General features: G+C 54.9%; 59 protein-coding genes and 3 tRNA genes (2 of these 62 cut by a window edge). 33 read left to right on the forward strand and 29 right to left on the reverse strand.

Annotated features, from left to right (window positions below):
- Together SYC_RS07300 and ntcA are read right to left on the reverse strand one after the other, a co-directional pair.
- A protein-coding gene (locus SYC_RS07300; protein ID WP_011243688.1) for a DUF3084 domain-containing protein crosses the window boundary here: on the reverse strand, positions 1–551 show its beginning. Its footprint begins 748 nt before the window's first position; only the first 551 of its 1,299 coding nucleotides appear in the window; it begins with the start codon at positions 549–551; its stop codon lies off the left edge, out of view.
- A 92-nt stretch (positions 552–643) separates the two neighbouring features.
- Positions 644–1,312: a global nitrogen regulator NtcA gene (ntcA, locus tag SYC_RS07305; RefSeq protein WP_011243689.1), complete on the reverse strand. Its 669-nt coding sequence runs from the start codon at positions 1,310–1,312 to the stop codon at positions 644–646.
- Positions 1,313–1,540: 228 nt separating this feature from the next.
- On the opposite strand from ntcA, the gene fabI reads away from it, so the two are divergent.
- The 3 genes from fabI to SYC_RS07320 all read left to right on the forward strand — a co-directional run bounded on the left by fabI (position 1,541) and on the right by SYC_RS07320 (position 3,632).
- Positions 1,541–2,320, forward strand: a complete 780-nt coding sequence (fabI, locus tag SYC_RS07310; protein ID WP_272912065.1) for an enoyl-ACP reductase FabI — start codon at positions 1,541–1,543, stop codon at positions 2,318–2,320.
- 14 nt (positions 2,321–2,334) lie between these two features.
- Complete coding sequence (hisB, locus tag SYC_RS07315) at positions 2,335–2,964, forward strand: imidazoleglycerol-phosphate dehydratase HisB (RefSeq protein WP_011243691.1); 630 nt, start codon at positions 2,335–2,337, stop codon at positions 2,962–2,964.
- 68 nt (positions 2,965–3,032) lie between these two features.
- Positions 3,033–3,632: a methyltransferase domain-containing protein gene (locus SYC_RS07320; protein ID WP_011243692.1), complete on the forward strand. Its 600-nt coding sequence runs from the start codon at positions 3,033–3,035 to the stop codon at positions 3,630–3,632.
- Positions 3,633–3,691: 59 nt separating this feature from the next.
- On the opposite strand, the gene SYC_RS07325 is transcribed toward SYC_RS07320, so the two are convergent.
- A tRNA-Cys gene (locus SYC_RS07325) sits at positions 3,692–3,762 on the reverse strand.
- Positions 3,763–4,293: 531 nt separating this feature from the next.
- On the opposite strand from SYC_RS07325, the gene SYC_RS07330 reads away from it, so the two are divergent.
- The gene (locus tag SYC_RS07330) at positions 4,294–5,871 is read left to right on the forward strand and encodes an EAL domain-containing protein (protein WP_011243693.1); all 1,578 of its coding nucleotides are present in this window, start codon (positions 4,294–4,296) and stop codon (positions 5,869–5,871) included.
- 478 nt (positions 5,872–6,349) lie between these two features.
- Here the strand turns inward: SYC_RS07330 and SYC_RS07335 are convergent.
- A tRNA-Cys gene (locus SYC_RS07335) sits at positions 6,350–6,420 on the reverse strand.
- Positions 6,421–6,462: 42 nt separating this feature from the next.
- On the opposite strand from SYC_RS07335, the gene SYC_RS07340 reads away from it, so the two are divergent.
- From SYC_RS07340 to SYC_RS07350, 3 genes are all read left to right on the forward strand, one after another.
- A complete protein-coding gene (locus tag SYC_RS07340; protein WP_011243694.1) occupies positions 6,463–7,689 on the forward strand; it encodes a lipid-A-disaccharide synthase-related protein in 1,227 nt (408 codons plus the stop codon).
- Positions 7,690–7,708: 19 nt separating this feature from the next.
- Entirely contained in the window at positions 7,709–8,194 is a 486-nt protein-coding gene (locus tag SYC_RS07345; protein WP_011243695.1) for a nucleoside deaminase, read from the forward strand.
- A gap of 215 nt (positions 8,195–8,409) precedes the next feature.
- A complete protein-coding gene (locus tag SYC_RS07350) occupies positions 8,410–8,967 on the forward strand; it encodes a hypothetical protein (protein WP_011243696.1) in 558 nt (185 codons plus the stop codon).
- On the opposite strand, the gene nrtS is transcribed toward SYC_RS07350, so the two are convergent.
- From nrtS to SYC_RS07360, 4 genes are all read right to left on the reverse strand, one after another.
- A complete protein-coding gene (gene nrtS / locus SYC_RS13585; protein ID WP_011243697.1) occupies positions 8,909–9,265 on the reverse strand; it encodes a nitrate/nitrite transporter NrtS in 357 nt (118 codons plus the stop codon). The two genes, SYC_RS07350 and nrtS, sit on opposite strands and share 59 nt — an antisense overlap.
- 9 nt (positions 9,266–9,274) lie before the next feature.
- Positions 9,275–10,759 (reverse strand): Asp-tRNA(Asn)/Glu-tRNA(Gln) amidotransferase subunit GatB, encoded by a 1,485-nt coding sequence (gatB, locus tag SYC_RS07355; RefSeq protein ID WP_011243698.1) that lies wholly within the window; start codon positions 10,757–10,759, stop codon positions 9,275–9,277.
- A 220-nt stretch (positions 10,760–10,979) separates the two neighbouring features.
- Complete coding sequence (locus SYC_RS13590; RefSeq protein WP_011243699.1) at positions 10,980–12,311, reverse strand: hypothetical protein; 1,332 nt, start codon at positions 12,309–12,311, stop codon at positions 10,980–10,982.
- Positions 12,312–12,428: 117 nt separating this feature from the next.
- Positions 12,429–13,403: a carbohydrate kinase family protein gene (locus SYC_RS07360; protein ID WP_011243700.1), complete on the reverse strand. Its 975-nt coding sequence runs from the start codon at positions 13,401–13,403 to the stop codon at positions 12,429–12,431.
- Positions 13,404–13,555: 152 nt separating this feature from the next.
- Between SYC_RS07360 and SYC_RS07365 the strand changes: the two genes are divergently transcribed.
- Complete coding sequence (locus SYC_RS07365; protein WP_011243701.1) at positions 13,556–14,071, forward strand: cupin domain-containing protein; 516 nt, start codon at positions 13,556–13,558, stop codon at positions 14,069–14,071.
- On the opposite strand, the gene SYC_RS07370 is transcribed toward SYC_RS07365, so the two are convergent.
- From SYC_RS07370 to SYC_RS07400, 7 genes are all read right to left on the reverse strand, one after another.
- Entirely contained in the window at positions 14,004–14,375 is a 372-nt protein-coding gene (locus SYC_RS07370; protein ID WP_011243702.1) for a hypothetical protein, read from the reverse strand. The genes SYC_RS07365 and SYC_RS07370 overlap by 68 nt on opposite strands.
- A gap of 38 nt (positions 14,376–14,413) precedes the next feature.
- Positions 14,414–14,506, reverse strand: a complete 93-nt coding sequence (gene petL / locus SYC_RS07375) for a cytochrome b6-f complex subunit PetL (protein WP_011243703.1) — start codon at positions 14,504–14,506, stop codon at positions 14,414–14,416.
- A gap of 55 nt (positions 14,507–14,561) precedes the next feature.
- On the reverse strand, positions 14,562–16,016 hold the full coding sequence (locus SYC_RS07380) for a deoxyribodipyrimidine photo-lyase, 8-HDF type (protein ID WP_011243704.1): 1,455 nt from the start codon (positions 16,014–16,016) through the stop codon (positions 14,562–14,564).
- Between the two features lie 78 nt (positions 16,017–16,094).
- A complete protein-coding gene (locus SYC_RS07385; RefSeq protein ID WP_011243705.1) occupies positions 16,095–17,690 on the reverse strand; it encodes an Hsp70 family protein in 1,596 nt (531 codons plus the stop codon).
- Positions 17,691–17,754: 64 nt separating this feature from the next.
- Positions 17,755–18,312: a helix-turn-helix domain-containing protein gene (locus tag SYC_RS07390; protein WP_011243706.1), complete on the reverse strand. Its 558-nt coding sequence runs from the start codon at positions 18,310–18,312 to the stop codon at positions 17,755–17,757.
- Positions 18,313–18,318: 6 nt separating this feature from the next.
- Positions 18,319–18,825 carry a Dps family protein gene (locus tag SYC_RS07395; protein WP_011377445.1) on the reverse strand — a complete coding sequence of 169 codons (507 nt, stop codon included), beginning with the start codon at positions 18,823–18,825 and terminating at the stop codon, positions 18,319–18,321.
- 60 nt (positions 18,826–18,885) lie between these two features.
- Positions 18,886–19,146: a ParB N-terminal domain-containing protein gene (locus SYC_RS07400; protein ID WP_011243708.1), complete on the reverse strand. Its 261-nt coding sequence runs from the start codon at positions 19,144–19,146 to the stop codon at positions 18,886–18,888.
- 175 nt (positions 19,147–19,321) lie between these two features.
- On the opposite strand from SYC_RS07400, the gene SYC_RS07405 reads away from it, so the two are divergent.
- The 5 genes from SYC_RS07405 to SYC_RS07425 all read left to right on the forward strand — a co-directional run bounded on the left by SYC_RS07405 (position 19,322) and on the right by SYC_RS07425 (position 24,434).
- On the forward strand, positions 19,322–20,737 hold the full coding sequence (locus SYC_RS07405; RefSeq protein WP_234701756.1) for a GTP-binding protein: 1,416 nt from the start codon (positions 19,322–19,324) through the stop codon (positions 20,735–20,737).
- Positions 20,738–20,749: 12 nt separating this feature from the next.
- A complete protein-coding gene (locus SYC_RS07410; protein ID WP_011243710.1) occupies positions 20,750–21,328 on the forward strand; it encodes a nicotinate-nucleotide adenylyltransferase in 579 nt (192 codons plus the stop codon).
- A complete protein-coding gene (locus SYC_RS07415) occupies positions 21,325–23,049 on the forward strand; it encodes an NAD+ synthase (protein WP_011243711.1) in 1,725 nt (574 codons plus the stop codon). The genes SYC_RS07410 and SYC_RS07415 overlap by 4 nt, the downstream gene beginning before the upstream one ends.
- A gap of 196 nt (positions 23,050–23,245) precedes the next feature.
- Positions 23,246–24,070 carry a hypothetical protein gene (locus SYC_RS07420; RefSeq protein ID WP_011243712.1) on the forward strand — a complete coding sequence of 275 codons (825 nt, stop codon included), beginning with the start codon at positions 23,246–23,248 and terminating at the stop codon, positions 24,068–24,070.
- A gap of 61 nt (positions 24,071–24,131) precedes the next feature.
- Positions 24,132–24,434, forward strand: coding sequence for an ankyrin repeat domain-containing protein (locus tag SYC_RS07425; RefSeq protein ID WP_234701757.1), 303 nt, complete (start codon positions 24,132–24,134; stop codon positions 24,432–24,434).
- A 30-nt stretch (positions 24,435–24,464) separates the two neighbouring features.
- Here SYC_RS07425 and SYC_RS07430 read toward each other — a convergent pair whose 3' ends face one another.
- Together SYC_RS07430 and SYC_RS07435 are read right to left on the reverse strand one after the other, a co-directional pair.
- Positions 24,465–25,028: a Uma2 family endonuclease gene (locus SYC_RS07430; RefSeq protein WP_011243714.1), complete on the reverse strand. Its 564-nt coding sequence runs from the start codon at positions 25,026–25,028 to the stop codon at positions 24,465–24,467.
- 80 nt (positions 25,029–25,108) lie between these two features.
- On the reverse strand, positions 25,109–26,443 hold the full coding sequence (locus SYC_RS07435; protein WP_011243715.1) for an NAD(P)/FAD-dependent oxidoreductase: 1,335 nt from the start codon (positions 26,441–26,443) through the stop codon (positions 25,109–25,111).
- A 176-nt stretch (positions 26,444–26,619) separates the two neighbouring features.
- Between SYC_RS07435 and SYC_RS07440 the strand changes: the two genes are divergently transcribed.
- Positions 26,620–27,174 (forward strand): hypothetical protein, encoded by a 555-nt coding sequence (locus SYC_RS07440; protein WP_011377439.1) that lies wholly within the window; start codon positions 26,620–26,622, stop codon positions 27,172–27,174.
- Here SYC_RS07440 and SYC_RS07445 read toward each other — a convergent pair.
- Positions 27,171–27,500 (reverse strand): nucleoside triphosphate pyrophosphohydrolase family protein, encoded by a 330-nt coding sequence (locus SYC_RS07445; protein ID WP_011243717.1) that lies wholly within the window; start codon positions 27,498–27,500, stop codon positions 27,171–27,173. The two genes, SYC_RS07440 and SYC_RS07445, sit on opposite strands and share 4 nt — an antisense overlap.
- Positions 27,501–27,615: 115 nt before the next feature.
- On the opposite strand from SYC_RS07445, the gene pyk reads away from it, so the two are divergent.
- The 4 genes from pyk to SYC_RS07470 all read left to right on the forward strand — a co-directional run bounded on the left by pyk (position 27,616) and on the right by SYC_RS07470 (position 35,112).
- Entirely contained in the window at positions 27,616–29,400 is a 1,785-nt protein-coding gene (gene pyk, locus SYC_RS07450; RefSeq protein WP_011243718.1) for a pyruvate kinase, read from the forward strand.
- Positions 29,401–29,535: 135 nt separating this feature from the next.
- Positions 29,536–33,327, forward strand: coding sequence for a cobaltochelatase subunit CobN (cobN, locus tag SYC_RS07455; protein WP_011243719.1), 3,792 nt, complete (start codon positions 29,536–29,538; stop codon positions 33,325–33,327).
- 89 nt (positions 33,328–33,416) lie between these two features.
- Positions 33,417–33,938, forward strand: a complete 522-nt coding sequence (locus SYC_RS07460) for a DUF1269 domain-containing protein (protein WP_011243720.1) — start codon at positions 33,417–33,419, stop codon at positions 33,936–33,938.
- Positions 33,939–34,362: 424 nt separating this feature from the next.
- Positions 34,363–35,112, forward strand: coding sequence for a response regulator transcription factor (locus SYC_RS07470; RefSeq protein ID WP_011243721.1), 750 nt, complete (start codon positions 34,363–34,365; stop codon positions 35,110–35,112).
- Here the strand turns inward: SYC_RS07470 and SYC_RS07475 are convergent.
- Together SYC_RS07475 and tmk are read right to left on the reverse strand one after the other, a co-directional pair.
- Complete coding sequence (locus SYC_RS07475) at positions 35,091–36,026, reverse strand: DNA polymerase III subunit delta' (RefSeq protein WP_011377436.1); 936 nt, start codon at positions 36,024–36,026, stop codon at positions 35,091–35,093. The genes SYC_RS07470 and SYC_RS07475 overlap by 22 nt on opposite strands.
- On the reverse strand, positions 36,026–36,673 hold the full coding sequence (tmk, locus tag SYC_RS07480) for a dTMP kinase (protein ID WP_011377435.1): 648 nt from the start codon (positions 36,671–36,673) through the stop codon (positions 36,026–36,028). Before tmk ends, SYC_RS07475 begins: the two co-directional genes overlap by 1 nt.
- A 98-nt stretch (positions 36,674–36,771) precedes the next feature.
- On the opposite strand from tmk, the gene SYC_RS07485 reads away from it, so the two are divergent.
- Both SYC_RS07485 and SYC_RS07490 read left to right on the forward strand, forming a co-directional pair.
- Complete coding sequence (locus SYC_RS07485) at positions 36,772–37,119, forward strand: hypothetical protein (protein ID WP_011243724.1); 348 nt, start codon at positions 36,772–36,774, stop codon at positions 37,117–37,119.
- Between the two features lie 256 nt (positions 37,120–37,375).
- The gene (locus SYC_RS07490; protein ID WP_011243725.1) at positions 37,376–37,987 is read left to right on the forward strand and encodes a chorismate lyase; all 612 of its coding nucleotides are present in this window, start codon (positions 37,376–37,378) and stop codon (positions 37,985–37,987) included.
- Here the strand turns inward: SYC_RS07490 and SYC_RS07495 are convergent.
- Positions 37,984–38,967: a GntR family transcriptional regulator gene (locus SYC_RS07495; protein ID WP_011243726.1), complete on the reverse strand. Its 984-nt coding sequence runs from the start codon at positions 38,965–38,967 to the stop codon at positions 37,984–37,986. The two genes, SYC_RS07490 and SYC_RS07495, sit on opposite strands and share 4 nt — an antisense overlap.
- A gap of 119 nt (positions 38,968–39,086) precedes the next feature.
- Here SYC_RS07495 and SYC_RS07500 point away from each other — a divergent pair, with 119 nt between their 5' ends.
- Both SYC_RS07500 and SYC_RS07505 read left to right on the forward strand, forming a co-directional pair.
- Entirely contained in the window at positions 39,087–39,821 is a 735-nt protein-coding gene (locus SYC_RS07500) for a dienelactone hydrolase family protein (protein WP_011243727.1), read from the forward strand.
- 84 nt (positions 39,822–39,905) lie between these two features.
- A tRNA-Asn gene (locus SYC_RS07505) sits at positions 39,906–39,977 on the forward strand.
- Positions 39,978–40,013: 36 nt separating this feature from the next.
- Here SYC_RS07505 and SYC_RS07510 read toward each other — a convergent pair.
- Both SYC_RS07510 and SYC_RS07515 read right to left on the reverse strand, forming a co-directional pair.
- Positions 40,014–40,208, reverse strand: coding sequence for a hypothetical protein (locus SYC_RS07510; RefSeq protein WP_039755509.1), 195 nt, complete (start codon positions 40,206–40,208; stop codon positions 40,014–40,016).
- Between the two features lie 224 nt (positions 40,209–40,432).
- Complete coding sequence (locus SYC_RS07515) at positions 40,433–41,119, reverse strand: MBL fold metallo-hydrolase (RefSeq protein WP_231621368.1); 687 nt, start codon at positions 41,117–41,119, stop codon at positions 40,433–40,435.
- Positions 41,120–41,226: 107 nt separating this feature from the next.
- Here SYC_RS07515 and SYC_RS07520 point away from each other — a divergent pair, with 107 nt between their 5' ends.
- Genes SYC_RS07520 through SYC_RS07530 form a run of 3 tightly spaced genes read left to right on the forward strand, consistent with a single transcriptional unit; the run spans position 41,227 to position 45,524 of the window.
- Positions 41,227–42,738 (forward strand): site-2 protease family protein, encoded by a 1,512-nt coding sequence (locus SYC_RS07520; protein WP_011243729.1) that lies wholly within the window; start codon positions 41,227–41,229, stop codon positions 42,736–42,738.
- An 8-nt stretch (positions 42,739–42,746) separates the two neighbouring features.
- The gene (gene glgX / locus SYC_RS07525) at positions 42,747–44,831 is read left to right on the forward strand and encodes a glycogen debranching protein GlgX (RefSeq protein ID WP_011243730.1); all 2,085 of its coding nucleotides are present in this window, start codon (positions 42,747–42,749) and stop codon (positions 44,829–44,831) included.
- Between the two features lie 45 nt (positions 44,832–44,876).
- Positions 44,877–45,524 carry an HAD family hydrolase gene (locus SYC_RS07530; protein ID WP_419756793.1) on the forward strand — a complete coding sequence of 216 codons (648 nt, stop codon included), beginning with the start codon at positions 44,877–44,879 and terminating at the stop codon, positions 45,522–45,524.
- Positions 45,525–45,784: 260 nt separating this feature from the next.
- Here the strand turns inward: SYC_RS07530 and SYC_RS07535 are convergent, their stop codons facing one another.
- Genes SYC_RS07535 through SYC_RS07545 form a run of 3 tightly spaced genes read right to left on the reverse strand, consistent with a single transcriptional unit; the run spans position 45,785 to position 48,438 of the window.
- A complete protein-coding gene (locus tag SYC_RS07535) occupies positions 45,785–46,486 on the reverse strand; it encodes a hypothetical protein (RefSeq protein WP_011377432.1) in 702 nt (233 codons plus the stop codon).
- Positions 46,483–46,680, reverse strand: coding sequence for a hypothetical protein (locus SYC_RS07540; RefSeq protein WP_011243733.1), 198 nt, complete (start codon positions 46,678–46,680; stop codon positions 46,483–46,485). The genes SYC_RS07535 and SYC_RS07540 overlap by 4 nt, the downstream gene beginning before the upstream one ends.
- 9 nt (positions 46,681–46,689) lie before the next feature.
- A complete protein-coding gene (locus SYC_RS07545) occupies positions 46,690–48,438 on the reverse strand; it encodes an ABC transporter ATP-binding protein (protein ID WP_081422176.1) in 1,749 nt (582 codons plus the stop codon).
- 68 nt (positions 48,439–48,506) lie between these two features.
- Here SYC_RS07545 and SYC_RS07550 point away from each other — a divergent pair, with 68 nt between their 5' ends.
- From SYC_RS07550 to SYC_RS07565, 4 genes are all read left to right on the forward strand, one after another.
- Positions 48,507–48,716, forward strand: a complete 210-nt coding sequence (locus tag SYC_RS07550) for an RNA-binding S4 domain-containing protein (RefSeq protein ID WP_011243735.1) — start codon at positions 48,507–48,509, stop codon at positions 48,714–48,716.
- Positions 48,717–48,831: 115 nt separating this feature from the next.
- A complete protein-coding gene (locus tag SYC_RS07555) occupies positions 48,832–50,055 on the forward strand; it encodes an ABC transporter permease (protein ID WP_011243736.1) in 1,224 nt (407 codons plus the stop codon).
- 63 nt (positions 50,056–50,118) lie between these two features.
- Positions 50,119–50,565, forward strand: coding sequence for a single-stranded DNA-binding protein (locus tag SYC_RS07560; protein WP_011243737.1), 447 nt, complete (start codon positions 50,119–50,121; stop codon positions 50,563–50,565).
- Between the two features lie 74 nt (positions 50,566–50,639).
- Entirely contained in the window at positions 50,640–51,089 is a 450-nt protein-coding gene (locus SYC_RS07565; protein ID WP_011243738.1) for a secondary thiamine-phosphate synthase enzyme YjbQ, read from the forward strand.
- Here SYC_RS07565 and SYC_RS07570 read toward each other — a convergent pair.
- From SYC_RS07570 to SYC_RS07580, 3 genes are all read right to left on the reverse strand, one after another.
- Positions 51,086–51,775, reverse strand: coding sequence for a helix-turn-helix domain-containing protein (locus SYC_RS07570; protein ID WP_011243739.1), 690 nt, complete (start codon positions 51,773–51,775; stop codon positions 51,086–51,088). The genes SYC_RS07565 and SYC_RS07570 overlap by 4 nt on opposite strands.
- A gap of 75 nt (positions 51,776–51,850) precedes the next feature.
- Positions 51,851–52,612, reverse strand: coding sequence for a transporter substrate-binding domain-containing protein (locus tag SYC_RS07575; protein ID WP_011243740.1), 762 nt, complete (start codon positions 52,610–52,612; stop codon positions 51,851–51,853).
- A gap of 2 nt (positions 52,613–52,614) precedes the next feature.
- Entirely contained in the window at positions 52,615–53,928 is a 1,314-nt protein-coding gene (locus SYC_RS07580; protein WP_011243741.1) for an aminopeptidase P N-terminal domain-containing protein, read from the reverse strand.
- A 184-nt stretch (positions 53,929–54,112) separates the two neighbouring features.
- On the opposite strand from SYC_RS07580, the gene SYC_RS07585 reads away from it, so the two are divergent.
- From SYC_RS07585 to SYC_RS07600, 4 genes are all read left to right on the forward strand, one after another.
- Positions 54,113–54,397, forward strand: coding sequence for a hypothetical protein (locus SYC_RS07585; RefSeq protein ID WP_162010025.1), 285 nt, complete (start codon positions 54,113–54,115; stop codon positions 54,395–54,397).
- A gap of 109 nt (positions 54,398–54,506) precedes the next feature.
- On the forward strand, positions 54,507–55,703 hold the full coding sequence (locus SYC_RS07590; RefSeq protein WP_011243743.1) for a 4-hydroxy-3-methylbut-2-enyl diphosphate reductase: 1,197 nt from the start codon (positions 54,507–54,509) through the stop codon (positions 55,701–55,703).
- 39 nt (positions 55,704–55,742) lie between these two features.
- Complete coding sequence (locus tag SYC_RS07595; protein ID WP_011243744.1) at positions 55,743–56,396, forward strand: DUF1997 domain-containing protein; 654 nt, start codon at positions 55,743–55,745, stop codon at positions 56,394–56,396.
- Between the two features lie 167 nt (positions 56,397–56,563).
- Positions 56,564–56,639 carry the 5' portion of a DegT/DnrJ/EryC1/StrS family aminotransferase gene (locus tag SYC_RS07600; protein ID WP_011243745.1) on the forward strand. The gene runs 1,124 nt beyond the window's last position, so only the first 76 of its 1,200 coding nucleotides appear in the window; its start codon is at positions 56,564–56,566; its stop codon lies beyond the right edge, outside the window.

Raw genomic sequence — 56,639 nt, forward strand, 5'->3', positions numbered from 1 at the left:
TGCAGCTGAGTTTTGAGCTGATCAATCTGGTCGCGGACGGCTTGGCGCTGAGCTAACAAGTCTTGGCGTTCTTGCTGCAACTTGACCAAGTCCGATCGCAAACTCGCCGATCGCGTTTCCACGTCCTCTAGCCGCACCGCTGTTTGTCGCTGCTGTTCTACCGCCGCCCGTAACTGCTGATTCGTGCGATCGAGCTGGCGTTGCGCTTCCTGTTGGCTGCGGCGGGCTTGCTCTCGTTGGGCAGCGCTGGCTTCGAGGTCGCGCCGCGCTGTTTCGAGATCCTGGCGGGCTTGGCGCAGGCGATCCTGAACCTGGTTGAACTCAAATACCCCTGCCCGCAGCTGAGCACTGGTCGCGAAAAGAATGCCCAGGGTGGAAGCCGAAATGAAGCCACCCGTCAAAATGGTGACTACGACGGCCGTATCTTTAGGCCGTAGGTTGAACAGACTGAGGCGCGCCTTGCCAATTTTGCTGCCCAAGCGATCGCCAATCGTCGCGATCACGCCGCCCAGCACCAGCACCGCTAAAACCAGAATGTATCCGGAAACCATGTCGGGCCGCTGCCAGACTCCTCACACCTGTTCACTCCATGATGGGGGCGATAGGGAGCCTCAGCAACGGAATCCCTGAGTTGGAGTGAGATTTAGCTGAACTGCTGACTCAGCGCCACCGGATTAAAGACCGTGATCCGCTTTTTGTGAATCGCAATCAGTTTTGATTCCCGTAGGTCACCCAGCAAGCGCGTCACTGTCACCCGCGTTGAGCCGATCGCTTCCGCAATTGCCTGGTGGGAAAGCTTGAGATCGATGGTGATGCCATCAGGGCTGGGGATGCCAAAGTCGCGACAGAGAATCAGCAAAAAGCTGACCAAGCGAGAACCCATATCGCGGTGCGCAAGCGTCTCGATCATCATTTCGGTCTGCAGAATCCGCGAGGACAGCCCCTGCAGCATCACGTTGGCCAGTTCCGGCCGTTCGATCAGCGCCTTCTGCATGAACTCGATCGGCACCGAAAACAGTTGAACCGGCGTAAAGGCCACTGCATGGTAGAAGCGATCGGAGCGCTGACCTGTCAGCAGCGACAGCACTCCAAACACGCTGTTCTCACGCAGCAGGGCCACCGTAATTTCTTCGCCCGACTCATAGACTCGTGAGAGCTTGACCGCTCCTTTGACAAGCAGGTAGACCCGTTCAGCCGGATCCCCCGGGAAAAAGATGGTCTTACCCCGCTCAAACTGCTCAATCTGGAGGGGCAGCTTACCGCTTCCCAACTCCCGGAACATCGTCAGCAGAGAATTTTCGTTGGCCAGCATCGCAACCGTGCCTTATAACTCCGCGCAAGGAATGGCTGGTGGGCATGGCCATGAACAGCAGCGATCGCGCCGTTGTTGAGAAAGCCAGAACCAGAACGAGCCAAGTGTCTCGTTACCGTACGGCCTAGCCTAGCTGCTGCTTGTAGCAACTGCTACTTTTTCGGCGACAGCCGTGGGGAGGCAGCCAACAGCGGATAATAAGCGGTTGGTTCTGTTGTTGCCCCTGCTATCATGCTCGACCTCTCTGGAAAGAAAGCCCTCGTCACAGGCATCGCCAATAATCGCTCAATCGCTTGGGGGATTGCCCAACAACTCCATGCTGCTGGGGCTGAGCTGGGGATTACCTACCTGCCTGACGATCGCGGCCGGACAGAGTCGAAAGTGCAAGAGCTGACCGCACCACTCAACCCCAGTCTGTTCCTGCCGCTGAATGTGCAAGATGCAGCACAGGTTGACGAGACTTTGGGCACGATCGCCCAGCAGTGGGGCAACTTCGACATCCTGATCCACTGCCTTGCCTTTGCCGGTAAAGAAGAACTGTCGGGTGACTTCAGCGCGACGACTCGCGAAGGTTATGCCCGCGCCCTGGAAATCAGTTCCTATTCATTGATCGACTTAGCGCGAGCCAGCAAACCGCTGCTCAATCAAGGCGGCAGCATCCTGACCCTGACTTATCTGGGTGGCGTGCGCGTCGTGCCCAACTACAACGTCATGGGCACCGCCAAAGCCGCACTGGAAATGAATGTGCGCTACCTGGCAGCAGAATTTGGTCCGCAGGCCATACGCGTCAATGCCATCTCTGCTGGCCCGATTCGGACGCTGGCATCCTCAGCCGTCGGTGGCATCCTCGATATGATTCACCACGTTGAGGAAACCGCACCGCTGCGCCGTACTGTCACCCAAATGGAAGTCGGCAATACGGCAGCCTTCCTCTCCAGCCCGCTCGCCAGCGGCATCACCGGCCAAGTCATCTATGTCGATTCCGGCTACAGCATTATGGGAATGTAGGCCGCGCAACGACTATGCAACTCAGCGATCGCCCTTTGACTGCCCCGGGAACGGCACCCCGCCAAGCCACGGTCAGCCGCCGAACCGGAGAAACCGATGTTCAGGTGTTCCTCAATCTGGATGGCACCGGCCGGTGTCAGGCCGATACGGGGATTCCCTTCCTCGACCACATGTTCGATCAGATTGCTTCCCACGGCCTGATCGATCTGGAAATCACGGCTAAGGGCGATCTGCACATCGATGATCACCACACCAATGAGGATGTGGGCATCACCTTCGGCTTAGCTCTGGCAGAAGCCTTGGGCGATCGCAAAGGGATTGTTCGTTTCGGTCACTTTGTGGCACCGCTGGATGAAGCCTTGGTGCAAGTGGCGCTGGACTTTTCGGGGCGGCCACACCTCACCTATGGCTTGACTCTGCCGACGGAACGGGTGGGCACCTACGAAACACAACTGGTGCGCGAGTTTTTTGTGGCGATCGCCAATAACGCCAAACTGACCTTGCATCTGCGTCAGTTGGACGGCATCAACTCGCACCACATCATCGAAGCGACTTTCAAAGCCTTTGCGCGATCGCTGCGCATGGCCACAGAAGTTGATCCGCGCCGTGCCGGTCAAATCCCTTCTTCGAAAGGGGTCCTTTAGCAGCGGCAGGGCGATCGCCGTCTGTCTTTCCCAGTTCTGAACTCCATCGTTCTGAGGCATCGCTCAGCATGACCAACGCGGTCAACCAAGCGCAATTCTGGGAACAGCGCTATCAGGAGGGCAGCGATCGCTGGGATTTGGGGCAGGCGGCTCCTGTTTGGCGATCGTTACTGGCAGGGACTAATGCACCAGCACCCGGACGGATTGCTGTGCTGGGCTGTGGTCGCGGTCACGATGCCCGTCTGTTTGCTGAGCAGGGATTTGAGGTCGTGGGCTTTGATTTTGCCCCCAGTGCGATCGCAGCGGCTCAAGCATTGGCGCAGGGGACAACAGCTCAGTTTCTGCAGCGGGATATTTTTGCGCTGCCCCAAGAATTTGCCGGTCAGTTTGACACTGTGCTGGAACATACCTGTTTCTGTGCGATCGATCCCGATCGCCGAGCAGAGTATGTCGAAGTCGTGCGACAGATTCTCAAGCCCAAGGGCTGCTTGTTGGGACTGTTCTGGTGCCATGATCGCCCCTCAGGACCGCCCTATGGCTGCAGCCTGACTGAGCTGCGCGATCGCTTTGCTCAAGGCTGGCAAGAAGAGCAACTGGAGTCAGTCACCGAGTCTGTCGAAGGACGGCGTGGCGAAGAGTACCTCGGTCGCTGGCGTCGGTTGGACTAAAGGCGACCAATCGCATCACCAATGATTGTCGCGATCGCAGACTGAGGCTAGGGTTTTGAAGGCGGCACTCGGATTCGAACCGGAGGCGAAGGTTTTGCAGACCTCTGCCTTACCACTTGGTTATGCTGCCAAGCAAAGCTCACTCCTCTACCAGAGACTTTCGAACAACGGTATGCGCTTGCTCTGTCTCAGCAACGGTCATGGCGAAGATCAGATTGCGATCCGCATTTTGACGGAACTGCGTCGACTTGAACCGGACTAAGCGATCGCAACTCACGGCTGTAAAGTCTTAGCAGATAAAGCTTGTCAGGAATTCATTGTTCTGTTGGTTTCGCAGGGTCATGACTGTCGTTTAGAGTTGGCGCAACAGTTCAAAGTTTGAATATTGAACCGAAGCAATGGAGGAAGATTACACTTCTGCTTAGTCAAGAAACACACAGCAACTGTGGCGGAATGATGAAGAACTATCTAAAAGTCACAAAAATTTGATTAACCTTGCGATGATTTAATTACTACTCCGTAAATCCACCTCTGATCGATGCTTCCATTACACCACAAAAATCTTAAAGAAAGTTTTCCAGAGAGAAGGTCTCGCCAAACTCTGTCTTTGCTTGACTAGAGTCATCAGCAGTGTATTTCGATCATTCACAAATCAAGTCCTGTGAAAAAACGCAATGCTCTTATTTTCGCAGTTGGAACCAGTGTGTTTGCTATCGCTTTACCAACTCTAATCTCAATCAATATTGCTAGCAGAGAAGCATTAATTGGTGAGCAGAATTATATGCTGGCTACTGCTCGGGGGTTGCTTCGTAGCTCAGAGAAAGCAGCAGATCAAGTTGATAAAGGTTTTAAAGAGTTACGAGCCCTTCAGTCTGTTCAGACCTGCGATCCAGAGCAGATTCAGGTCATGAGGAAGATTGACCTTGCCTCAGCTTATATTCAAGCAATTGGCTATGTTTCTGGTAACAAGCTAGTTTGCTCTTCAATGGGGAAAGATTCACTTGACTTAGGTCCTGTGGACATTGTTCAGCCTAGCGGAGCAAAGCTCAGGCGTAATGTTGAATTTGATTTTGCTAAAGGGCTTAAATTTATTGTAATTGAACGGGATAGTTTTGCAGCAGTTATTCAGAAGGATGTGCCACTTGATATTTCCAAAGATATAGAAAATATATCAATTACAACTTTATCAAAATCTAATCCTGAGACCCTGACAGCTCGTGGTTTCATAGATCCTAAGTGGATTTCAGCCCTCAACAATCAGCAAGAATCCACTTTTATCGACAAGGGACATATCATTGCAGCTGTCTCCTCTCAACGTTATTTTTTAGGCGCAGTTGTAGCTACTCCAGTCACTGGACTAGCATCAAGAACACGAGCAATTGCATGGATAATTGTGCCTGTGGGTATTTTGGCAGGCATTATCCTTTGGCTTTCAGTTATCTACTTTTTAAGAGGCCAGTTGGCTTTGCCCGCAGTCATAAAAACTGCAATCAAACGTCGTGAATTTTTTCTTACCTATCAGCCAATAGTTAACCTTCAAACAGGAGATTGGGTTGGAGCTGAAGCACTTGTACGTTGGAAACGCCCCGATGGCAAGACTATGGCTCCTGATATTTTTATCCCTGTCGCAGAAGATAGTGGATTAATTCAACTGATTACTGAATATATTGTTGAAACACTGTCTCGGGAGGCGATCGGTTTCTTTGATGAGTTTCCAAGATTTCATATTGGTATCAATCTATCGGCCGCAGATCTGCATACCCCGCAGACAGTTTCTCTAATGCGTAAGGTCGCCAAGGCCACGAGTGCAAAACCAGGAAGTCTAATTGTGGAAGCCACAGAACGTGGCTTTACAGACCCTAAGCTTGCAAATGGAGTAATCAGCAGTTTACGAGCTGATGGAATACAAGTTGCTATTGATGATTTTGGGACAGGCTACTCAAGCTTGTCTTATTTAGAAAATCTTGAGCTTGATTACCTCAAAATAGATAAGTCTTTCGTCGATACAATTGGCAGGGATACAGCAACTAGCAACGTCGTCACACATATCATTGAGATAGCCAAAACGCTGGATTTGATGATGGTTGCTGAAGGAGTAGAGACAGAATTGCAAGCTAATTTTTTGCGCAATCGTGGGGTTCAATATGCTCAAGGATGGTTCTTTGCAAAGCCAATGCTTTTTCCTGAATTATATTCAAAACTTAGAGCTAGAGCTATGCGCAGCTACTCTGAGGCTTGAACACAACTGATAATTTGTCAAACTTGATATTTAATGGAAGGTTTTTTGCGGGATTATTATACTTTTTGATTTTACACAAGAAAACCATTAGAAGCTATTCCTAGGACAGCCAAAGAGGCGGCTGAGATAGGGAGTATTGTTAATATCTTTCTGCCTTCAAGGAAGTTGGCGAGCTCCCATAGGACAAGGACATTAATTGACTTGCATTAGATGGCTGGGGCAGCTTGATAACTAGCCCCGCTACCGCTGAAATCGACTACAAAAAGACAGCAATTATTTCAACAATACTCATTTAAACCAAGATATTTCTTTAGCGCTGACCTCACCGTATGGACTGAAATTGTTCAAGCGTCAGTCCGGATTTAAAGTCCGACTGCCCCTTGTTGAACCACCGTCTCCAGTCCACCGATCGCATGACACCTGCGTGCGATCGCTTGGGCGAAGGCCAGAATTTCTGCCGAGTCCAGAGAGAATTAAAAGGCGGCACCCGGATTCGAACCGGGGGTGAAGGTTTTGCAGACCTCTGCCTTACCACTTGGCTATGCCGCCAGGCACAGTCCACTACTCTAGCAGAGACTTTCGAACAACGGTATGCGCTTGCTCTGTCTTAGCAACGGTCACGGCGAAGATCAGATTGCGATCCGCATCCTGACGGAGCTGCGCCAACTTGAACCGGATTGGGCGATCGCGGCGCTCCCGCTGGTGGGCGAGGGTCATGCGTTTGCGGCTGCCCAGATTGCACGAATTGGCCCTCGACAGGTGCTGCCCTCCGGCGGTTTTCTCAATCAAGACTGGCGGCAATTGCTGCGCGATTTGGCAGGTGGCCTAACGGGACTGACCTTTGGGCAATGGCAGGCCGTGCGGCAGTGGTCCGAGTCGGGTAGCGCGGTGCTGGCGGTTGGCGATATTGTGCCGCTGCTGTTTGCCTGGGCCAGCGATCGCCCCTTTGCTTTTGTGGCGACAGCGAAGTCGGACTACTACTGGCGGGATGAACAGGGGCTGTTGCCGATCTCGAATCCGACAATGCTGTGGTCGCGCTGGCAGCGCAGCTACTTTGACCCTTGGGATCGCTGGTTGATGAAGCATCCGCGCTGTCGAGCCGTTTTCCCACGCGATCGCCTGACGGCTGAGGGGTTACAGCAGCTTGGGGTACCGGCGATCGCAGTCGGTAATCCGATGATGGACGGCCTCGAGGCACCGGAAGCTGCAGCTTGGTCCCCCCTTTTGCCGACGGGATCGCGTTGGTTGCTGTTGCCAGGTTCTCGGCCGCCGGAAGCTCAGCGAAATTGGTCGCAGATCATTGATGCACTGCCGGTTGATCCCGACCGCGCTTTTGTGGCGTTGGCGGCGATCGCGCCTTCCTTGCCGCTAGCGGAGTTCACGCAAGGTCTCAGCGATCGCGGTTGGCAACCTGCGGCTAGTCCGATTCCCGAGGCGATCGCCTTTCAAAAAGGAGCAGGTTGGTGCCTACTGGGGCAGCGGAATTTCGCGCCGTTTCTACAACTTGCCGAGGGCGCGATCGGAATGGCTGACACCGCGACAGAGCAATGCGTGGGGCTCGGTAAGCCCGCTTTCACGATCGCGGGACAGGGGCCGCAGTTCACCCGTGGGTTCGCAGAAGCGCAGACTCGCTTGTTGGGGCAATCGGTGCAGTTACTCTCTCAACCTTCGGACTTCCTAACCGCATGGGAGGCTTATCAAGCCGATCTAGCCATGCAAGAAGCGACCGCAACCAATGGACGCTTACGTCTTGGAGAAGCGGGGGCAGCAGCCCGGATTGCCGAGGTCCTGCGATCGCAGCTGCTAGAGTCAGCGTGATTTATTCCTGTTGCGCCCTATGAGTTTGGCGGAAGACGAGCGCTTTATGCGACGGGCGATCGCGCTGAGTCGGCAAGCAGGATTGATCGATTGTACGGGCGGGCCTTTTGGCTGTGTAATCACTCGCAACGGCGAGATCATCGCGGAAGGCTTCAATCAAGTCCTGACTGAAAGGGACCCGACTTGGCATGCTGAAATCGCCGCCATTCGACAAGCTTGCCAGCACCTACAAACTGTTGATTTATCGGGATGCACGCTCTACACCAGCGCGGAACCCTGTCCGATGTGTGCGGCAGCCGTTTACTGGGCCAAGCTCGAGCGCCTTGTTTTTGCGACCCGCTGCTCTGACACTGCTGCCTACGCCGAGTTTGATGACAGCACTATCTATGCTGAGATCCAAAAGCCAGCCCGCGATCGCACAATTCCCCATCAAGAACTGCTGCGATCGGAAGCTCAGATCGTTTGGCAAGACTATCAGCAACAACGCGATCGCACCCCGAATTGAGGGCTGAGCGATCGCTCCTGATTGCTAACGATCCATCAACTCGCTCCGACCAGTCTCTAGACTGACCCCTCACGCTGGCAAAGATTGCACTGTCTAGTGTCTAGGGATCAGGCTGCAGCCGACTGAAATGGAGCAGCAATTTTTTGCAGCCAAAGAAAAGAAAATAGTGTTAACGTCTTGCATTAATTCGTCGCAATTAATCAAGAACTATTACGATGCTGCAGAAAGTGACTCGCTTCTTGGGAATCCTTGCGCCACTTTGCTTAGCATCTTCGCTGTCTGCTGCGCCGCCCCCTGAAACCTTTGCCATCCGATCGACTGCAGACCTCGAGCGTCTGTTAGCCGGTCTCAGCCGCGATCGCGATGCAGGCGCCCGCCAAGAAATTCAAGCCTTGATGGCGGTTCTTCTCGAAAAAGGGGTTCCCGTCCGCTATCAGCCCAACGGAGAACTGGGGCCCGGCCAGCGCTTTGTCCGTTTCGGCGTCTTTTCCACCAGCGGTCAACTGACCCTGACCGATCAGCCGCTGCGGGATACACGGACACTCTTGACTACGCTGCGCCATGAAGCTTGGCATGCCGTGCAAGCCTGCGCCACCAATGGCCGTCCTCGGGGACAACTCAAGCCGGTTGGCATCCGGACAACTGCAGCCGCGCAGCAAGCCGTGATTGACAAGGGCTATCGCCCTCACGACCACGCGATCGAAGCCGAAGCCTTTACCGCTCAGTTTGTGCCGTATCAGTCCTTAGAGGCACTGAGAGAGTATTGTCCATAGCTTGCAAGCGCGATCGCGCCATTGATTGACCATGCAGGCTGACCAAAAATGGGACGCAGTAGGTCAGTAGAGCAGAAACCCAACGCGACTGCGTCATTTGGCCATTGGCTGTTGCCCAGCCATGGTTAATCGTAAACAGGAGCGTACCGATGAATAACGCTACCCGCACAGCTGTCGCGATCGCCCGACGATCGCGACAGGTTTGACGAAAAGCGGCGATCGCAGACAACAGACACTCACTGGGACTCCGATCGACAGTCTGCACTGCCCCAGCTTGACCGACTGTCTGATTTGCCACCAATTGCCCCTAGCCTTTCAGCTTTTGGTTGAGGATTTGGTTCGAGAGCTTCGGATCGACACGCCCACCCGTTTTCTTCATCAGTTGACCCACAAAGAAGCCCTGCAGCTTGGTTTTACCAGCACGGAACTGCTCTAGCTCCGTGGGGTGCGCCGCCAAAAGTTCATCAACTAGCGCTTCGATCTGCGCCGGATCGGAGATTTGCGTCAGACCCTTCGCTTCCACGATCGCTTTGGGAGAGCCACCTTTTTCCAGCAGTTCCGGCAGAATTTCCTTGGCAATTTTGCCGCTGATCGTGCCCGCTTCAATCAGGTTGACCAGTTCCGCCAAATCTTGTGGCTGCAGCGGCAGATCCGATACCAGCAATTTGTTGGCGTTGACGTAGGCCGCGATGTCGCCCATCAGCCAGTTGGCCGCCTGCTTAGCATCCGCACCGGCAGCCACGGTTGCTTCGTAGTAATCCGCCGTGCTTTTCTCGTCGGTCAGCACCCGCGCATCGTAGGCCGAAAGTCCATATTGCTCAGCGTAGCGATGGCGTTTTTGCGCCGGTAATTCCGGCAATTCACTGCGCCAGGTTTCCCGCTGAGTCTCGCTGACTTCGATCGGGCCGAGATCTGGTTCAGGGAAGTAGCGATAGTCGCTTGATCCCTCTTTGGAGCGCATCGACTTGGTGACTTGCTTGCCTTCATCCCAGAGACGAGTCTCTTGGACGATCGGCTCACCCGTTTCGAGGCAGCGAATCTGGCGCTCAATCTCGAACTCGATCGCCCGTTGAATGGCGTTGAACGAGTTCATATATTTGATTTCGACTTTGGTACCGAATTTCTCGGTGCCCTTGGGGCGAATCGAGATGTTGACGTCGCAGCGCAGCGAGCCTTCAGCCATGTTGCCGTCGCTGACGCCGAGGTAGCGCATGATCCGGCGCAGTTCTTGGGCGTATTCCGCTGCTTCCTTACCCGTACGCAGATCGGGTTCCGAGACGATTTCCGCCAAGGCCACACCAGCGCGGTTGTAGTCCACCAAGGAGTGGGTCGAACCCGCGAGGCGATCGCTCCCAGCATGGACGAGTTTGCCCGCGTCCTCTTCCATGTGCAGGCGGGTCACGCCAATTTTCTTGGTGTAGGGTTCTTTGCCCTTCTCGGCGACCTCGATTTCAATCCAGCCATGTTCCGCGATCGGCAGGTCGTACTGCGAGATCTGATAGTTCTTAGGCAGGTCGGGATAGAAATACTGCTTGCGATCGAACTTGCTGTAGGGCGCAATCTGGCAGTTCAGCGCCAAACCGGCTTTGACGGCATACTCCAGCACCTTCTGGTTCAGCACCGGCAGGGTACCCGGCAGACCCAGCACCACCGGATCGATATGGGTGTTGGGGTCGGCACCAAACTCCGTCGAGGCGTTGGAGAAAATTTTAGTGGCGGTGCCGAGCTGGACGTGTGTTTCCAGACCGATAACTGCTTCGTACTCAGTCTTTACAGGAGCCGTCGCTGTCATAGCACCAAGGGGCAAAACACTTTGCCATTATATCGCTGCCCTTTGCCGATCCTGTCGCTGTCAGGCATTTAAGGGGGAAAGTAGCAGCGATCGCTTTAGCAGATATCATTACGAGCCTGTTTCCCGCCTGCACACTATCTGTCATTGACCAACAGAATCAGCCTGCTAAAGAGTGCCCATCTTCCATAGCGAGATCATGCCTCATTGGAGATTGGAAAAATTAGTTTTTACATGACCAAGGAATAGGCACAATGTGGCCCACCCAAGTACACGAAATTCTACTTCTGTAGGCACCATTATAATTAAGAATTTTCAGAATGATAAGTTCTAAGTACCACAAGCATATCTTCCAAGTTTCTGTTCTCACTGCAGAAGAGTGCCTTGCATATTTAACTCGATTTTTTTGAGTTGGATGAGTTATTGTATTTCGCATGGCTGTCATAGCGTCAGCTGAATCCATCCAATTCTCTGATTTGGCTAACTTAGATAACTCAACTAGTTCAGAAGGAATATCTGCAGACACTCCAGACCAATGAATAAGTAAACGTATTCTTTCAGCTGCAGAAATCCTCGTATAACCATCATTGCTAAGCCACTTTTCCCGTTCTACAAGAACGGCAGAAGAAAGTAATTCTAGCGCTGTTTGTGCTTGGATTATAGCTCCTTCTAACCCACCTGAGAATGCGTTAGCAGAAAGATACCAATGCAGGGCTGTTTGAAGAACTTCACGCCAATCCTCATCATCCCATAACGACATAAAACTGCTGAATGGATCCTCAAGGACTTTTGAATACTGCATATCAGTCCATGTAAAACAATTTCTAAAGGGATCAACACGTGGACAAGACCATTCCATCACACTTAAACCCGAGGAAGATCCATCATTACCAACTGGAAAAACACAGCCTATCCATCTTCCGACTGCGAAAGATAGATATAGAGAAAAAACATCTAGAACTTGAATACCTTCGCTAAATTGAAATTTAGAACCATCTAATCTTGTCAATCTCACTGAATGAGTGAGAGCATATCCTGACTGCTCACACAGCGAATTAAGTATGTTTTTATGTCCTTTTTTAGAATCAACAATAATTTTCCAGTCAGAACATATAAATTTAAGCCTAGCTCTACAAGAGGTTCCATCAGCATACATGATTGGGTCACCATAGATTTCATGTAGATTGACAATAGAGCAATCAATGTAATCCACTCTATATTGGGGATTATGTTGTATTTTTTGGCTCATAAAGCCAAAAATTGACTCTTCTAATCCACCTGTGGAAATATGTGAAATCTTGCAATTCTTGATTAGCTTTTTATTTTTAAGATATAGATCGACAGTATCTAGTAATAGTGATTTTATTGTTCCTATGGGCAACCCTGTAATAGAAAAGCGAACTGCAGGAATCGGAAGCCAAGTTAGCCAAATTCTTCCATTAGACTGAACCAGTACATCATCAACATTGACGTAAATCTCGTCATTGTAAAATTCAATCTCTTGATTTAAATTGGTGGAAAAATGAATATCTTCCAATGCAAGAGGGTAGTTCATTGATTGAATCTCGGAAAGAATCTAGATAATCATCATGTTGAATTAGGTCTATATTCAACATCCTTGTTTTGGCTTTGTATCTCAATTAAATTATTAGTTAATTTGCTGTTTAGATAGTTAAGTTTTAGATAGTAAAGATTGAATAGCATCAGAAGTCGGCTGAGCTGCGATCGCGCCAGGATTCAGGGTCGTCAAGGCACCAGCAGCACTAGCCCAGCGAATCGCTGTTTGCACCTGCTCTGCGCTCGTCCACTGGAAGTCCATTTGCGTGTTTTGCGCTAGCCAAGCAGCGACAAATGCATCTCCCGCGCCGGTCGTATCGATCGCCTTTACCGGAAAAGAGGGACAGTGACCCTGCCAACCAGCAACCCAGTAGTGGCAGCCGCGATCGCCATCCGTAATCAATACTGCTTGTAGCTGCGGTTGTCGGGCTTGAATTGTTGCTGGATCAACCGTGTCGAACAGCCATTCCGCTTCTTCTCTCGCTAATTTCAACTGCTGAATTTGAGGCAGGATGGCACGAATGCGATCGGGAGCCAAACTGGGATCAGGCCAGAAACTTGGTCGCCAGTTGACATCCAAGAGAACGGTCATTCCCTGCTGATTGGCCCAAGTCAGCGCTTGCTGCGCCGCGATCGCACTACTGGGATAAGCCAGCGGAATCGTGCCTAAGCAGAGCACTTTGGCCAAACGAAACCAAGCCTGCGGCAACTGCTCCGCTTGCAGTTCCGTATCCGCAAATTGATCGCAAGCGATCGCGCCAAACCCTCCGAACTGGCGATCGCCCTGAGCGGTTCGCAGCACTTGCACCTGTCGGGTCGGCAGGCGGGGATGCCGCTGCACCGCCGCGATCGCCACGCCATTGTCTTGGAGAACTTGAAAGAGGCGATCGCCTTCAGGATCAGAACCGAGGCAGGTAATCAGTCCCGACTGAACACCAAGCTTGACTAGCGCCGTTGCAACATTGGCGGGAGCACCCCCCGGCCAAGGTGTCCAACTTTGCACCTGTTCCGCCGGAAGATCGCGATCGTTGGCCAAACAATCCCAGAGCATTTCTCCCAGACAGATGACCGTTGGCGCTTGGGCTGTCATCCCCGCTTCCCCCGTGGATCTTTCGCTTCACCCTAGCGAGTCTGCCAACGGAATCGAACGACCCACAAAAAGTGTAGGAAGCGTAGCGATCGCCACAAATATTTACAGAATATTGGCTAAGCTGTGGGCGCAGTCCGCGGAGGGCCTTGCCAATGGCCTTAGTTCGACAAGTTGAAGTTCTTCCCGTCGAAAGCTTTCGTAGCGGTACTGCTCAGTTTTTTGCGCCCCAAACCTGCGATCAAACCATGGTGGTTGAGCTCGGTGCAGAGCAGGTGGAAGACTTATTTGTCCATCACTTCCAAACCGACCAACTAATGGTGCTACAGGGTCAGTTCGTTCTAGTCGTGCTAGAAAATCGGCGCTATCGCTATCTACCCCTGAGCGATCCCAAACGGGAAGTGGTGCGGATTCCGCCGGGGATTCCCCACGGAGCAGTCAATCTCAGTGGCGAACCTTGCCTACTAGTCAATGCGGTTATTCGCCATGGGGAACCGTGCGATCGCGATTATCGACCGCTGCAGCCTCCCCTGCCCTACGACTGGGCAGCCATTCAGCAGGCATTGCAGAGCCTGCGATCGCCGCGCCAGCCGCAACCACTACCTAGACAAAGGAATCGAGATCAAGGGACTTCAGGCCACCTTGCTCAATCTGGCGCATCACATTCGTAAGCTGCCACCAAACCAGCCCTGCCGTCAGCACTGTCAGCGGTAGGGCGATCGCGGCAGCAAACCAAGCCGGAAATCCAAAAATTTGCATACCAGCAGCCAAGAACAAGCCGACGCCGATCACCATGGCCAGATAGGGCAAACGCAGTTCAACACCCCGCAGAGCGGAGAGTGGCGTCTCTGGGTCAACCAACCATTGCCGGACCAACTGCTTGAGGATTGCAGCAAAGGCAGAACCACTGGTGACCGCAGCCAAAAACCCTGCAATCAGCAGAAAGTAGGGGGGCTGATCTGGAAAGTAGTACAAGCAGACCTCAGAGATGCAACGGCTTTGATCCTAGCGGCTTAGATGAGCTTGACAGCGCGCAGGCCGAACAGCAGCGCGATCGCAGTAAAAATGCCACCGCCAAGAACCAAGCCAAAAAAGACTGCGCCCATAATTTCAGTTCTGAACTTGCACGCTCTTTATTGAAGCAGAAGCAGCGCCCAGCACCTATGAATCGGGCTCAGCCTCAGGTTCAGCGATAGCCGCTTTGAGCTGGTTGTAGAGCGCCTTGAACTGTTTCTGGCGCAGGTTGTGATTCACGATCGGGGCAGGATAGCCTCGGCGTCCAATCGGCGTGATCTCCCCACTGATCAAGTCCTTGGGATGGACATGGCGCAGTTCTGGCAGCCAACGTTTGATGTAGGTCGCCGTGGCATCAAACTTCTTGGCCTGACTAGCAGGATTGAAAATCCGCAGCGGTTTGGGATCCATGCCACTGGAAGCGCTCCACTGCCAACCGCCGTTATTTGCAGCCAGATCGCCATCGACCAAGTGCTGCATAAAGAACTGCTCCCCACGCCGCCAGTCGATGATCAAATCCTTGGTCAAAAAGCTGGCAACAATCATCCAGCAACGGTTGTGCATCCAGCCGGTTTCAGTCAGTTGGCGCATCGCTGCATCAACAATCGGATAGCCCGTTTGCGCCTGGGTCCAAGCCGTGAACAGAGCCTCGCGATTTTCCCAAGGGAATTGCTGCCAGAGCGAGCGATAGGGACCATCGGCCAGGCTCGGGAAATGGTAGAGCGCATGCTGATAGAACTCCCGCCAAGCGAGTTCCTGCTGCCAAACGCGAATGCTGTTGCGGGCTTCGTCGCTGCGGCTGAGGGCATGGGCTGCACTGGCAGCCCGCCAAGCCTGACGAATACCGATCGCCCCGAATTTCAAAGCGGGACTCAAGCCCGAGGTTCCTGCTTCCGCCGGAAAATTGCGCTGGGGATCGTAGTCGGCGATCGCGCGATCGCAAAATTCTTGAAGACGGGCGATCGCCGCTGTTTCCCCCGGCTCCACTGGAAAACCCCCGTCCCAGTCAAAGCCAAGCTGCTTCAGGGTCGGTAGTTCCGACAACAGCAGAGGTGCGATCGCAGTTAGTTGCTCTGGTGAGAGATCGACCAGTTCTGTCGGTGTGGCAACCGGCGTGGGCTTGGGCTGAGCCTGCCAATTTTTCCAAAACGGCCCGTAGACGCTGTAGGGATTACCGCTGCCGCTGAGGATTTGATCGGGGCTATGGAGCAGTTGATCCCAGAGTTGAACAGCCCGAATGCCTGCCGTTTTCAGAGCGGCTGCGACCTGCCCATCGCGATCGCGGCCGTAGGGTTCAATGTCTTGGTTCCAATAAACTGCTTCCGCCTGAAGCTGCTGCGCCAGTTGCGGGATCAGGTGTTGTGGATCCCCTTGGAGCAATAGCAGCCGACTGCCCGCCTGTTGATAACGCTGCTGGAGTTCCTGTAGGCAGCCCTGCAGGTAGGCAACCCGTGCTGGCGCCATGTCAGCACTCTGGAGAATCTGAGGGTCGAGGCAAAACAGACCGATCAGCTGCGCTGATTGTGCCCGCGCCGCCGCCAGACCAATGTTGTCGCTGAGGCGCAGGTCACGCCGGTGCCAAAACAGAATCGGAGCCGCCACAGCTGCCTCGGAAATAAGCCTTGGCTATTCTAGAAGGCTGATTTACTGGAGCCGCGATCGCAGCTTGCTGGTTCAGCCCTAAAGCTGGATCACCACTTGATTCTCAACCACGGTTTCCAGGGTCAGCAGATCTTCAATCGTCACCCGCAAAAAACGATCGCGATCAACCCAGAACTGGAGCCGTAGACGGTCAACCCCCGGATCGCCGGGTGGATCAAGTCGGGCGATCGTGCGGGCGGTTTCGCTATCATTCAGCGCCTTTGCTGCCGTGCGATCGGGCCCAATCCGGCGCGTAATCAGGCGATCGCCATCAAAGAAAATCTCCGTCGCGCCGCGATCCTGACTCAGTTCACCGAGGACTAATTCCATGCTGGGTTGTTGCGCCACCGAAGCCCCCAGCACTAGCTCGACCGGTTCCGCCATCGGGTAGGCTTGGCCGGGCGGAATCAGTGGATGCCAATCATGGCGCTGACTGCGATGGTTCCAGTAGCGAATGCCGTAGCTGTGATAGAGAAAATCGCGGACTTCTAGCCCTTGCGCCAGTTGCAAAGCACCGCAAGCTACCGCCTCAAAGGGGCGATCGCAGCGAATCTTTTCAGTCGGGAAATAACCCGCCAGCCAGTCTTGCACAGCAGGAATTTGGGCGCTGCCACCGACCATCAGAACAGCTGCAATCGCATCAGGATTAATGCCTTGGCGGCGACCTTGCTGGAGGACTGATTCGAGCAATTCATCCAGTTGTTCAGAGAAGCCGCGATCGTGCAGAATCTGCTGAAATTGCGAGCGATCAAGCTGTAGTTGTAGGCTTTGCAGCGTTTCGTCATCAAAGTAGACTTCGCTCGCCTCAGGCGTTGTCGAAAGCTGGATTTTGATCCGCTCCGCTAAGCGCGTCAGGACACGCGTTGGAGCCGTATTCAGTTGTTTCGCAAAGTAGTCGGTCAGCCAGTCATCGAGATCATTGCCGCCAAGGTTTCGACCTGCTTTTGCTAGCACCCGCGCCAGTTGCGGGCGCTGACCGCTGTTGTCGCCAAAAGATTGGTCGCCCCATTTGAGGATGAAACCCAAGGGCGATCGCACCTTGGAGGTAGTCTGTCCCAACTCAATTAAGGCGAGATCGAGGGTGCCACCGCCAAAGTCAAAGACCAGAATGGGCGACTGCTGCTCGACACCGTAGCCCAGCGCTGCCGCCGTTGGTTCGTCAATCAAGCGGACGCGATCGACCGGCCACTGTTGTGCCACGCGACTCAGCCACAGCCGATAGTTCTCAAAGCTATCGACGGGCACCGTCAGCACGAGGTCAGCGCCGTCGCGATCGCCCGGTTCTAAAGCAGCAATCACTGTGTCCAAAAACCACTGGCCGACCTGTTCAAAGTCAGGGCAGACACCATCTAAATCCGGCAGAAAGCCCGTAACTTCTGCCCCAATCCCGCGCTTAAAACTGCGAAAAAAACGGGAATCCTGCGGGCGATCGCGCCCTTGATCGCGCACAGCTTGCCCTGCGAGCAAACGGGGCATCGTCGCTTCTTCGACGTAGAGCAGACTGGGAATCAGTGGTGGGGTTTGGGAGCCCCGCTGACTGAGATTGGTCAGCGACAGCAATTCCGGCGATTGCGTTTCTGTATTCCAACGCGCCACCACAGTATTACTGGTGCCGAAATCCAGCGCGATCGCCACGCGAAACCACCCTTGCTGTCTGTGCTTTCAGTTTACGAAAGCCCTGGGATCGCCCTCACTCGTTTCAGGACAAACGATCGACTTCCGCCCGCTGGATCAAGCGATCGCGCCAACGATACCCCGGTCGCCAAATCACAACGCGATCGCCTGGCTCGGCCTGACCCTCGCGCAGCAATTGCCAACTGGGATCAAAGGCGAACTCCTGGCCGATCGTCCCGAGGGTTTCAACTTGCCAGTCTTTCAACAACTGCTCCAGCGGTTGCAGCAAGGGCAACAGTCGCTCTGCGGGTAAATCCGATCGCTGTTGAGCAGCCCAAGCGGCGCGGGGCCAGTTCAATAGCCACGGCTCCAAGCGATGCAGCCCATCCTGCTCAAAGGTTTCGCGATCGCTGGTTGAAGCGATCGGGGCAGGAGTCTGGCGGGCTGATTCCGGCTCGACTAACTTGGCAACATCGATCTGAAGGACAGCCGCGATCGCCGCTAATTGTTTCCAAGTGAGTGAGTCGCCTTGACCTTGTCGCAGGCGCTGCAAGACTCGCTCAGAGACGCCACTTTGCTGAGCGAGCGATCGCCAACTGGTGAGGCCTTGTGCCTGCATCCACTGCCGCAACTGGGCTTCCATCGGGAACTAGCTTTCCAGCAGACTGCGCAGCATCCAAGCATTTTTCTCGTGGATTTGCATCCGCTGAGTCAGCAAGTCAGCGGTCGGTTCATCGCTGGCAGCATCGACGATCGGGAAAAGAGCCCGCGCGGTTCGCACCACCGTTTCTTGACCAATCACCAACTGCTGAATCATCTCAGTGGCGCTGGGAATGCCGTCTGCTTCTTCAATGCTGGTGAGTTTGGCGTAGGCGCTGTAGCTGCCAGGTGCCGGAAAACCAAGGGCGCGAATCCGTTCGGCAATCAAATCGACGGCCAAGGCTAGCTCGTTGTATTGCGTCTCAAACAGCAAGTGCAGCGTCTGGAACATCGGGCCGGTGACATTCCAATGGAAATTGTGGGTTTTGAGATAGAGGGTGTAGGTATCTGCCAGCAGTCGGGAGAGCCCATCTGCGATCGCCTGCCGATCGTCATTACTGATGCCAATGTCCACGGGCAGCGTGGCCGCTTTTTTACCTTCCGATTTTTTACCCATACAGCTTGCAACCTCAGAATTCCAGTGTTCAGTTTGCCCCATCAAGGCCGATCGCCTTAGTTAAGCCAGATGCAGAGCCAGCACCGATCGCGGTGCGCGCCGAATCCGGCAGCGAATCGTTTCCAAGCCTAGCCGCTGGTGCGCTTCGTAGCGGTGACAGCCCGAGAAGCCGTAATATTCGCCCTCGACTTCCAGCACCTCGATCGGCTCACGCAAGCCTTCAGCCGCGATCGAGACCATCAAGTCCTGCACTTTCTGCGGATCGGTGTTGCGAGGCAGGGGACGGCGAATTTGATGGACGGGGAGTTCAGCAACTCGCATGGGACTATTGTCATCTCATACTCATTACGAGTTTAATTTAGCTCAGGTTCTTGCGATCGCTGCAGTTTTCCGCTTTTGGGTGGTCTGGAACAGCAACAGAGAGGTGGCTGTGTTCTGAGCCGCTACGAAAGGAAGCAAGCTAGAGTTCAGGGAATAGCAATTCGCGATCGCAGTGGTGGATTCGCTTCAACAGTGGCAAGAGGTGGAGGCGGTGTTAGCCGACCTCAGCCAAGCCAGTCAGGAACATCACTACCGCCAGACGCATCGGCTGGTGCAGGACTATCTCGATCGCCTGCAGCTCAGTCCGCGTGAACAACAGGGACTGGAACCGCTGCTGAAAAGTCTGGAGCGCATGCAGGCCAAGCTGGAGCAGCAAGTCCTCCATATCGCAGTGTTTGGATTGGTGGGACGGGGAAAGTCCTCGCTATTGAATGCGCTAGTTGGGGAAACGGTTTTTGAGACGGGCGCGATTCATGGTGTGACGACCGCGATCGCCACGGCTGCTTGGCCGTTGACGACGGATGAGGATGGTGTGCAGCGCTTGCGCTGGTCAGGCTTGGGTGATGTGCAAGTCGAGCTAATCGACACGCCGGGCATTGATGAAATTGACGGCGATCAATGGGAAGCCCTCGCCAAACGGGTCGCGCAACAGGCCGATTTGATTCTGTTTGTGGTCAGTGGCGATATCAGTCAGCTAGAACAGGACACGCTGACGGTGTTGCACCAAGCCCATAAGCCGCTGTTGCTGGTCTTGAATAAGGCGGATCAATACGGCGATCGCGATCGCGAGGCGATTCGCAACAAGCTGGCCGATGAGCGGTTGCGGCATTTGATCTCGATCGATGAAATTGTGACGGTGGCCGCTGCGCCGCGCCAAGCCGAACCGGAGTATGACGGCGATCGCCTTGTGGGGACGAAGTTAGTCAGTCTGCCGCCCCAAGTTGAGCCACTGCGTCAGCGAATCATCACGCTGTTGCTGCACGAAGGACAGTCCTTGCTAGCGCTGAATGCCTTGCTGCAAATGGCGATGGTCGATCGCCAAGTCGTGCGCCGCAAGCTACAAAGCCGCGATCGCCAAGCCGAGGAATTGATCTGGCGATTTGCGATCGCGAAAGGGATGGCTGTCGCCATCAACCCAATCAGTTTTGTCGATCTGCTGGGAGGTGCCGCGATCGATGTCGCGCTGATTCTGCAACTCTCCCAGCTCTACGATCTGCCGATTGGTGAAGGCAAAGCGATCGCCCTACTCCGCACGATCGCGGTAGGCATGGGCAGTTTAGGGCTGGGTGAAGGCTTAGTGCGCGTCGGTTTGAGTGCCCTCAAGGGACTCATGGGCGTGGCCGCTCCCGTCAGTGGCGGCTTGAGCTTGGGCGTTTACGTCCCTGTTGCGCTCACTCAGGCAGGGATTGGTGGTTTTGCCACCTACGCGATCGGGCAAGTGACCAAGGCTTATCTGGCCAATGGTGCAGATTGGGGGCCAGAAGGAGCCGGACTGCTGACCCAGCAAATCTTGGACAGTTTGGATGAAGCCGCGATTTTGCAACGCCTGCGGGGTGAAATCGATCGCCGCTTACGGCTCAAGCAGCTTTAGCGGCGGAGAGCCATGCATTTAGCCCTGTTTGGAACCAGTGCCGACCCGCCCACCTTGGCGCATCAAGCGATCATCCAAGGCTGCGCTGATTGCTTTGATCATGTGGCGATTTGGGCGTCAGACAACCCTTTTAAGCAACATGCGGCTTCCCTGCGCGATCGCAGTCAGATGTTGGCGGCCATGGTCAATGCCTGTCAGCCGCCCCTGAGTAATGCACAGGTTTACGCTGACCTCAGTTTTCCGCGCACGATTCAGACCCTGACAGTAGCTCGCGATCGCTGGCCACAAGCCAAGATTTCGCTAGTGATTGGCAGTGATTTGCTAGCGCAGATTCCCCGCTGGTATCAAGCGGCGCAGTGGTTGCCGAGCGTCTCCTTGTTTGTGGTGCCCCGTCCTGCCTCTAATGATTGGCAAACCGCCGCCGATTGGTTGACGCAACAAGGCACCACTGTAGCGATCGCACCCTTCCAAGGTCCCGCGATCGCATCCTCGACCTTTCGAGAAAGCAGCGACTGGCGACTGCTACCGGCTGCCGTTACCGCCTACATTCATCAACATCAGCTCTATTCCTCGGCTTCCGCTGCCCTATGAAACTGGCGATCGCGCAACTTAATCCCACGATTGGGGATTTGACCGGTAATACCCAAGCGATTGTGGCGGTGGCTCGGGAAGCCCAACAAGCAGGAGCGCGATTGCTGTTGACGCCGGAACTGTCGCTCTGCGGCTACCCACCTCGCGATTTGCTGCTGTTACCCGATTTTCTGGCGGCGATCGCTGATCAGCTTGAGCAACTCTGTCGCGAAGCCCCAAAGGATATTGCACTGCTGGTGGGTGCTCCGCTGCCGAATCCGCAAGCGGGCATTGAGGGCGGCAAGCCGCTGTTCAATGGCGCGGTGCTGATTGAGAACGGTGAAATCCGCGATCGCTTCTACAAACAGTTGCTACCCACCTACGACGTCTTTGATGAAGACCGCTATTTTCAGTCGGGGCAAGGCGGTTGGTTTGACCTCCAAGCGGAGGGAGAAACCCTGAGAGTGGGGGTCAGCATTTGCGAAGACCTTTGGAATGAACCGGAGTTCTGGGGAGAGCGTCGCTACGAATCGGATCCGATCGCGGCCTTAGTGGCTGATCAAATTGACTTGCTGGTCAATCTTTCGGCTTCGCCCTACTGCTTTGGCAAACCCAAACTGCGCGAAGCCCTACTCCGGCATACCTGTCGCCGCTATCAAATTCCGTTGCTCTACGCCAATCAAGTCGGCGGCAATGATGACCTGATTTTTGATGGCAACAGCTTTGTCCTGAATGCCGCAGGTGAGGTTTTGCAGAGAGGTAAACACTGCCAAGCTGAATTGCTGATCGTAGATTGGCAGCAGATCCAATTGGCACCTGCAACTACAGCGATCGCCTCTCCATCACTCACAGAGTCACAACAGGATTTAGCTGAACTCTGGGAAGTGTTGGTGCTCGGACTGCGAGATTACACCCGTAAGTGTGGCTTCAAAAGCATTGTCTTGGGGCTAAGTGGTGGGATTGACTCAGCATTGGTTGCTGCTTTAGCTGCTGCTGCGATCGAGGCAGAGAATGTGCTCGCGATTCTGATGCCTTCACCCTACAGTTCCGATCACTCAATTACGGATGCGATCGCCCTAGCCGAGAATCTTCAGATTCGCCATGAAACGATCGCAATCGCACCCTTGATGACGGCTTTTGAACATTCGCTATCGGACTTATTCGCAGGGCGATCGCCGGATGTCACGGAAGAGGATATCCAATCGCGGATTCGCGGCACTTTACTGATGGCAGCAGCCAATAAATTGGGATCACTTCTGGTTACAACGGGGAATAAGTCAGAGCTAGCCGTTGGCTATTGCACGCTCTACGGCGATATGAATGGCGGCCTCGCAGCGATCGCAGATCTACCCAAAACTTGGGTCTATCAGTTGTGTCACTGGTTAAATTCTGAAGCGGCAGCCGAGGTGCGATCGCAACACTTTCCACAAGCTCCAACAGAAATTATCCCTGACTCAATCCTCACCAAAGCCCCGAGTGCAGAACTTCGGCCCGATCAAGTCGATCAGGATTCACTACCAGACTATGCAGTCTTGGATGATATTTTGGTACGGCTGATTGAAAAACATCAGTCCCGCAAGGAGATTTTAGCGGCAGGTCATTCTTCTGAAGTTCTTGATAAAGTGCTTGGCCTTGTTCGCCGTGCTGAATTCAAACGCAAGCAAGCAGCACCAGGACTGAAAGTGAGCGATCGCGCCTTTGGAACCGGTTGGCGGATGCCGATCGCTTGTCGTTGGGGCTAACTGAATTTCACATTAGATATAGTTATTCATGACGGCATCAAGAAATGCACTAAAACTTGTGAATGACATCAGGCTAGGCTTTCAACAATTTGTCATCCCCATACAGCGAGATGCAAGAATAAAAAATGTTTGCAGCCGACAATAATTGTTCTGGAGCAACTATAAGAGATCGCTGACTTCTAATTAGGAGAAGCTAATGAACTATGCACTCCCCCTAACTGCTTTTGTTGGGAGCTTCACTTTAATGCTCTTGGTAGGGGCACCAGTAAAGGCTTGTCCACCGGGTCACTATCAAATGGGTGGTGGCAATGCTGGTTGGGTCGGTTGTGCGCCCATGGATGGTGGCGTAGGTTCAGGGAACAGTGCTCCCAGCATTGCAGATATGAATATCACTGCTCCCAGATTGTCTACCTACGATGCGAAGCAATGGGTGGATTTCTTTGAGCAAATGGCACAGTCCAGCATCGAGACTGAGCGCGAACTAGTTGGCAAGGAAAACCCAGAGGTCTATGAAGCTTTGTTGCAAGGAGTTTGGATCTTTGGCAGTTCGAAGCTGGATAGCAAAGTCCCCATGTGTACGGCTACTTTTGCAACCCGACGTGGTGGCGTGATGTTCCAAGATTGGACGGGCGATGAGCCAGGGACATTTCTTGCCTTCTACAACGTCAACATTCAGAGGGTGAATCAGGTGAAGCGTGTCCGGGTTCGTCTCGAGCAATCCGGCGAAAGTCAGACAGTCGAAGCGTTCCAGACTAATTACCCGCTTGTGGACACGATGGGCATGCTGATGTCTCGCGTGCCCTCAACTGAAGCACTTTTGTCGTCCATCGAAGACAACCAAGATTTCAACATCTACATGCGGGAGTCGGATATCGAAACAAGACGCGGCCTAGGGCTCTTACTCCTTCCGAATCGAGGCAGGAACGATGTTGAATACAAAGTCGTTTCTGGAGAATGGCACAGTGGCCTATCTGCCCGCGACGCTCTAAAAGCCTGCATTCAAAAGCGTGATGCTCGCTAAATCGATGAGATCCCTTGCAGAGATCTTGCAGTCTTGCTCTGACGCCTTATTCCCCGCTGAAATGGGGCGTAAGAAGGTTGACATTCACAGCACAGATTGTGATGGGGATACGCCACTTCATGTGATGGTGCGACGGGCTGACTTTGCTGCAGTTCTAGTGCTAATCGAGGCGGGTGCTAACGTAAATGCGATCGGGGATATGGGTGAAACACCGCTGCACATTGCGGTTCGACAAGAGTTAGAACCGATCGTGGAAGCCTTGCTGGAGGCTGGATCCAATCCAGATATCCGGTCTGAATTTGGTCAAACTCCCAGAGAGCAGGCTGCAAAGCTTAAAGGCACCATCAAGCAATTATTTAGGTAGCTGCCAATCATCAAGGTATTCCTAGAGCAACTACCAAATTTCGCGGAGATCCAGACTGAAACCAGTGAGGAGTGGATCGGCAGAAATGATTTCTGGATTCTCAAGACATTCTGGATCTTGGGACGATCGCCATACTTCTACTTGTCGAAATGTCGGTAGAATCAGCCAGCCGAGCTGACAGCCATTTGCCAGATATTCTGCAAGTTTGCCACGCAGATCATCTGGGCGATCGCTCGCAGACGCCAGTTCAATTACAAAAGCCGGACAGCCTGGAAAGAACTCATCCAGGCCTCGTGTCACCGCCCGCGTTAACTGTTCCGGTGTCACCCAAGCAGCATCCGGCGAACGAATCGCACCATTCGGCAAGCGAAAACCCGTTGAAGAGTCAAAGATAGCGCCTTGTTTGGTTTGCCGGAACCACAGACCAAGCTGTGTGGCGATCGCCTGATTGCGACGGCCACTCTGCCAATGGGTAGGGCTCATTTCAATTAATTGTCCGTCAGCATCCAACTCAAAGCGGCAATCGGGATTGGCCCGACAAAGCTGCTCAAACTGATGCGGACTGAGGTGGAAGTTCCGAGGAATCGCAACCATGCTGGCCACTCAGACTCTGGCCTCTATTCTGTCTCAGCCCCCGTGCGATCGCAGCAAGGACTGAGACAACCCAACAGCAGCTAGGACTTCGCCAACTCTTTTTCGGCCGGATTAGTCATCGCTGCCGGGGCCGACATGCGGTGATGATTGACGATTAGGCGAGTGCCGCGTTTCTGGTTGAAGTAGGTCCAAGCCCACTGCACCATCACCAGCAATTTGCTGTCGAATTCAATCAAATACCAGACGTGGATAAAAGCCCAGACCAGCCATGCGGGGAAACCACTGAGGCGAATACCTGCTAAGCGGGCAACCGCAGCGTTACGGCCAATCACTGCCATGCTGCCGAAGTCTTGGTAGCGGAAGGGATCAACGGGTTGACTCTTCAGCCGCCGCTTGAGTGCCTTACCGAGATAAGCCCCCTGCTGCATCGCGACTGCTGCCACACCGGGCAGTGGGTTGCCTGCTTGATCAGGGCAGTGGGCCAGGTCACCCAAGACGTAGACGTTGGGGTCAGTCGGCAGCTGCAAATCAGGCTGGACGATGACGCGACCAATGCGATCGAGTTCTGCACCGGTTCGTTGCGCTAGGAGCTTGCCCAAGGGTGACGCTTTGACGCCCGCAGCCCAAAGGGTCGTGCGGCTAGGGATCTCATGCAAGTCGTCGCCAGTCTTAAAGACGACGCGATCTTCTTGAATGTCGGTGACCATGGCTTTGGTTTGCACAGTCACGCCCAAGCCTTCTAGCTGTACTTGCGCTTGGGCTGACAGCTCTGGCGGGAAGGGTGGTAAGACCCGATCCATGCCTTCAATCAAAATGACCTTGGCTTTGGTGGTGTCGACATTGCGGAATTCTTTGCGCATTTCACCGCGGGTTAATTCCGCGATCGCGCCAGCTAGTTCAACGCCGGTGGGGCCTGCTCCCACGATCGTGAAGGTCAACCAAGCTTGCTGACGCTCTGGATCGCTCTCCTGCTCAGCTTGCTCGAGGGCAAAGTAAATCCGGCGGCGCATTTCCAGCGCATCTTCAACCGTTTTCAGCCCCGGAGCAAAGGGCTGCCATTGGTCGTTGCCAAAGTAGTGGTGGCTGGCACCCGTCGCCACAACCAAGTAGTCGTATTCGACAATTTCATCGCCAACGCGCACCCAATGGGCCTGCGGATCGATGTCAGTCACTTCACCGAGAATGACGCGGGTATTGGGGTTACGACCTACGATCGCCCGGAGCGGCGCAGGGATATCGCCCGGCGAAATTTCCCCTGTAGCCACTTGGTACAGCAAGGGTTGAAACAGGTGAAAGTTTCGTTTATCAATCAGGGTGAGCTCGACAGAGGTCTTGCCAAGATTGAGGGCGGTATACAGCCCTCCAAAACCGCCGCCAATGACGACGACACGCGGTTTGCTGACAGTCGAAATCATGGGCGCTAGGAGTGAAATCTCTGTAGTGTGAGCGATCGCAGCGGCTGAAATGGTGGCTTGCGGCACCCTTTGACGCAGTAGGTCAAGAATTGTAAGGCACGACCGTAGCCTAAGTCACATTACTCATCATAGCGTGGCACTCTAAGGCCGCTTTTACACTGAATGATTTTGTGATTATGACTATCGACACACAAACTGCTTTAGAACCGCTCTTAAAAGACATTGCTCAGCAACTAGGCGCGATCGCCCAAGCCCTGCGACCGGCGGATGAATCCTTGGGCTTTGGCCCCAGCCCCGGACGCCAGTACATCTATGTCAACCGTAGCCAAGGCTGTAATTGGTATCGCCTCGATGCCGAGGGTCATCCAATCGCAATCGAGGCACCAGCACTTACCGGCTATATCGTCGGTCTTGAAATTCGGGAGCTGCAGCGGCGCGGCAAAGCCGTTCCCAAGCTGCATTTGCACATCAAAGCCGATCGCCATTACGTGCTGGAATCCGGTGCGCAATCGGTGTTCAGTAAGTCCTTACTGGTGGCGATCGCCCAACTCCAACCGGCACAACTACGGCAGCCAATTACCCTGGAGCCCCAAGCGGCTGAGGGCAACGAAGCGGAGTTTGCCCGCCTTTACATCAACGGTGAGTACGTGCATGCCCCTTGGGATGACAACAGTGACTTTCCGCATCTGACCCAGCAGGCGATCGCCGTCGTCCAAGCCGCCCAGAACTAGCGGTTGTCGCCGTCGCCCTGCAAGACGCCCCGCTGTTGGCGCGATCGCAGTTTTTCCAAATTGGCTGACGCGATCGCGTCCATCTCGAGTCCCAGTTCCGTCGCCAGTTGCGCCACGTACCAGAGCACATCGCCCAATTCCTTGGCGATCGCCGCTTGGGTTTCGGCATCGATCTGGCCATGGCGATCGCGAATCACCTTTTTAATTTTCTCGGCCACTTCGCCCGCTTCACCGCACAAGCCTAAGGTGGGATAGAGAAAGTTACGACCGGCCTGGGGGTAGCAGGCGGTTTGGCGCGACTGTCGCTGGTAGTCCTGAAAATCCACCGTTGAGTTTCCTCTGCATCAAAACAGCAATAAGACGGGTCCCTGTTGGTACTATCTTCCGTGAGTCCTGGTCTCTCTTTTCCACGGCTATCCGCCCCATTCGCCTCTGCTGTCGATGCAACCCAACGACTTTCAGCGCCGCACTAAAATTGTCGCCACGATTGGCCCTGCAACGTCCAAGCCCGAGGTGCTACGGGCGTTGATCGAAGCTGGCGCATCGACATTACGGCTCAATTTCTCCCACGGAACCCACGACGATCATCAGCGCAGCATTCGCCTGATCCGTCAGATCTCCTTCGAGCTCAATCGTCCCGTTGGCATTCTGCAAGACTTGCAGGGACCGAAAATCCGCCTCGGTCGTTTTGCCGATGGCCCAATTACAGTCCAAAAGGGTGACTCCTTCATCCTGACCAGCCGCAGTGTACCGGGCTCGCAAACAATCAGCTCGGTCACCTATGAACCGCTGGCCGATGAAGTGCCGGAAGGCGCAACGATTCTGCTTGATGATGGCCGCGTCGAAATGACGGTGGTCAAGGTCGATCGCCAAACTCGTGAGCTGCACTGCGAAGTCGTGGTGGGTGGCATCCTCTCGAATAACAAAGGGGTCAACTTCCCCGGCGTCTATCTGTCTGTCAAAGCCCTGACGGATAAAGACCGCGAAGACCTGATCTTTGGTCTGGATCAAGGGGTGGACTGGGTCGCCCTCAGCTTTGTCCGCAACCCGCAGGATGTTCTCGAAATCAAAGAACTGATCTCTCGGGCTGGGAAGTCAGTGCCCGTGATCGCCAAGATTGAGAAGCACGAAGCGATCGAGCAGATGGAAGCCGTGCTCTCGCTCTGTGATGGCGTGATGGTGGCGCGGGGTGACCTCGGCGTTGAGCTGCCAGCAGAAGAAGTGCCGATTCTGCAAAAACGACTGATTCGCACCGCCAATCGTCTCGGCATTCCGGTGATTACCGCGACCCAAATGCTGGACAGCATGGTCAGCAATCCGCGGCCGACCCGGGCTGAGATTTCGGACGTCGCTAACGCCATTCTGGATGGCACCGACGCGGTGATGCTCTCCAACGAAACAGCCGTCGGTAAGTTTCCGATTGAAGCCGTTTCAACCATGGCCACGATCGCCCATCGGATCGAAGCTGAGCAGCAATACATCACCCTCAACCCGACGCCGACTAGCTCGATTCCCAATGCGATCAGCCAAGCGGTGGGTCATATCGCCGAGCAATTAGATGCGGCCGCAATTATGACCCTGACCCAAAGCGGCGCGACAGCCCGCAACGTCTCCAAATTCCGCCCGACCACGCCGATTTTGGCGGTTACGCCCAACATTGATGTAGCGCGTCAGCTGCAACTGGTTTGGGGCGTGCAGCCGCTTCTGGTCGTTGATTTGCCTTCGACGAGCCAAACCTTCCGCGCTGCCCTCAACGTCGCCCAAGAGCGCACTTTGCTCAAAGAAGGCGATCTGGTAGTGATGACAGCCGGCACCCTGCCGGGCGTTTCCGGTTCCACTGACTTGGTCAAGGTCGAAATCGTCACGGCAGTGATTGCTCGGGGGATTGGCGTTGGACAGGGTAGTGTCAGTGGCAAGGCTCGCGTCATCCACAATGCAGCGGAAGCGGCGACCTTGGCCCAAGGTGAAATTCTGATTGCCACCCAGACCTCAGCGGACTACATCGAAGCGATTCGCAAAGCCAGCGGCATTGTCACGGAAGAGGAAGGCTTGACCAGCCATGCCGCCGTGATTGGCCTGCGCCTCGGTATTCCCGTGATTGTTGGCGTCAAGAACGCCACTAGCGTCGTGCGTGACGGTTCAATCCTGACGCTGGATGTGAAGCGCGGGCTACTCTACTCCGGTGCCGTTGGGGCTGTTGCTGCCGAGCAGCCGATTTCCGTCTAAGCCAGCACCCGTCGGAGGCGATCGCCTCTTCATTCATTCTGAAAAGCGGAGCAATACCGGTTGACCTCTGGGCTGACCGGCAACAGCTTGATAGTCAACTGCTGTATAACGCAGAAGACCCACCCGAGAATCTGAATGCACCGACTCGCGGCCATCCCCGGCGGTTGGACACCAGCCACCGAGGGCGTGATCTTCGTGGAACAGTCGCCTGCCCCGATTGTTTTTCTGACGGCGGCCGACACGGATGTCAGCGCGATCGCCCAAGCTCGGGCTTTTTTGCCCGCTGACTTTCCCGCTGTGCGCGTGGTCAATCTGCTGCAGTTACAGCAGCAACTGTCGATTGATACCTACGCCGAGTCGGTGCTGGCACAGGCGCAGGTTATCCTGCTGCGGTTGCTGGGAGGCCGCTCCTACTGGTCTTACGGCTTAGAGGTTGTGCGCGAGACGGTTGAGCGCAGTGGGGCCACACTGATTGTCTTGCCGGGCGACAATCAGCCAGATTTAGACTTGATGAGCCAGTCGGCCTTACCCTTGGCTGAGGTGCAGCAAGGCTGGCAATACTTTCTCGAAGGCGGTGTTGCCAATCTGGCCAATGCCCTGCGATGGGCAGCCCACCAAGGTGTATCCCCAAGGTTTAGTTATGAAGCACCGCAACGAATTCCAGCGGTAGGTCGCTATCCCTTCCTGACAGCACTAGACTATGCAACCACACCGCAGGTCGGCATTCTTTTCTATCGTGCTCACTATCTAGCAGGGAATCTGGCGGCGATTGATGCACTTTGCCAAGCCTTGTGCGATCGCAGTCTCTATCCAGTGCCGCTCTTTGTGACATCCCTGCGTGATGCGGAGATCCAAGCGGAGATAGTTGACTACTTCAAATATCAGCCTGAATCCGAGATTCAAGTCCTGATCAACACCACCAGTTTTTCAGTTTTGCAACCGCTAGCACTGCAGCGGGAAGCGATCGCAGAAGCAGAACCCTCGCAGCTTTGGCAGTTGCTTAATGTACCAGTCTTACAAGTCATCCTCAGCGGCGGTAGCCTCGAGAGTTGGCAACAGGATTGGCGAGGTTTATCACCACGAGATGTGGCGATGAATGTCGCCTTGCCAGAAGTCGATGGCCGGATCATTACCCGGGCAATTTCCTTCAAAGCGACTCAAGGCTGGAATCCAGCCTTAGAAACCGATGTTTTGGGCTATCAGCCCTTGCCCGATCGCATTCAGTTCGTAGCGGATTTAGCAGCGAATTGGGTGAAGTTACGAACAAAACCAACCTGCGACCGCAAAGTAGCACTGATCCTTGCGAACTATCCAACTCGCAATGGTCGTATTGCTAATGGCGTTGGTTTAGATACCCCTGCAAGCTGTCTAGAAATCCTTAAAGCTTTGCGACAGGAAGGGTATTATCTCAGCGATCTTCCCGAGGATGTCGATCAACTCATTCAGCAACTCACTACAGGTATTACCAATGATCCTGAAACCCAAGGGCTGAATCCCATTTATCAGTGCTTGAGCCACGAGCACTATTCTGCTTGGTTCCAGACGCTACCCAAAACTGTTCAGTCTGCAATTCAAACTCGCTGGGGTCAGCCTGAATCCAATTTTGCGATCGCGGGGATTCAGTTTGGGAATGTCTTCATTGGAATTCAACCAGCTCGGGGCTACGATCGCGATCCAGCCTTGAACTATCACGCACCCGATCTTGAGCCGACTCATGACTATTTAGCCTTTTATGAGTGGCTGCGATCGGATTTTGGGGCTGATGCGATTGTCCATGTCGGCAAGCATGGCAACCTAGAATGGCTACCGGGCAAAAGTCTGGCACTTTCTGAGCAGTGCTATCCCGAAATTGCTCTTGGTCCGCTGCCCCATTTCTATCCCTTTATTGTCAACGATCCCGGTGAGGGTTCTCAAGCAAAACGGCGATCGCAGGCAGTTATTCTCGATCACCTGACGCCTCCGATGACACGAGCTGAACTCTATGGCGGGCTGCAAAAGCTAGAGAGTCTAATTGATGAATATTACGATGCTCAAACGCTTGACCCCAAGCGACTACCTGCAATTCGCGATCGCATTAGCCAACTGATTCAACAAGATCATCTCAGTGCTGAAATTCAGGGTTTGACGCCAGATCAAGATCCTCGGCAACTCGATCCCGATCAACTGGCTGCCTTGATTACTAATGCCGATCGCTATCTCTGTGAACTGAAAGAGTCACAAATTCGCGATGGTCTCCATATCTTTGGCAGTTGCCCCCAAGGTCGACAGCTGCGCGATCTGATCATTTCCATTGCTCGCCATCCCACAGCCGGTCGCCAAGGTTTAACCCGCGCGATCGCTCAAGCCTACGGATTGGAATTTGATCCTCTGACAGCAGATCTAGCTAGTCTATTGACGCCCAACCTGCAAGTACAGTCCCACTGCTGCAGAACAGTAGGCGAAGCAGTTGAGCAACTAGAGGCGATCGCGGCGGATGCAATTGATCAGTTACTACAAGGGCAGGCAATCACGACCGTTACTGACTCAATTGAGCTACAGGCAGAACTCGATTGGATTGAACAATCGCTGTTGCCCAACCTCCGGCAAACCGATCAGGAAATGACAGCATTGCTGCGCGGTCTGGCCGGTCACTATATTCCTGCTGGCCCTTCGGGTGCCCCAACTCGTGGCCGACCTGAAGTTTTACCAACGGGTCGCAATTTCTACGCCGTCGATATTCGATCGCTGCCAACAGAAAGTGCTTGGGATGTGGGACGCAAAGCAGCCGATCGCTTGATCGAGGCCTACACCCAAGAGCAGGGCGAATATCCGCAGACACTGGCTCTGTCGTTGTGGGGAACCGCCACGATGCGCACCGGCGGTGATGATCTGGCCGAAGCAATGGCGCTGATTGGCGTGCAGCCGGTTTGGGAGGGCAGTTCGCGGCGGGTGATTGATTTTGAAATCCTGCCGCTATCACTATTGCAACGCCCGAGAGTCGATGTCACTTTGCGAATTTCCGGCTTCTTTCGAGATGCATTTCCCAATCTGATTGACTTGTTTGACCAAGCAATCGCAGCAGTTGCCGATTCAGACGAGCCTGAAGATTGGAATCCGATCGCTGCCAAAGTTCGTCAAGAAACTAAGAGTTGGCAACAGCAAGGATTGACGCTCGAGCAAGCCCAACGGCGATCGCGTTATCGGGTCTTCGGTTCCAAGCCCGGTGCCTACGGCGCGGGTTTGCAGGGGTTAATTGAATCGCAGAATTGGGACTCTGCCGATGATTTGGGGCGGGCCTATCTCAATTGGAGTAGCTATGCTTACAGCGGACAAGGCATTGGTCAGCCTGAGCCCGAAGCATTTACGCAACGACTCCAACAGCTACAAATTGTGCTCCAGAATCAGGACAATCGCGAGCACGACCTACTTGATTCCGATGACTATTATCAGTTTCAAGGTGGGCTAGCAGCAGCGACAGCCTTGATTCAAGGGCAGCAACCCCAGCTCTACTTTGGGGATCATTCCTGTATGGATAATCCCAGGGTGCGATCGCTACAACAAGAAATAGCGAGGGTTTATCGTTCCCGCGTCATCAATCCCAAATGGATTGAAGGGGCAATGCGCCATGGTTATAAAGGCGCATTTGAAATGGCTGCAACGCTCGACTTTTTGTTTGCCTATGATGCAACAACGGCAATTGTTCCCGACTATATGTATCAGGGAGTTGCTGAGACTTATTTACTTGATCCCAAAATTCAAGCCTTCATTCAAACCCACAATCCTTTGGCCTTGCGAGATATGGCTGATCGCCTCCTAAAAGCTCATCAGCGAGATCTCTGGCAACAGGTCAGTCCGGCACTCCTTGATCAACTGCGATCGCTTTCCCTTGAAGCAGAAGCTGATATTGAAGGTCGACTAGGAAGTATTCCAGATAACAAGTTGCGCTAGTTGGACTTTATTACAAGCAGTTGCAATCTTCGGACGATTCTGCTGTCGCTGGTTACCGTAGAACTATTCCTAATGCTTGCTCAATCCCTATGAGTTCACTTGTTGTTGTCGGATTTCCCAATTCGCAAGAAGCCGAAGAAGTCCGAATCAAACTTGCTCAGCTACAGACAGAACATTTAATTGCCCTAGAAGATGCTGTTGTTGTCAGCAAGGATTCCGAGGGCCATGTCAAACTCAATCAAGCGATTAATTTAACGGCAACTGGTGCCGTCAGCGGCGGTTTTTGGGGCACCCTTGTCGGCTTGATCTTCCTCAATCCCTTGGCGGGTGCGGCGATCGGTGCAGCGGCTGGTGCACTCAGCGGTTCCTTGAGCGACATTGGCATCAACGATGACTTTCTGCGCGAGGTCGGCGAAACCCTGCAGGTCGGATCAGCCGCCCTCTGCCTCCTCATCCGCGAAGCAACCCCCGATCGCATCCTGAAAGAGTTGCGAGTCTACGCCAAAGACGCCCGGATTCTACAAACGAACTTGAGCTTTGCCGATGAAGAAAACCTCAAGGCAGCCCTAGAAAAAGCCAAAGCCGAAGCCCAAGCCCTGCGTCTCAATTAATCTCCAACGCTTCGATCGCTCCTGATTACTTGAGTTGATCAAGGCTCAGATCAAGAGCGATCGCTACTTCAATACAGCTTACTTTTGGCCGCTATCTCAACAGCAGTTCAATCCTAAGAAACTGCAGAAGCAGGGATTGAGTAATTTGATGGTTGACTGCAGTCCTTATCAGTTGCTTCTCAACAATTATCCAACCGCAATTACGGACAGAGCACTGGACTAGCACCACTGCTAAAACCGCAAAGCTCGGACAAATATAAAGACAACTTAAAGATTTTCTACGCCCTGCGACCTCACCAGAACAGAGCCACTATCATTTTTAAGAAAACATAAATTGATCCGCTGTAAGCCGCTGCCAGCACAAAGCTTACCGCGTTTTTGCTAAAGCCTAGTCCGCTGGTTTGTCCTCCCGGAATGTTACCCTATGAAACCCCGCATCCTCGTGATCGATGATGACTCAGCCATCTTGGAGCTGGTCGCCGTCAATCTGGAGATGTCTGGCTATGACGTACGCAAAGCTGAGGACGGCATTAAAGGTCAGGCTTTAGCTGTTCAGCTAGTTCCCGACCTGATCATGCTGGATCTAATGCTGCCGCGGGTTGATGGCTTTACCGTCTGTCAGCGACTGCGGCGCGATGAGCGTACTGCCGAAATTCCGGTGCTGATGCTGACCGCCCTCGGACAGACTCAGGATAAGGTTGAAGGCTTCAACGCGGGTGCTGACGATTATCTGACTAAGCCCTTCGAAGTTGAAGAGATGCTGGCCCGCGTGCGTGCCTTGCTGCGGCGCACCGATCGCATTCCCCATGCAGCCCGCCATAGCGAAATTCTCAGCTACGGTCCGCTGACCCTGATTCCCGAGCGGTTTGAGGCCATTTGGTTCAACCGCACGGTCAAGCTGACTCACTTGGAATTTGAGTTGTTGCACTGCCTGTTGCAACGCCACGGCCAAACGGTTGCGCCGAGCGAAATCCTCAAAGAAGTCTGGGGCTATGATCCCGACGATGACATCGAGACGATTCGCGTCCACATCCGTCATCTGCGCACCAAGCTCGAGCCCGATCCCCGGCACCCGCGCTACATCAAAACGGTCTATGGAGCGGGCTACTGCCTTGAGCTGCCGGCCGAGACGGAACTCCACCAACACGCCGATCAGTTTCCTTCGGCGTCCTGAACCCAAGCACTGAGCAGCACTTCCCAGACGAGTCGCGGCTGAACAAAGGCTCGCAGTTGTTTCTGTGCCTGTTCGAGCTGGAGCAGTTGCTGGGACTGCAGCTGTTGCTGGGACCAGCCCTGCTGCTGGAGGTAGCGACAAAGCCAAAGCTGGGCTTCGACGTCGAGGCCAGCATCGATCGCTTGCGCCAGTTCCAAAGCCACTTGCAAAGAGTTTGGCCGTTGCTGAAGGCGATCGCGCAATTCTGGCGGGATTGCTTGCAGTTGTTGCCAATGGCTGATAGCTGCTCCTGGACTGCCTTGAGCTAAGGCCAGAACCGCTGGCGCGTCGAGAATTTCTGTAAAGCCGTGGGTCTGCAAAATTTGCGCCATCGCCTGCTCAGAAAGGCGATAGAAGGGAATTCGCTGGCAACGAGAAACAAGGGTTGGCAGTAGCAGCTCAGGACTCGGTGCCATCAGGATAATCGTGGCTTGACCGGGCTCTTCTAGCGTTTTGAGCAACCCATTGGCTGCCGCCTCAGCCATCGTTTCAGCCTGTTCAATCACCACCAGTGATCGCGGGGCAGCGAGAGGAGGTCGTGCCAGAAACTGAGTGATTTGGCGAATTTGCTCCAGTCGCACTTGGGGCGGTGTTCGCCGCTGAATTCCCTGGGCTTGGGCTTGACTTGCAGGAATCAAGGTTCCCTGCTGGGAATAAGTCGGCTCAACCCAGAGCAGATCGGGATGATTGCCGCGAGCGACCCGTCCCGACTGATCAGCCAAGAGGAGCGGTGCCCAACAACGGGCAGCCAGTCCACGACCGGTGCCATCAGGACCAGCAAACAGGTAAGCCGGCGCCAAGCGATCGCGATCGCAGGCTGCCAGCAGCAACTGAACGGCAAGGTCTTGACCGATGAGCGGCGCAAAGGGATTCATCACCGGGGCCAGCGCTGTTGCACCACGGCTTGAATACGAGCGGCAACCTGATCAGGATCTCCAGCTGCATCGATGCGAACCACCCGATCAGGCTCTGCCGCCGCGATCGCCTGAAATCCTTGACGCAGGCGCTCTTGAAACGCCAGCCCTGCGGCCTCCATCCGATCGCCCTGACCCCGAGCTTGGCAGCGTTCTGCCGCGATCGCCACGGGCAAATCAAGCCAGAGGGTCAGATCACTGCGCAAACCAGCAGTCGCAAGGGCATTGAGTTGGGCGATCGCAGACTGATCCAAACCCCGGCCATAGCCTTGGTAGGCCACCGTGGAATCTACATAGCGATCGCAGACGACAACGGCACCTGCGGCTAGTTGGGGCCTGAGCACGGTTTCCACATGCTGAGCGCGATCGGCCGCATAGAGCAACAGCTCCGCCATCGGTTGCAGTGGCTGATCTGCCCAATCCTGAGTCAAGAGCAGCGATCGCAGGGCTTGACCTAAGGCCGTGTCGCCCGGCTCTCGCGTCGCCACAATCACTTGCCCAGGTTGCAATAACGAGGAGTGGGGCAGCCAATTAACCAAGCGCTGTAGCTGCGTGCTTTTGCCGCAGCCATCAATGCCTTCTAGGACAATGAAGTTACCGAAGTTCAATCTTCTTCCTTGAGCCAGTCACCTTAGTGACATTACGAACAATTAAACCTGCAGATTCTACGCTTCAATAGTCCTAATTCTTGCTTGCCTAGGCGCCCATGGCTCGCTACACCTGCTCTACAACCGTTGAAATTCCTCTCGGTTCGCTCTATCCAGTGCTACATGAGACCCTAGAAGCCTGCAACCTAAGTATTCTGCACAATTCAGCAGACTATCTAGTGGCGCGGGAACCGGCTGGCAAAGTTCCTTTTTCGCAACTGGTTGTGACTGAAGTCTTGGTCAACACCACAATGGCAAAAGGCGATCGCATTTCGCTACAGTTCATTTGCAAAAACGAAGAACTGCCATTGAAGTCCAATAACCACTGTGAACAGGTCTTTCGTCGTCTCAGCGATCGTCTGCAGCAGACCAACGAATGGAAGCTGGTTGATTTTGTTGCAGCCTAGCACTGCGATTCTCGACCCCGCAGCCCAACACCGTTCCTCTTCAGTCAGGCCTCGCGCAGTTTTTTGAGGCAAGCTAGCACTGTCACCTTGGCAAGAACTGCTACGAGTCAGATTAGGCCATGGCGATTGCCAGTCTGCTCAAGTCAGCTGAGTCCCTGAGCTAAAAACAGGATTTCTGCCAAAACACAATCGGGCAGCCACCCATAACTTCGGGATCGTTAGAATCAGGGTAACGTTAACTTCTGTAACGAAATTAATGGCTTCCAGCGATCGCGGTACTTCCACTTTGCAGGGCTGGCATGCCTTACAAACGCTCTGGCGGGGCGATCAGCGATCGGTCATTCAGGGATTGCCCCACAGTCAACTCGCTCCCGCTTGGCAATTGCTCCTGCTGGGGGATGGCTCGCCCACACGCCACCTACAGCTCCTGACAGGGGAACCGACTGCGGTGGACGTCATCGAAATGGCCCCGATCGCCGATCAAGATGACGGCGCCCCTCCACCAATCCGTGCGATCGCGGGGCCACGGCTACGGCGACAGGTCTGGTTGCGCACTGCTTCCGGTCAGCGTCTCGCCTACGCCACCTCTTGGTGGACCCAGCAGCGGGTTGATGCCTACCTACGCGATCGCGCCCAACCGATTTGGGCCAATCTTGCCGATTTACGGACAGAGCTCTATCGCGATATCCAAGGCGTTGAATACGGTGATAGCGCCGCTCTGAGTGAGGCTTTCGGCCAGACTGGGCCGTTCTGGGGACGCTATTACCTGTTCTGGCACCAAGGACAGCCGCTGACGCTAATCTATGAGGTGTTTTCGCCGGCGATCGCCACCTATCTCGGACCAAGTACACCTCAGCCTGTGGTTTAGTTCAAACCCAGTTCCCGCTTCAGCAGAGCGATCGAGGCCTCGCTGATGTAGCTTTTGCTGCAGAGCAAACGGGGTAAGCGGATCAAGTCGTCCCGAATCGCACTGACGCGCTGCTTGACGTTGTCAATGCTGGATTGATCGCAGATGATCACCGACGCACTGCGCAGCATCGCTTCCAACTTGGTTTGGTCATTGGGCTGACAGGACATGATCAGCAGTGCTTCGCCGCGCAAGCTGTGGATGATAATTTCCGCCGCCCGCAGGATGCCCGGGCTAATACTGACAATGCCGATGCAGCTACCTTCCTTTTGCTGACTCAAGAATGAGAGTTCTTCGCGATAGTCGTAGAGATCCAGCGCGATCGTGCGAGCCCCAAGGCTAGCAGTAATCGCCTCGGCATCTTGGAAGAAGTAGTGGCTTGTGACCACAGTGCCGCTGTCTTTTTGTTTGAGGATGGCGCCCAACTCTTCCAAGGGAACCACTTCAACGGGCACACCCAAGGCTTGGGACAGCTCCCGATACATCAACTCCGCCGCTCCTAGGTCTTGCAAAGGCGCTGTGACTAGGACGCTGGCGCTACAGCGCAACCGCCAATCCACCTCTGCTAAGAACAGTTCACGGATCTCAGCTAGGGAGCAACCCTGCTGCAACAACGTGTCAATGTGATCACGAATCTGTTGATCGATATCGGGATACTGCTTGCGCAAGCGCTGACTCTTCGCCGTCTCACGAGGGTCATTGCCCCCCCGCACATAGATGCCGGAACCGGCCTGGGCTTCGACAACGCCGTCTTCTTCGAGCAGGCGATAGACCTTGCTGATCGTGTTGCGATGCAATCCCGTCTGCATGGCTAGCTGGCGGGTGCTGGGCAGCTTGTGCCCCGGCGGATACTGGCGAGACGCGATCGCGAAGTGAATCTGGTTGTATAGCTGTGTCGACGCAGGGATGTCGCTGTCGGCTTGGATGTGAAAACGAATCATTGATCCTGAACCGCCACAATCTGAGCTCCAGAATAGCGGGCGGGCTGTATCAATCCAATCCCCTGTCGTGGGCGAGGGCGTGGCACACTGCCAGAGAGACTTCTGCGGAATTCACCATCATGTCCACTGCGATCGCCACTGAATGGGTTAAGGTTCCAGCCCCCGATCTCGAAATTGATGCCTACGTAGCCGCGCCGAGCGAACCCGGTCGCTACCCTGCAGTAGTGGTGATTCAAGAGATTTTTGGCATCAATAGCCATATTCGATCAGTGGTCGAACGATTGGCCAGACAAGGGTTTGTGGCGATCGCACCCGCTATCTATCAGCGCACCGCCCCTGGCATTGAACTGAATTACACCGTCGAAGACATGGCGATCGGCAGCCGCCACAAGGAGCTGACCACCGCCCCGCAGCTGCTCAGTGATCTGGAGGCTGTCATTGCCTATCTCCGCAGTCGTCCCGACGCCAAGGCAGATGCTGTGGGCACGATTGGCTTTTGCTTTGGTGGCCATGTCGTCTATCTGGCGGCAACTTTGCCTGCTGTACAAGCGACTGCCGCTTTCTACGGTGCGGGAATTGCGACCTTTACGCCGGGTGGCGGTGAACCGACGATCAGCCGCACACCTGCGATTGGGGGCACGGTCTATGCCTTCTACGGCACGACCGATCCGTTGATCCCTATTGAAGAAATTGACCAAGTCGAAGCAGCCCTGACTGCAGCTAGCGATCGGCATCGGGTTTTCCGCTATGCGGCGGGCCATGGCTTCTTCTGCGATCAACGCTCTGACTACGTTCCTGCAGCGGCTGCAGATGCTTGGGATAAAGTGCTGGAGCTCTACCACAGCACACTCTAGAGCTGTGTTCAGCAGAGGTTGCGACTTTGCGGGCTGAAAGTCTTGCAGAGTTTTTCGGCCTCTGCTAAGTTAATTCAGGTACGTTCCTCAGTAGCTCAGTGGTAGAGCGGTCGGCTGTTAACCGATTGGTCGCAGGTTCGAATCCTGCCTGGGGAGTTTAAAAGTTCAACCTTTGACTTTCAGGGAACTGGTCTAGCGCTGTTGGCCCGAAGTTACGGCATCGATCGCAATCGGATCAAACGTGATGGTGCCTAGAAGTTGAAAGAGCAGACAGCAAGCTACTAGGGACAACAAACCTAAACCGAGGCAACGAACGGCGACGGTAGGCGATCCCAAATCGAGATCTTGCCAAGTCAGGGGGCAATCGGAAATCGGCGGCTCGTCCATAGGAGGGGTTTGTAGGATGATGGATGGCCTAGATTAACGGCTGCGATCGCGATCGTCCGGCTTTCTTCACCCCTTGCAACACAATTCAACTGTTTGAAATTGCGTCTAGCAGTCTCTTGGTATCTGCAGGTGACAGAACAGTTAATAGTTATTGCAAATACTCAGATATTGACTCAGAAAAATACTGGTCAGTTCTGAAGCTAAAAAATGTCGTTAGCCCGGGACTAGAGGAGCGGCTGAGCTTCCGATAGCGCAGACCAGTCCAGCTGTTGCAGCTGCATGTAGGCCGAGGCGATTGCTTTGCGGCCGCGCAAAAAGCCACTGCTAGCACCAGGGCAGATCCAAGCCAAGGTTTCAGAGCTGAAGCGATCGCAAAGCATTTGAGTATTACGGATTTGACGCGGCCAGTGAAAGGTCTTGGCGGTGCGAAGTGGGGCAACCCCCCCTGCGCGAGTTGGCAGCAAATGGCGACCTGTAAAGAGAACACCACCGTGCCCCTCCCAATACAGGCAAGCGGAACCCGGACTGTGGCCACAAGTCCAAATAGCAGTTAAGGCTGGAGCGATCGCCTGTTCCTGTTCAAAGGTTGTGACGTTTGCGCCGGGCAATAGGTAGGCTTCCTGCTCTTGCACCACCAAGTCGCAGTCAAAGTGTTGCTGAATGGCGATCGCTTTACCAAAAGCCCCGCGATGGGTCAGAAAGACCCCTTGCAAACCACCTTGCTCCTCGACAAAAGCCTGGGTTTCGCCATGCCAAGCCGGTGCATCAATCAACCAGTTGCCCTGGGGCAATTTCAGGAAGTAGGCTGTCCCCCCTAGGGTGTCGCGGTTGGGCGCAAACGCCCACAGACCATCCAAAACAGGCTGGGGAGGCTTGGCGATCGAGGAGGCAGCAGGCGGCGAAACAGACACAGCGGTTGAGGAAGGGAACTGTTGCGATCGTGCCACGCTTAACCCGCTCTTGGTAAACGGAGCAAAAAGCAGTCCGATAGATTGGATGAAGCGGATTCCCTGACGTAATGCTTTTTCTGCTTCTCTGGTTAATCCTTCTGGCGGTTGGTTCTTACTGGATGTTGCAGCGCAATGTGCCGCGCCTCAGCCGCACGCCAGTCTGGTTGCTCTGGCTGGTGCTGATGATGCCTGCCTTCATTTGGATTGGCTGGGGACTCCTACTCGGTCAGCAGGGGGGACAGCTCCCGTTTGTGATTTTCCTGCTGCCGCTGCTGATTAGTTCACTGCTCTACTGGACGTTGCTGCAATGGGGACGCCTCCCACCCAGCCGATCGCTGCCTACCAATGAGACCGAAGCAGCAGCGATCGCGGCAGCCTCAGAGACCTTGCAAGTGGCCAGTGCCCCACCGGCGCGATCGCTGACCGCAGAGGAAGAAGCCCAGGTTCGTCAGTGTTTTCCCTTCGATCGCTTCAATCTGCAGCGACTGGAATATCGCTATCAAGCCGTCATTTGTCGGGGAAATTTGCGAGGTGATCCCGCCACAGTTTATGAGCAAGTGCAGACGGCAGTGCAGCAACAGTTTGGCGATCGCTTTCTGGTGATGCTGCGAGAAGACAATGCCGGCAAGCCCTTTTTTGCCCTGATTCCCAACCCCCTGCGCCAACAACCTCGCCTGGCCCTCAAGCCCATGCTAGCGCTGGTGCTGTTGGGGCTGACGCTACTGACCACAACCTTGGTGGGCTTTGTACTTAGCTATGCGGGTCAACTGGCCGAAATCCAGCCCCAGCTAGCAAGATCCTTAGAAGACAATCCAGCGGCACTGTTGCGCGGTTTACCCTACGCCCTCTCGCTACTCGCGATTCTCGGCGTACATGAATTTGGCCATTTCTGGGCTGCTCGTAAACACCGCCTGCAAGCGAGCTTGCCCTACTTCATTCCGGTGCCCGCTTTCTTAGGAACCTTTGGCGCCTTTGTCCGTATCCGCAGTCCGATTCCCGATCGCAAGGCTCTGTTTGATGTGGGCGTCTCGGGTCCCCTCGCGGGTTTGGTGATCACCCTGCCGCTGCTGATCTGGGGGCTGACACAATCTCAGGTGGTGCCGATGCCAGAGCGGTCCGGGCTGCTCAACTTCTCAGCCCTTGATCCGGGCGTCTCGATCCTGATGGGGTTGATCAGTCATCTCAGTTTGGGCGATCGCCTAGGACTGAATCAGGCCCTGCAACTGCATCCCGTCGCGATCGCGGGTTACTTGGGCTTGATTGTCACGGCCTTGAACCTGGTGCCCGTCGGCCAACTGGATGGCGGTCACATCGTCCATGCCATGTTTGGCCAGCGCCAAGGGGCAGTCATTGGTCAGGTGGCGCGTCTCTGCATCCTCGCCCTTTCCTTTGTGCGATCGGAACTCCTGCTCCGGGCACTGTTGTTATTGTTGCTTCCAGTCGCCGATGAACCGGCGTTGAATGACTTGAGTGAACTGGATGATCGCCGCGATGGCATTGGCTTCTTGGCCCTCTTTATCCTCATTTTGATTGTTTTGCCCTTGCCACCAGTCTTGCAGCAGTGGCTAACGGCGCTCTAAGGACTGCCATGACTGTTTCATCCCGTCGCCCTGAATCGACCGTGGCTGTTGACCCCGGCCAAAGCTATCCCCTCGGGGCAACCGTCTATCCCACCGGCGTCAACTTCTCGCTCTACACCAAGTACGCGACGGGCGTTGAATTACTGCTGTTTGATGACCCTGAGGGTGCCCAGCCTCAACGGACAGTGCGCCTCGATCCGCACCTCAATCGCACCTCTTTCTACTGGCATGTTTTTATTCCGGGCATTCGCTCCGGTCAGGTCTATGCTTACCGCGTCTTTGGCCCCTACGCACCTGATCGCGGCCTCTGTTTTAACCCCAACAAAGTGCTGCTGGATCCCTACGCTCGCGGGGTTGTCGGCTGGCAGCACTACAGTCGCGAAGCGGCTATTAAACCCAGTAATAACTGCGTTCAAGCCCTGCGTAGCGTGGTTGTTGACCCCAGCGACTACGACTGGGAAGGCGATCGCCATCCACGCACACCCTACGCTCGCACAGTAATCTATGAGCTGCATGTTGGCGGCTTCACCAAGCATCCCAATTCCGGCGTCGCCCCTGAAAAACGTGGCACCTACGCTGGTCTAATCGAAAAAATTCCCTACCTGCAATCCCTCGGCGTCACGGCCGTTGAGTTGCTGCCGGTGCACCAGTTCGATCGCCAAGATGCCCCCTTAGGACGCGAGAACTACTGGGGCTACAGCACCATGGCTTTTTTTGCGCCCCACGCAGCCTACAGCTCTCGCCATGATCCACTTGGTCCAGTTGATGAGTTCCGCGACCTCGTCAAGGCGCTCCACCAAGCAGGGATTGAGGTGATTCTCGACGTGGTGTTCAACCACACTGCTGAAGGGAATGAAGACGGTCCAACGCTGTCTTTCAAAGGTCTAGCGAATTCAACCTACTATCTGCTGGATGAACAGGCGGGCTATCGCAACTACACCGGCTGCGGCAACACCGTCAAAGCTAACAATTCGATCGTGCGATCGCTGATTCTCGATTGCCTGCGTTATTGGGTCTCGGAAATGCACGTCGATGGCTTCCGCTTTGACCTTGCGTCGGTGCTGAGTCGTGATGCCAATGGCAACCCCCTATCGGATCCGCCCTTGCTTTGGGCGATTGATTCCGATCCGGTTTTGGCCGGTACGAAGCTCATTGCTGAAGCTTGGGACGCAGCCGGCTTATATCAGGTTGGTACCTTTATTGGCGATCGCTTTGGGACTTGGAACGGTCCCTTCCGGGACGATATTCGGCGTTTTTGGCGTGGAGATCAGGGCTGTACTTACGCCCTCAGTCAACGCCTGCTGGGTAGCCCCGATGTCTACAGCACAGACCAATGGTATGCCGGACGCACCATTAACTTCATCACCTGCCATGACGGCTTTACGCTGCGAGATCTAGTCAGCTATAGCCAGAAGCACAACTTTGCCAATGGAGAGAACAATCGGGACGGGACCAATGACAACTACAGCTGGAACTACGGCATTGAAGGCGAGACCGATGACCCCACGATTCTGAGCTTACGGGAACGGCAGCAGCGCAATTTGCTCGCCACGTTATTCCTCGCCCAGGGCACACCGATGCTGACGATGGGCGATGAGGTCAAACGCAGTCAGCAGGGTAACAATAACGCCTACTGCCAAGACAATGAGATCAGCTGGTTTGATTGGTCGCTGTGCGATCGCCATGCCGATTTCTTGGTGTTCAGTCGCCGCCTGATTGAACTTTCCCAGTCGCTGGTGATGTTCCAACAGAACGAACTGCTGCAGAACGAACCCCATCCGCGTCGTCCCTATGCCATCTGGCATGGCGTCAAACTCAAACAACCCGATTGGGCGCTGTGGTCCCACAGTCTGGCCGTCAGTCTCTGCCATCCTCGCCAGCAGGAATGGCTTTACCTAGCCTTTAATGCTTACTGGGAAGACCTGCGCTTCCAGTTGCCGAGGCCTCCTCGCGGCCGCGTTTGGTATCGCTTGCTCGATACTTCACTGCCGAATCTTGAAGCTTGTCATCTGCCGGATGAGGCAAAACCCTGCCTACGGCGCGATTACATCGTCCCAGCGCGATCGCTCTTACTGTTGATGGCTCGTGCTTAAAAACAATGCAAACTTCACCGTTTCAGCTGGTGATTTTCGACTGTGATGGTGTGCTTGTTGATAGCGGAACGCATCACTAATCGCGTCTTTGCAGACATGCTCAATGAACTGGGTCTGTTGGTGACTTTGGATGACATGTTTGAGCAGTTTGTGGGTCATTCCATGGCTGACTGTCTCAAACTAATTGAGCGACGGTTAGGCAATCCTCCACCCCCTGACTTTGTTCAGCACTATCAACGCCGTACCCGTATCGCGTTAGAAACGCATCTACAAGCCGTTCCTGGGGTTGAAGAGGCTTTGGATGCTCTTGAATTGCCCTACTGTGTTGCGTCCAGTGGTGATCATCAAAAGATGCGAACCACACTGAGCCTGACGAAGCTCTGGCCACGATTTGAGGGACGAATCTTCAGCGTGACTGAAGTACCTCGCGGCAAGCCATTTCCCGATGTCTTTTTGTTGGCCGCCGATCGCTTCGGGGTTAATCCTACGGCCTGCGCTGTGATCGAAGACACCCCCTTGGGAGTAGCGGCAGGCGTGGCGGCAGGAATGCAAGTGTTTGGCTACGCGGGTTCCATGCCCGCTTGGCGTCTGCAAGAAGCCGGTGCCCATCTCATTTTTGACGATATGCGACTGCTGCCCAGTCTGCTCCAATCGTCGCCAAAAGATAACTCCACAGCATTGCCCAATCCCTAACCCCTGCTCGCGCCGCAACTACACACTAAACCGTTCCTGCGCGATCGCTCTTACTGTTGATGGCTCGTGCTTAAAAACAATGCAACCCTAACCGTTTCAGCTGGTGATTTTCGGACGATTTGGCTTACAGGGATAACTGAGAGTCAACAGCCTCTGTCCGTCATTGCACACCCATCCATGCACTGGGGACTTGACTCATGCTGAATCACATTTCCCTTGTCCATTGGGCGAGAGGGGAGGGGAATCTTCTGGACTCTTCACTAAGCGGCGATCGCAGGTTCTTCTACCCAAGCAGTGGCGATCGCTTGATTGCAGTCTTCAATGCTGGCCTCTGCAGCCATCGCCGCCACCAAAGCATCGTAGGCGGGACGTTGTTGCTCCAGTAAAGTCTTCGCCCGTAACAATCCCCAGCGACTGCGTAAATCCGCTTCGGCAGGATTGCGATCGAGTTGCCGCCACAGTTGTTTCCACTGGGCGCGATCGTCAGCTCCCCCTTCCACGTTGCCGTAGACCAGTTGCTCTGCCGCTGCACCGGCCATCAACACCTGACACCACTGTTCCAGCGATCGCTGACTGAGTTGCCCCTGTGCGGCTTCGGCTTCTAGCGCAGCTGCTTGGAACTGCACACCCCCGCGACCAGGTTGTCCTTGGCGCAGCGCTTCCCACGCTGAGAGGGTGTAGCCCGTCACGGGTAACCCCAGCGCGGTTGCTACCAAGTAGTGACCCGCTTCGTGATGCAAAATCCGCTGACGATATTCGGGCGATCGCTGCTGAATGCCATCGAGCAGTAACGTGGCACCCCGCCCCTGCCAAGTCACCGCATCCAGACTGAACAGCACCAAGAGGCTAAAACCCAATCCCGCCGGTAGCAGCGGAGAACTACCCAGCATTGGTCCCACCAAAGCTAATGCCGTCGTGGTAAAAATCGCGATCGCCGTCAGACTCAAGCCCAGTTCGCTCATGCTTCCTCATCTAGGTCACAGTCTTCGGCGATCGCATCGATCTGATGCTGCAGCAAGCGTTTTCCATACCGGCGATCGCGCCGTCGCCCTTTCGCTGCCGTGGCCCGCTTACGAGCTCGTTTATCGACCACGATCGCATCCAAATCCGCGATCGCTTCCCAGTCCGGCAATTCAGTCTGGGGCGTCCGTTTCATTAATCCTGATCAGGCACGAAATTGCTGTGCGTAGTATCGCGCATAGCGGCCAGCCTCTGCCAACAGCGCATCGTGATTGCCTGCCTCAACAATCTGGCCGCGCTCCATCACCAAGATGCGGCTGGCATTACGAACCGTAGCCAGACGGTGAGCAATGATAAAGACCGTCCGTCCCTGCATCACCCGTTCTAGGGCCTCTTGCACCAAGGTTTCGGACTCGGAATCAAGCGCCGAAGTCGCCTCATCCAGAATTAAAATGCGTGGATCCAGCAAGACCGCGCGGGCGATCGCCAGCCGCTGCCGCTGACCGCCGGAGAGGTTGACGCCGCGCTCTCCCACCCATGTGTCATAGCCATCGGGCATTTGGCTGATGAATTGATGGGCGTTGGCAATGCGTGCGGCTTCTTCCACGGCAGCGCGATCGAACTGCCTCTGACCAAAGGCAATGTTCTGGGCAATCGTGCCGGAGAACAGGATTGTCTCTTGGGGGACGATACCGATCTGTCGCCGCAGACTGCCGAGGGTGACACTGCGAATGGGAATGCCATCCACCAAAATTTCGCCATCCTGCGGGTCGTAGAAACGCGGGATCAGATTGACGAGGGTTGATTTGCCCGCACCTGAAGCCCCAACCAAGGCAACCGCTTCACCTGGTTCGACCGTCAGATTGAGTTGGCGCAACACCGGCGCACTGTCGCTGCGATAGCTGAAGCTCACCTGTCGGAATTCCACCTTGCCGGTAATCGGCGGCAGCATCCGTGACTGGGGATCCTCTTGAACCGCAGGCTCAATGCTCAGCAGTTCATCAATGCGATCAAGGGAAGCCTGCCCCTGCTTGAACTCGTTGAAGTTATCGATCAGGTGGACGATCGGGTCAATTAACATGGCGATCGCTGCCACATAGCTGCCCAAATTTGGCCCGTTGAGCTGGCCCGTGGAAATCTGCCAACTGCCCAGCACGACAATGAAGAGAATGCTAGCGGCCTGCAGAAAGCCAATGACGGGATATTGAATGGCCCGCAGCCAAGCCGTGCGATAGCGGGCCTCACGGTTACGCTCGGCCTCGCGGCTGAAGCGCTCGATTTCGTAGGGTTCCGCAGCAAAGGCCCGCACCAGACGAATGCCGCTAAAGACTTCCGTTAGCAGAGAAGATAAGTTTGAGATCCGCGACTGACTGCGCCGCGGAAACACCAACATTTGCTGCCCAAACCAGCCGACCAAGAAACCCATGATCGGCGCAATCACTAGGATCGCCAGCGTCAGCGTCCAGTTCAGATAGATCATGTAGCTGAGCACGACGATCAGCTGCAGGATCGAGGGTGTCGCATCGTGAAAGACCTTATTGACGACTTCCCCAACGCGATCGATGTCCTCGGTCATCCGGTAGGTGAGGTCGCCAGTTTTGGCCTTCTCGAAGTAGCTGAGGCTCAGGCTTTGGATGTGTCGATAGGTATTGACCCGCAGGTTGTAGGCGATCTGAAGCGCCGCCTTCGCCATTAAGGAGTCTTGTCCATACTGAGCAGCTTTATGGATGAGGAAGCCGACGATCGTGATCGCTGCCAGCCGTGCCAGTTCCCATACTTTTCCCTGTACCAGCAGATTGACCATCTGGCCTGCCAAGAAAGCCAAGATCGGCCAAAATGCCGTGAAGACCAGCGTACAGAGCAAGGCCTGAACAATGGTCTTCGTTTGGGGCCGCAGATAAGGCCAAAGGAGGTTGTAGCTGGCGTGCTTCTGCAAGGAGGTTGAGGAGAACACGGGGTCACGTCTCAACCTATCAGACCTCGGCACTCTAGGATGGAAGCGATCGCACTTGAATCAAGCCTGTGGGCACGGAAACCGCGACAATTCGCCTCGATCAGTTTCTGAAATGGATGGGAGCCGCCCAAACGGGGGGCGAAGCCAAACTTTACATCCAAGACGGCCAAGTTGAGGTCAGTGGCATGGTAGAAACTCGCCGAGGCCGTCAACTACGGGAGGGCGATCGCGTTAATTTTGCCGGTCAGGTCTTCTTGGTACCACCACTCCCCCACTAGCACGCAGCAATCGCTCGAGGGCGCGGCCTAGGATGAAGGGACTCTCAGCCCCGAGTCGACCGACCAAGGTGGCTCTGGCTTCGAGCTGAGACCGCAGCCCTCCAACTGGGATCCTATGAGCGTCGATTGGTCTGAAAGCCTCTCAATGGCGGTCAAAACTCTGCGAGCCAATCGGCTGCGCAGCGCTCTGACCATGCTGGGCATCATCATCGGCAACGCCTCGGTGATCACGATGGTGGGTGTTGGGCAAGGGGCACAACGCCTAGCATCAGAGCAATTCGAGTCCTTGGGGCCGAATGTACTGTTCATCGTGCCGGGCAACCAAGATACGCGGCGCGGCGGCTTGGATATTCCCAAAACCTTGGTTTTGGCTGATGCCGTGGCGATCGCGACTCAAGTACCAACCGCCGGCGAAGTCGCCCCCCAAGTCAGTACCCGCCAGTTGGTGACCTACCAAGGCGAATCGAGCACCACCCAAGTCTTTGGCGTGACGCCTAGCTTCTTGACGGTGCGGAGTTTTAGCGTGGCGCGGGGCCGCTTCTTTAGTGATCTCGATCTCAGTCGGGCGGAACAGGTCGCCGTTCTGGGGAGCGACCTAGCGATAAAGCTGTTTGGCGTCCAAAATCCCGTCGGGGCCAGCATCCGCATCAAGGGAGCCTCCTTCCGCGTCATTGGCGTGATGGAACCCAAGGGTAGCTTTTTGGGCAATAACCAAGATGATGCGGTCTACTTGCCCTTGACCACGGTTTCCAGTCGCATTCTCGGCACCACTTCGCCCTACGGCATTGAAGTCAGCTTTATCTCCGTCGCGGCCAAGGATGCCAACAGCATTGATGCGGCACAGTTTCAAATCACCAACCTGCTACGGCAGCGGCACCGGATTATCCGCGAGGATGATTTTGAGGTGCGATCGCAAAAGGATGTCTTGACGATTGTGGGCACCGTCACCAATGGCCTCACCCTGATGCTGTCTGCGATCGCCGGTATTTCCCTGTTGGTCGGCGGCATCGGCATCATGAACATCATGCTGGTCTCCGTCTCGGAGCGCACCCAAGAAATTGGCCTGCGCAAAGCGATCGGGGCGACCCAAAAAGACATCCTCAATCAGTTCATGATCGAGGCCGTGATTTTGGCCCTGCTAGGCGGTGCGATCGGCACTGGGTTGGGCATTACTGGCGTCACTGCGATCGCCCTACTTACCCCGCTCAAAGCCGGCGTTTCTCCCGTGGCGATCGCGATCACCGTCACGATTTCCAGCGGTATCGGCCTGTTCTTCGGCGTCGTGCCAGCCCGCCAAGCCGCACGTCTCGACCCGATCGTGGCGCTACGCAGCGCCTAGGGCGGTGGCATTCCTCGGCAGAAGGCGAGACAATGGCAGCAGCGATCGCTCGGTTCTCTGAAAATGAACAGCTGCATTTTGCAAGCCACCGTGGTGGAAGCCCCGCAACTGCGCTACACCCAAGATAATCAGACCCCCGTTGCAGAAATGGTCGTGCAGTTTCCGGGGCTTAGCAGCAAAGATGCCCCCGCTCGGCTGAAAGTTGTCGGTTGGGGTGCGGTGGCGCAAGAGCTGCAAGATCGCTGTCGGCTCAATGACGAAGTCGTGCTCGAAGGGCGCTTGCGGATCAACTCCTTGCTCAAACCCGACGGCAATCGCGAGAAGCAGACAGAATTGACAGTGACTCGGGTGCACCATCTCACTCTCGATAGCGCCACCGGCATTCTGGCTCAAGAGGAGTCAGAGGTGAGCTATGGCCGCAGCGCTGCTGCTTCAGCGCCCGTCAAAGCGAGTCCAGTTGTGACCCCAACTGCAGCACCCGACGTAGACTACGACGATATTCCTTTCTAGATCGCTCCAGTCTGAGCCCATCGTCAGCGATCGCTCAGAGCTCAGCCCGATCGTGGTTGTCGTCTGCAACTTTCATGGCACAGTATCAGCAAATTCTGCAGCTTCAGAGCCAAGGCCAAGGCTTCCTCAATATCACTGGGGCGATCGCTCGCATCGTGCGCGAGTCTCGGATTCAGACGGGCCTCTGTCATCTCTTTACTCGGCACACTTCAGCCAGCCTGATCATTCAAGAAAACGCTGACCCCGATGTACTGCACGATCTGGCCGGCTACTTCGAAGCGCTAGTTCCTGAAGCGGGCTACGAATCGTTGGGCGGAAGTCGTCGCTTCCGCGCCTATGCCCACAGCGCCGAAGGCCCTGATGATATGCCGGCCCACATTCGCACTGTACTAACTCGCACCTCTGAGCAAATTCCGATCGTCGAAGGTCGCTTGGGATTGGGCACTTGGCAAGCTGTCTATCTCTGGGAGCATCGCGATCGCCCCCACAGCCGCCAAGTGATTGTCCATATCAGCGGCGACTAGGGCAGCAGCGATCGCAACTGACTAGCGGTCACCGGTACGGCAATGACCACCGACAGGGCCGCCGCGATCGGGGCTGCCATCACTTCAATCTCCGCCGCTGTCAGCTCGGATTCTCCCTGCAACACCGCCTGAAAACGATCAGTAATTGCCGGGTTTAAAGAGGGAAAAGCAGCGATCAACTGACGGTGCAACGCCTGCTCAGTTTTGCCCGACTCGCGGACTTCATCGGCAACCAAGGTACGAAGATAGCGGCCAAACCAAGAAATTGGCTGCTCAGGCTGCACCGATCGCACAGAAACATGTTGACCTTCGAGGGCGCTAGCCAACTTCTGAAGCTGAAGTTGCAAATCCTCGATCAACTCCGAGGGCTGAGTTACATCGCTCTGGTTCTCTTCACCCACCAAGGCTTGATCGAAATCATCCAGCGACAAGCCACACAGATGAGCAATCTGCCGAATCAGACTCCAGCGAATATCCCAAGGATCAATTTCTGCATTCTCGTACTTATTAATCAGGGTCGGTGAAACACCTAACAACTGAGATAGTTTCCGTTTTGAAAGGCTGCCAATCGAGAGACCTGTGATCTCAGTTGCTTGCTGATAAGCAGCGGCGCGAAGCTGTTGCAGCAGATGGGCAAGACGCAGTGCCCGTTGCGCTGCTTCAGCTTCAAACTCGGTAGGGGCCATTGCTTAGTCTCAGAAGTAACTTCTCTCAGCCTAAGCAGAATAGAACCATTTATGGCAAGCCTGCAACTAGGAACGTTATTGTTGGGCAGCAAACCAGCGCCTTAGCATTAAAGTTAACTCACCACTGTCTCTTAAGCGACGGATTTCACGATTGAATCGATCACGGTAGGGCGACCCTTTGGGAAAGGCGATCGCGTAGCGTTCTTGCGTTGCACCATTCAGTTTTTGAACAACAAGCTGAGCATTATCTTGGGCGAAAATTGCTGCAACCACAGATTCCACAAGGGCGATATCAACTTCACGTGTTGTTAATGCTTTTAACAAAGCCGTGACATCAACATAACTTTTAGTTTGCAAAGTTGGATAACGAGTTTTGAGCTGGGCTGCCCGTTGGGCCTGGACCGTCCCTTGGAGATAGCCCAGTCTCAATCCAGACAGATTTTGATCGGCCGGCAGCAATCGCGAATTAAGCGTCACTAAGCTGTCTTGGGCTTCGAAATAGGGTTCCGAGAAGTCTACCCGCTGGGCTCGCTCAGGGGTAATTGAAATCGCCGCGATCGCTAGATCGCCCTGTCCAGCCATCAAATTCGGCAAGAGCTGTTCGAAGGAACCCACCTGAAACTGAATTTTTAACCCTAGATTGCGGGCGATCGTTTCGGCGAGTTCAATATCAAAGCCGTATACCCCAGGGCGATCGGTAGTTTCTTCGATGCGAAACTCAAAGGGCGGATAGTTATCCGTCGTCAGGGCGCGGAGCGTTTGCGCTAGGGCTGCAGCACTGTAGCTCAGCCCCAGGCCCAGCGTCAGCAGGCCAGCCGTGAAGGGCGAAAGTCGCATCCCTAGGACTCCAAGTCAGCGATCTCTTTAACCAAGGCAGCACTCAAAACCTCAGGGCCATCAGCCTGAACGAGCACATCGTCTTCAATACGAATGCCAATACCCCGCCAGCGCTCCGGCACCTCGGGTTGACCTTCCGCCACCGCGATCGTCGGTGAGATGTACAGTCCCGGTTCAACCGTCACGACATGCCCCGGGGCCAAGGTTGTCCAGCTGTCGCGGTACTGGTAGGTGCCGACATCATGGACATCCAAACCCAGCCAGTGTCCGGTGCGATGCATGTAAAAGGGGCGATAGGCTCCCGTTTCGTAGAGTTCTGCCGGATCGCCTTGGAGTAACCCCAGATCCAAAAGGCCCTCGATTAAGGTGCGCACGGCAGCCTCGTGGAAGTTGCCGTAAGGGGCACCCACTTGGACTGCCGCGATCGCCTGTTTCTGGGCCTCCAATACGATCGCGTAGAGGGCCCGTTGTTCGTCGCTAAAGCGGCCATTGACAGGAAACGTCCGGGTCAAATCGGAGTTGTAATAGCCGGTGCTGCAACCCGCATCGATCAGCAGCAGATCACCATCCTGCAGCTGTTGGTTGTTGTCGATGTAGTGGAGGATGCAGGCATTGGCACCCGTCGCCACAATCGAGGGATAGGCTGCCCCCTGGGCACCCCGCTGCCGGAAGCAGCCTTCGATCGCAGCTTCCACTTCGTATTCCCAGACGCCCGGTGCGGCGATCGCCCGTGCCCGATCGTGAGCTTCAACGGCGATCGCGATCGCCTGACGCAGTTGCTCAACTTCCGCCGGACTTTTGACTTGGCGCAACCCATGCAGCAGCGGCCCCGGATCTGCGATCCCTGTAGGGCCGTAGCCCCGCCGCGGATAGAGCGCTAGTTGCTGCTGGTAGAACTGCAGCATTCGTTCGTTGAAAGCGCGATCGCGACCGAGGTGGTAGTAGAGACGATCGCCGGTTTCGAGCAGCTTGGGCAGTTCTTTGTCGAGATCCGCGATCGAAAAGACCGCGTCAGCCCCCAGCTTTTCCTTTGCTCCTTCAACACCGAGCCGGTAACCAACCCAGGTTTCTTGAGCGGGGTCTCGGGGCCGCACGAACAGCACAAATTTGTGCTCATGGTTGGGCGCCAACACCGCGATCGATTCGGGCTCATCCAGTCCGGTGAGGTAGTAGAAGTCGCTGTCTTGGCGATAGCGATACTCCACATCGTTGTGCATCACGGCATGGGGAGCACTGCGGAAAACCGCTACTCCAGACCCGATTTTGCTGAGGAGTTGTTCACGGCGTTGAACAAATTCGGAAAGGGCTATAGCCACAACAGGACGCAACGGTGCACGGCAGGATTTGACGCCAGCATATCAGAGCCGATTTTGCGTCGTGGAAACTGGTGGATCCAAGGCAACGATCCCGCGCAGCATCGAAATTTTCGGAATGATGCATCCAATCGCGCTGTTGGTCCGTAACCCCTGTAGTGACCCACTGACTCCTCCGAACAGACCCATGCTGCAGATTCACCTCCGGAGCTTGAATTACGGAACGGTTGTGATCTCCACCCAGGCGACGGCAACCCAAGCAGCCCCGCTCGAACTGACAGGCCACACCCCAGCCCGCAAAGTTCTTCAGACTTTGCTGCGACTGATCTTTCCGCAGCTCCAAGCTCGCAGCAGCGAACTGAAGATGATCTGCACGAACAACCCCCTCTTTCAGTACTGGTTTCAAGTCGAAGCGATCATCGAAGCGGGGTCAGGCATGACACGGACGGAAGTCCCTTGCCTTTCCCGTTAGACGATTGGCCCATCTTCCCAATGGTTGCAATTGGCGATCGCGGCTTCGAAAAGCTGCGGGCGATCGAGCGAAGCCGCTAATCTGAAAAAGCGTCTCTGCAGCATCATCGATGGACACAAAAGCTTTTAAGCGGGCCTTGCACCAGTCCGATCGCTATAACCGCAAAGGCTTTGGCAAAACCACCGATGTCTCGGGCGCTCTTGAGTCGGCCTATCAAAGCGACTTGATTCAAAGCTTGCGCCAGAATGGCTACCGTCTGCAGCGTGGCGAAATCACCATTCGCCTCGCCGAAGCTTTTGGCTTTTGCTGGGGCGTAGAGCGAGCCGTCGCGATCGCCTACGAAACGCGTCAGCACTTTCCCCAAGAGCGGATCTGGATTACCAACGAGATCATCCACAATCCCTCGGTCAACCAGCATCTACGCGAGATGAGCGTCGAGTTTATTCCCTGTGAGCGGGGCGAGAAGGATTTTTCCGTCGTCGATCGCGGTGATGTCGTGATTCTGCCGGCCTTTGGGGCCAGCGTGCAGGAAATGCAGCTGCTCGATGAGAAAGGCTGCCATATCGTCGACACCACCTGCCCTTGGGTTTCCAAGGTCTGGAACACCGTCGAAAAACATAAGCGCGGTGCTCACACTTCAATCATTCACGGCAAGTACAACCACGAAGAGACGGTCGCCACCAGCTCCTTTGCCGAAACTTATCTGGTTGTGCTGAATCTGGAGCAAGCGCAGTACGTCTGCGACTACATCCTTAACGGTGGCGATCGCGACGAGTTTATGACGCGCTTTGGCAAGGCTTGCTCGGCCGGTTTTGACCCCGATCGCGATCTGGAGCGGATCGGCATTGCCAACCAGACAACGATGTTGAAGAGCGAAACCGAAGCAATCGGCAAACTATTTGAACGGACGCTGCTGAAGAAGTACGGCCCCCAAGCGCTCAACGATCACTTTTTGGCCTTCAACACCATCTGCGATGCCACCCAAGAGCGCCAAGACGCGATGTTCCAACTGGTTGAGGAACCGCTGGATTTGATCGTGGTGATCGGTGGCTTTAACTCCTCCAACACCACTCACTTGCAAGAAATTGCGATCGAGCGCCAGATTCCCTCCTTCCATATCGACGCGGCAGAACGGATTGGCCCCGGCAACCGGATCGAGCACAAACCGCTCCACACGGACCTGACCACGACAGAGCCCTGGCTACCGGCGGGCCCGCTGACCATTGGCATCACCTCCGGGGCTTCAACCCCCGACAAAGTGGTGGAGGACGTGATTGAGCGACTCTTTGATCTGCAGCGGTCCTAGCTTTTGGCTTCCCCTGCTGCCAGCTCTTGCCTAGAGTGAGTGACAGTCTCTGCTTTTGTCTTGCTGCTGTGTCGCCGCGCGATCGTGACTCTCGACTCCACCCCCGCCTTTAGTACCGATCCCGAACTGATCTGCTTTAGCAGTCGGTTTCAGGACGAGATGGAGATGTACGCTCCGGCAGAGGTCGTCGCTCACTATCTCGATCGCCACGAGGAATGGTTCCGGCGCTGCGCCGAACCGATGGCCACTACCTCGATCGGCAAGGATGCCTACGCGATCGTGTTGGGGCGCTATGGATCTCTGGGCTTTGAGGTCGAGCCGCAGATTGGCCTTGAGCTATTACCCGCTGATCAAGGGGTCTACCGGATTTGCACTGTGCCGGTACCGGGCTATGAGTCCCAAGGCTATCAAGTCGATTTTCAGGCCTCGCTCAGCCTCGATCGCCTCACCCACGAAACCGAAGCACCCGTCACCGAAGCGACCGCAGTGGCTTGGGATCTACTGCTGACCGTGGGGATTCGCCTGCCGCGCTTTATCCACGTGCTGCCCCAGAAGCTGGTGCACAGCACCGGTGACCATCTGTTGCGGCAAATTGTGCGCCAGACCTCACGCCGCTTGACGCACCGCGTTCAAGAAGACTTTCATCAGCAACTGAATTTGCCGCTGCCGCCCCGTCGTCACGCGCGTTTCTGACGCTCTAGCTGGCTGGAACTCTGGGCGATCGCAGCCGTCTTCAGTCGATCAATCCGCTCGACAAGCCTGATTTCGTTCCCTCTAGCGACGCAGCGGCCCATCTTTGCCGACTTGTGATTACCACCAAGCCTTGATCTCAGCGGCAAGGCGTAGGTCAATGGAAAGCAATGTGCTCTTCTTCAGAGTGTCCGGTGACGTCTATCCCCGCCTTTAATCTGACTGAGCAGTACCGCCGTATCGGTG

The organism is Synechococcus elongatus PCC 6301 (genome assembly GCF_000010065.1).
GTDB lineage: Bacteria > Cyanobacteriota > Cyanobacteriia > Synechococcales > Synechococcaceae > Synechococcus > Synechococcus elongatus.

Coding starts and splice junctions, on each gene's coding strand:
- ntcA (WP_011243689.1), bottom strand. CDS start 1,312: ATGCTGGCCAACGAAAATTCTCTGCTGACGATGTTCCGGGAGTTGGGA.
- hisB (WP_011243691.1), top strand. CDS start 2,335: ATGCAACTCAGCGATCGCCCTTTGACTGCCCCGGGAACGGCACCCCGC.
- SYC_RS07320 (WP_011243692.1), top strand. CDS start 3,033: ATGACCAACGCGGTCAACCAAGCGCAATTCTGGGAACAGCGCTATCAG.
- SYC_RS07340 (WP_011243694.1), top strand. CDS start 6,463: ATGCGCTTGCTCTGTCTTAGCAACGGTCACGGCGAAGATCAGATTGCG.
- SYC_RS07345 (WP_011243695.1), top strand. CDS start 7,709: ATGAGTTTGGCGGAAGACGAGCGCTTTATGCGACGGGCGATCGCGCTG.
- SYC_RS07350 (WP_011243696.1), top strand. CDS start 8,410: ATGCTGCAGAAAGTGACTCGCTTCTTGGGAATCCTTGCGCCACTTTGC.
- gatB (WP_011243698.1), bottom strand. CDS start 10,759: ATGACAGCGACGGCTCCTGTAAAGACTGAGTACGAAGCAGTTATCGGT.
- SYC_RS13590 (WP_011243699.1), bottom strand. CDS start 12,311: ATGAACTACCCTCTTGCATTGGAAGATATTCATTTTTCCACCAATTTA.
- SYC_RS07360 (WP_011243700.1), bottom strand. CDS start 13,403: ATGACAGCCCAAGCGCCAACGGTCATCTGTCTGGGAGAAATGCTCTGG.
- SYC_RS07365 (WP_011243701.1), top strand. CDS start 13,556: ATGGCCTTAGTTCGACAAGTTGAAGTTCTTCCCGTCGAAAGCTTTCGT.
- petL (WP_011243703.1), bottom strand. CDS start 14,506: ATGGGCGCAGTCTTTTTTGGCTTGGTTCTTGGCGGTGGCATTTTTACT.
- SYC_RS07390 (WP_011243706.1), bottom strand. CDS start 18,312: ATGGAAGCCCAGTTGCGGCAGTGGATGCAGGCACAAGGCCTCACCAGT.
- SYC_RS07395 (WP_011377445.1), bottom strand. CDS start 18,825: ATGGGTAAAAAATCGGAAGGTAAAAAAGCGGCCACGCTGCCCGTGGAC.
- SYC_RS07400 (WP_011243708.1), bottom strand. CDS start 19,146: ATGCGAGTTGCTGAACTCCCCGTCCATCAAATTCGCCGTCCCCTGCCT.
- SYC_RS07410 (WP_011243710.1), top strand. CDS start 20,750: ATGCATTTAGCCCTGTTTGGAACCAGTGCCGACCCGCCCACCTTGGCG.
- SYC_RS07415 (WP_011243711.1), top strand. CDS start 21,325: ATGAAACTGGCGATCGCGCAACTTAATCCCACGATTGGGGATTTGACC.
- SYC_RS07420 (WP_011243712.1), top strand. CDS start 23,246: ATGAACTATGCACTCCCCCTAACTGCTTTTGTTGGGAGCTTCACTTTA.
- SYC_RS07425 (WP_234701757.1), top strand. CDS start 24,132: ATGGGGCGTAAGAAGGTTGACATTCACAGCACAGATTGTGATGGGGAT.
- SYC_RS07430 (WP_011243714.1), bottom strand. CDS start 25,028: ATGGTTGCGATTCCTCGGAACTTCCACCTCAGTCCGCATCAGTTTGAG.
- SYC_RS07435 (WP_011243715.1), bottom strand. CDS start 26,443: ATGATTTCGACTGTCAGCAAACCGCGTGTCGTCGTCATTGGCGGCGGT.
- SYC_RS07440 (WP_011377439.1), top strand. CDS start 26,620: ATGACTATCGACACACAAACTGCTTTAGAACCGCTCTTAAAAGACATT.
- pyk (WP_011243718.1), top strand. CDS start 27,616: ATGCAACCCAACGACTTTCAGCGCCGCACTAAAATTGTCGCCACGATT.
- cobN (WP_011243719.1), top strand. CDS start 29,536: ATGCACCGACTCGCGGCCATCCCCGGCGGTTGGACACCAGCCACCGAG.
- SYC_RS07460 (WP_011243720.1), top strand. CDS start 33,417: ATGAGTTCACTTGTTGTTGTCGGATTTCCCAATTCGCAAGAAGCCGAA.
- SYC_RS07470 (WP_011243721.1), top strand. CDS start 34,363: ATGAAACCCCGCATCCTCGTGATCGATGATGACTCAGCCATCTTGGAG.
- SYC_RS07475 (WP_011377436.1), bottom strand. CDS start 36,026: ATGAATCCCTTTGCGCCGCTCATCGGTCAAGACCTTGCCGTTCAGTTG.
- SYC_RS07485 (WP_011243724.1), top strand. CDS start 36,772: ATGGCTCGCTACACCTGCTCTACAACCGTTGAAATTCCTCTCGGTTCG.
- SYC_RS07490 (WP_011243725.1), top strand. CDS start 37,376: ATGGCTTCCAGCGATCGCGGTACTTCCACTTTGCAGGGCTGGCATGCC.
- SYC_RS07495 (WP_011243726.1), bottom strand. CDS start 38,967: ATGATTCGTTTTCACATCCAAGCCGACAGCGACATCCCTGCGTCGACA.
- SYC_RS07500 (WP_011243727.1), top strand. CDS start 39,087: ATGTCCACTGCGATCGCCACTGAATGGGTTAAGGTTCCAGCCCCCGAT.
- SYC_RS07510 (WP_039755509.1), bottom strand. CDS start 40,208: ATGGACGAGCCGCCGATTTCCGATTGCCCCCTGACTTGGCAAGATCTC.
- SYC_RS07520 (WP_011243729.1), top strand. CDS start 41,227: ATGCTTTTTCTGCTTCTCTGGTTAATCCTTCTGGCGGTTGGTTCTTAC.
- glgX (WP_011243730.1), top strand. CDS start 42,747: ATGACTGTTTCATCCCGTCGCCCTGAATCGACCGTGGCTGTTGACCCC.
- SYC_RS07530 (WP_419756793.1), top strand. CDS start 44,877: ATGGTGTGCTTGTTGATAGCGGAACGCATCACTAATCGCGTCTTTGCA.
- SYC_RS07535 (WP_011377432.1), bottom strand. CDS start 46,486: ATGAGCGAACTGGGCTTGAGTCTGACGGCGATCGCGATTTTTACCACG.
- SYC_RS07540 (WP_011243733.1), bottom strand. CDS start 46,680: ATGAAACGGACGCCCCAGACTGAATTGCCGGACTGGGAAGCGATCGCG.
- SYC_RS07555 (WP_011243736.1), top strand. CDS start 48,832: ATGAGCGTCGATTGGTCTGAAAGCCTCTCAATGGCGGTCAAAACTCTG.
- SYC_RS07560 (WP_011243737.1), top strand. CDS start 50,119: ATGAACAGCTGCATTTTGCAAGCCACCGTGGTGGAAGCCCCGCAACTG.
- SYC_RS07565 (WP_011243738.1), top strand. CDS start 50,640: ATGGCACAGTATCAGCAAATTCTGCAGCTTCAGAGCCAAGGCCAAGGC.
- SYC_RS07570 (WP_011243739.1), bottom strand. CDS start 51,775: ATGGCCCCTACCGAGTTTGAAGCTGAAGCAGCGCAACGGGCACTGCGT.
- SYC_RS07575 (WP_011243740.1), bottom strand. CDS start 52,612: ATGCGACTTTCGCCCTTCACGGCTGGCCTGCTGACGCTGGGCCTGGGG.
- SYC_RS07585 (WP_162010025.1), top strand. CDS start 54,113: ATGCTGCAGATTCACCTCCGGAGCTTGAATTACGGAACGGTTGTGATC.
- SYC_RS07590 (WP_011243743.1), top strand. CDS start 54,507: ATGGACACAAAAGCTTTTAAGCGGGCCTTGCACCAGTCCGATCGCTAT.